This is a genomic window from Paenibacillus psychroresistens, assembly GCF_009728935.1.
In the GTDB taxonomy this organism is placed as follows: domain Bacteria; phylum Bacillota; class Bacilli; order Paenibacillales; family NBRC-103111; genus Paenibacillus_AC; species Paenibacillus_AC psychroresistens.
This window is the reverse complement of sequence record NZ_CP034235.1, coordinates 7079972-7137642: the sequence shown is the minus strand read 5'-3', so window position 1 is coordinate 7137642 and position 57671 is coordinate 7079972. Positions and strand designations below refer to the sequence as shown.

General features: G+C 42.9%; 56 protein-coding genes and 2 pseudogenes (2 of these 58 running past the window's edge). 54 read left to right on the top strand and 4 right to left on the bottom strand.

What is annotated here, in order from left to right; genetic code table 11:
- The 19 genes from EHS13_RS32135 to EHS13_RS32050 form a co-directional block, all read left to right on the top strand.
- Nucleotides 1–826, top strand: the 3' end of a protein-coding gene (locus EHS13_RS32135) for an extracellular solute-binding protein (protein ID WP_155704279.1). Its footprint begins 971 nt before the window's first position; the window shows 826 of its 1797 coding nt (coding positions 972–1797); its start codon lies off the left edge, out of view; the stop codon is at nt 824–826.
- A gap of 93 nt (nt 827–919) precedes the next feature.
- Nucleotides 920–3349: a glycosyl hydrolase family 95 catalytic domain-containing protein gene (locus tag EHS13_RS32130; protein ID WP_155704278.1), complete on the top strand. Its 2430-nt coding sequence runs from the start codon at nt 920–922 to the stop codon at nt 3347–3349.
- 45 nt (nt 3350–3394) lie between these two features.
- Complete coding sequence (locus EHS13_RS32125) at nt 3395–5215, top strand: discoidin domain-containing protein (RefSeq protein WP_155704277.1); 1821 nt, start codon at nt 3395–3397, stop codon at nt 5213–5215.
- A gap of 46 nt (nt 5216–5261) precedes the next feature.
- Complete coding sequence (locus EHS13_RS32120; protein ID WP_155704276.1) at nt 5262–5519, top strand: hypothetical protein; 258 nt, start codon at nt 5262–5264, stop codon at nt 5517–5519.
- A gap of 140 nt (nt 5520–5659) precedes the next feature.
- On the top strand, nt 5660–6991 hold the full coding sequence (locus tag EHS13_RS32115; RefSeq protein ID WP_155704275.1) for an ABC transporter substrate-binding protein: 1332 nt from the start codon (nt 5660–5662) through the stop codon (nt 6989–6991).
- An 83-nt stretch (nt 6992–7074) separates the two neighbouring features.
- Nucleotides 7075–7950, top strand: a complete 876-nt coding sequence (locus EHS13_RS32110; RefSeq protein ID WP_155704274.1) for a carbohydrate ABC transporter permease — start codon at nt 7075–7077, stop codon at nt 7948–7950.
- Nucleotides 7950–8798 (top strand): carbohydrate ABC transporter permease, encoded by an 849-nt coding sequence (locus tag EHS13_RS32105; RefSeq protein WP_155704273.1) that lies wholly within the window; start codon nt 7950–7952, stop codon nt 8796–8798. Before EHS13_RS32110 ends, EHS13_RS32105 begins: the two co-directional genes overlap by 1 nt.
- Before the next feature lie 101 nt (nt 8799–8899).
- A complete protein-coding gene (locus EHS13_RS32100) occupies nt 8900–9829 on the top strand; it encodes a helix-turn-helix transcriptional regulator (RefSeq protein WP_155704272.1) in 930 nt (309 codons plus the stop codon).
- A gap of 93 nt (nt 9830–9922) precedes the next feature.
- Nucleotides 9923–11053, top strand: coding sequence for a glycoside hydrolase family 99-like domain-containing protein (locus EHS13_RS32095; protein ID WP_155704271.1), 1131 nt, complete (start codon nt 9923–9925; stop codon nt 11051–11053).
- 17 nt (nt 11054–11070) lie between these two features.
- Entirely contained in the window at nt 11071–12006 is a 936-nt protein-coding gene (locus tag EHS13_RS32090) for an AraC family transcriptional regulator (RefSeq protein WP_162463353.1), read from the top strand.
- 109 nt (nt 12007–12115) lie between these two features.
- Nucleotides 12116–14107, top strand: coding sequence for a galactose-binding domain-containing protein (locus EHS13_RS32085; protein WP_155704269.1), 1992 nt, complete (start codon nt 12116–12118; stop codon nt 14105–14107).
- 386 nt (nt 14108–14493) lie between these two features.
- Nucleotides 14494–16908 (top strand): RNA polymerase recycling motor HelD, encoded by a 2415-nt coding sequence (gene helD / locus EHS13_RS32080; protein ID WP_155705601.1) that lies wholly within the window; start codon nt 14494–14496, stop codon nt 16906–16908.
- A 130-nt stretch (nt 16909–17038) separates the two neighbouring features.
- Nucleotides 17039–17362, top strand: a complete 324-nt coding sequence (locus tag EHS13_RS32075; RefSeq protein WP_155704268.1) for an antibiotic biosynthesis monooxygenase family protein — start codon at nt 17039–17041, stop codon at nt 17360–17362.
- A gap of 194 nt (nt 17363–17556) precedes the next feature.
- Nucleotides 17557–17790, top strand: coding sequence for a hypothetical protein (locus EHS13_RS32070; RefSeq protein ID WP_155704267.1), 234 nt, complete (start codon nt 17557–17559; stop codon nt 17788–17790).
- 44 nt (nt 17791–17834) lie between these two features.
- Nucleotides 17835–17966, top strand: a complete 132-nt coding sequence (locus EHS13_RS37305; protein WP_264373561.1) for a hypothetical protein — start codon at nt 17835–17837, stop codon at nt 17964–17966.
- 35 nt (nt 17967–18001) lie between these two features.
- Nucleotides 18002–18505, top strand: coding sequence for a MarR family transcriptional regulator (locus tag EHS13_RS32065; RefSeq protein ID WP_155704266.1), 504 nt, complete (start codon nt 18002–18004; stop codon nt 18503–18505).
- Nucleotides 18506–18716: 211 nt separating this feature from the next.
- Nucleotides 18717–19217 carry an MBL fold metallo-hydrolase gene (locus tag EHS13_RS32060; protein ID WP_155704265.1) on the top strand — a complete coding sequence of 167 codons (501 nt, stop codon included), beginning with the start codon at nt 18717–18719 and terminating at the stop codon, nt 19215–19217.
- 226 nt (nt 19218–19443) lie between these two features.
- Entirely contained in the window at nt 19444–20919 is a 1476-nt protein-coding gene (locus EHS13_RS32055) for an ABC transporter substrate-binding protein (protein ID WP_155704264.1), read from the top strand.
- Between the two features lie 84 nt (nt 20920–21003).
- Nucleotides 21004–21375 carry an iron chaperone gene (locus EHS13_RS32050; RefSeq protein ID WP_155704263.1) on the top strand — a complete coding sequence of 124 codons (372 nt, stop codon included), beginning with the start codon at nt 21004–21006 and terminating at the stop codon, nt 21373–21375.
- 71 nt (nt 21376–21446) lie between these two features.
- Here EHS13_RS32050 and EHS13_RS32045 read toward each other — a convergent pair whose 3' ends face one another.
- Complete coding sequence (locus EHS13_RS32045) at nt 21447–21800, bottom strand: DoxX family protein (protein ID WP_155704262.1); 354 nt, start codon at nt 21798–21800, stop codon at nt 21447–21449.
- 203 nt (nt 21801–22003) lie between these two features.
- Here EHS13_RS32045 and EHS13_RS32040 point away from each other — a divergent pair, with 203 nt between their 5' ends.
- The 6 genes from EHS13_RS32040 to EHS13_RS32015 all read left to right on the top strand — a co-directional run bounded on the left by EHS13_RS32040 (nt 22004) and on the right by EHS13_RS32015 (nt 26899).
- Nucleotides 22004–22510, top strand: coding sequence for an RDD family protein (locus EHS13_RS32040; protein ID WP_162463352.1), 507 nt, complete (start codon nt 22004–22006; stop codon nt 22508–22510).
- Between the two features lie 37 nt (nt 22511–22547).
- Nucleotides 22548–23066, top strand: a complete 519-nt coding sequence (locus EHS13_RS32035) for a hypothetical protein (protein WP_155704260.1) — start codon at nt 22548–22550, stop codon at nt 23064–23066.
- A 153-nt stretch (nt 23067–23219) separates the two neighbouring features.
- On the top strand, nt 23220–24326 hold the full coding sequence (locus EHS13_RS36325) for a TolB family protein (RefSeq protein ID WP_162463351.1): 1107 nt from the start codon (nt 23220–23222) through the stop codon (nt 24324–24326).
- A 240-nt stretch (nt 24327–24566) separates the two neighbouring features.
- The gene (locus tag EHS13_RS32025) at nt 24567–25496 is read left to right on the top strand and encodes an ABC transporter ATP-binding protein (RefSeq protein ID WP_155704259.1); all 930 of its coding nucleotides are present in this window, start codon (nt 24567–24569) and stop codon (nt 25494–25496) included.
- A complete protein-coding gene (locus EHS13_RS32020) occupies nt 25489–26433 on the top strand; it encodes an ABC transporter permease (RefSeq protein ID WP_155704258.1) in 945 nt (314 codons plus the stop codon). Before EHS13_RS32025 ends, EHS13_RS32020 begins: the two co-directional genes overlap by 8 nt.
- Before the next feature lie 142 nt (nt 26434–26575).
- On the top strand, nt 26576–26899 hold the full coding sequence (locus EHS13_RS32015) for a ribosomal maturation YjgA family protein (protein ID WP_227013641.1): 324 nt from the start codon (nt 26576–26578) through the stop codon (nt 26897–26899).
- Nucleotides 26900–27027: 128 nt separating this feature from the next.
- On the opposite strand, the gene EHS13_RS32010 is transcribed toward EHS13_RS32015, so the two are convergent.
- Nucleotides 27028–27846, bottom strand: a complete 819-nt coding sequence (locus tag EHS13_RS32010) for a hypothetical protein (protein ID WP_155704256.1) — start codon at nt 27844–27846, stop codon at nt 27028–27030.
- Nucleotides 27847–28402: 556 nt separating this feature from the next.
- On the opposite strand from EHS13_RS32010, the pseudogene EHS13_RS32005 reads away from it, so the two are divergent.
- The 9 genes and pseudogenes from EHS13_RS32005 to EHS13_RS31965 form a co-directional block, all read left to right on the top strand.
- Nucleotides 28403–29159, top strand: a pseudogene (locus EHS13_RS32005) (MFS transporter); the annotation flags it as partial.
- 145 nt (nt 29160–29304) lie between these two features.
- Nucleotides 29305–32031, top strand: a complete 2727-nt coding sequence (locus EHS13_RS32000; protein ID WP_155704255.1) for a winged helix-turn-helix domain-containing protein — start codon at nt 29305–29307, stop codon at nt 32029–32031.
- 245 nt (nt 32032–32276) lie between these two features.
- Nucleotides 32277–32534, top strand: a complete 258-nt coding sequence (locus EHS13_RS31995) for a DUF8691 family protein (RefSeq protein ID WP_155704254.1) — start codon at nt 32277–32279, stop codon at nt 32532–32534.
- 12 nt (nt 32535–32546) lie between these two features.
- On the top strand, nt 32547–33182 hold the full coding sequence (locus tag EHS13_RS31990; RefSeq protein WP_155704253.1) for a hypothetical protein: 636 nt from the start codon (nt 32547–32549) through the stop codon (nt 33180–33182).
- A 28-nt stretch (nt 33183–33210) separates the two neighbouring features.
- Nucleotides 33211–33954: a DUF2306 domain-containing protein gene (locus tag EHS13_RS31985; protein WP_227013639.1), complete on the top strand. Its 744-nt coding sequence runs from the start codon at nt 33211–33213 to the stop codon at nt 33952–33954.
- Nucleotides 33955–34067: 113 nt separating this feature from the next.
- Complete coding sequence (locus tag EHS13_RS31980; RefSeq protein WP_155704252.1) at nt 34068–34808, top strand: hypothetical protein; 741 nt, start codon at nt 34068–34070, stop codon at nt 34806–34808.
- 2 nt (nt 34809–34810) lie between these two features.
- Nucleotides 34811–35188 carry a GntR family transcriptional regulator gene (locus EHS13_RS31975; RefSeq protein ID WP_155704251.1) on the top strand — a complete coding sequence of 126 codons (378 nt, stop codon included), beginning with the start codon at nt 34811–34813 and terminating at the stop codon, nt 35186–35188.
- A gap of 10 nt (nt 35189–35198) precedes the next feature.
- The gene (locus tag EHS13_RS31970; protein ID WP_319633438.1) at nt 35199–35879 is read left to right on the top strand and encodes an ABC transporter ATP-binding protein; all 681 of its coding nucleotides are present in this window, start codon (nt 35199–35201) and stop codon (nt 35877–35879) included.
- A gap of 36 nt (nt 35880–35915) precedes the next feature.
- On the top strand, nt 35916–36317 hold the full coding sequence (locus EHS13_RS31965; protein ID WP_155704249.1) for a hypothetical protein: 402 nt from the start codon (nt 35916–35918) through the stop codon (nt 36315–36317).
- 56 nt (nt 36318–36373) lie between these two features.
- Here the strand turns inward: EHS13_RS31965 and EHS13_RS37030 are convergent.
- A pseudogene (locus EHS13_RS37030) lies at nt 36374–36550 on the bottom strand (IS3-like element ISBth8 family transposase); the annotation flags it as partial.
- Nucleotides 36551–36707: 157 nt separating this feature from the next.
- Here EHS13_RS37030 and EHS13_RS31955 point away from each other — a divergent pair.
- The 4 genes from EHS13_RS31955 to EHS13_RS31940 all read left to right on the top strand — a co-directional run bounded on the left by EHS13_RS31955 (nt 36708) and on the right by EHS13_RS31940 (nt 42362).
- Nucleotides 36708–37364, top strand: coding sequence for a YjgB family protein (locus tag EHS13_RS31955; protein ID WP_155704247.1), 657 nt, complete (start codon nt 36708–36710; stop codon nt 37362–37364).
- A 194-nt stretch (nt 37365–37558) separates the two neighbouring features.
- Nucleotides 37559–38275, top strand: coding sequence for a FadR/GntR family transcriptional regulator (locus EHS13_RS31950; RefSeq protein ID WP_155704246.1), 717 nt, complete (start codon nt 37559–37561; stop codon nt 38273–38275).
- A gap of 78 nt (nt 38276–38353) precedes the next feature.
- The gene (locus EHS13_RS31945; protein ID WP_162463350.1) at nt 38354–39535 is read left to right on the top strand and encodes a trans-sulfuration enzyme family protein; all 1182 of its coding nucleotides are present in this window, start codon (nt 38354–38356) and stop codon (nt 39533–39535) included.
- A gap of 46 nt (nt 39536–39581) precedes the next feature.
- Nucleotides 39582–42362, top strand: a complete 2781-nt coding sequence (locus EHS13_RS31940) for a glycosyl hydrolase (protein WP_227013635.1) — start codon at nt 39582–39584, stop codon at nt 42360–42362.
- A 78-nt stretch (nt 42363–42440) separates the two neighbouring features.
- Here the strand turns inward: EHS13_RS31940 and EHS13_RS31935 are convergent, their stop codons facing one another.
- Nucleotides 42441–43001, bottom strand: a complete 561-nt coding sequence (locus tag EHS13_RS31935; protein WP_155704243.1) for a TetR/AcrR family transcriptional regulator — start codon at nt 42999–43001, stop codon at nt 42441–42443.
- Between the two features lie 287 nt (nt 43002–43288).
- On the opposite strand from EHS13_RS31935, the gene EHS13_RS31930 reads away from it, so the two are divergent.
- The 16 genes from EHS13_RS31930 to EHS13_RS31855 all read left to right on the top strand — a co-directional run.
- The gene (locus EHS13_RS31930) at nt 43289–43612 is read left to right on the top strand and encodes an NIPSNAP family protein (RefSeq protein ID WP_155704242.1); all 324 of its coding nucleotides are present in this window, start codon (nt 43289–43291) and stop codon (nt 43610–43612) included.
- 20 nt (nt 43613–43632) lie between these two features.
- Nucleotides 43633–44172 (top strand): NAD(P)H-dependent oxidoreductase, encoded by a 540-nt coding sequence (locus EHS13_RS31925; RefSeq protein WP_155704241.1) that lies wholly within the window; start codon nt 43633–43635, stop codon nt 44170–44172.
- Nucleotides 44172–44813 (top strand): DsbA family oxidoreductase, encoded by a 642-nt coding sequence (locus tag EHS13_RS31920; RefSeq protein WP_155704240.1) that lies wholly within the window; start codon nt 44172–44174, stop codon nt 44811–44813. The genes EHS13_RS31925 and EHS13_RS31920 overlap by 1 nt, the downstream gene beginning before the upstream one ends.
- 43 nt (nt 44814–44856) lie before the next feature.
- Entirely contained in the window at nt 44857–45570 is a 714-nt protein-coding gene (locus tag EHS13_RS31915; RefSeq protein ID WP_264373560.1) for an SDR family NAD(P)-dependent oxidoreductase, read from the top strand.
- A 54-nt stretch (nt 45571–45624) separates the two neighbouring features.
- A complete protein-coding gene (locus tag EHS13_RS31910) occupies nt 45625–45861 on the top strand; it encodes a tautomerase family protein (protein WP_155704238.1) in 237 nt (78 codons plus the stop codon).
- A 94-nt stretch (nt 45862–45955) separates the two neighbouring features.
- Complete coding sequence (locus EHS13_RS31905) at nt 45956–47110, top strand: YbfB/YjiJ family MFS transporter (RefSeq protein WP_155704237.1); 1155 nt, start codon at nt 45956–45958, stop codon at nt 47108–47110.
- Between the two features lie 823 nt (nt 47111–47933).
- Entirely contained in the window at nt 47934–48803 is an 870-nt protein-coding gene (locus EHS13_RS31900) for a M15 family metallopeptidase (protein WP_155704236.1), read from the top strand.
- Nucleotides 48803–49357 (top strand): VanZ family protein, encoded by a 555-nt coding sequence (locus EHS13_RS31895; RefSeq protein ID WP_227013633.1) that lies wholly within the window; start codon nt 48803–48805, stop codon nt 49355–49357. The genes EHS13_RS31900 and EHS13_RS31895 overlap by 1 nt, the downstream gene beginning before the upstream one ends.
- A gap of 92 nt (nt 49358–49449) precedes the next feature.
- Nucleotides 49450–50145, top strand: coding sequence for a response regulator transcription factor (locus tag EHS13_RS31890; RefSeq protein WP_155704235.1), 696 nt, complete (start codon nt 49450–49452; stop codon nt 50143–50145).
- Nucleotides 50138–51247, top strand: coding sequence for a sensor histidine kinase (locus tag EHS13_RS31885; protein WP_155704234.1), 1110 nt, complete (start codon nt 50138–50140; stop codon nt 51245–51247). The genes EHS13_RS31890 and EHS13_RS31885 overlap by 8 nt, the downstream gene beginning before the upstream one ends.
- 100 nt (nt 51248–51347) lie before the next feature.
- Nucleotides 51348–52259 (top strand): carbohydrate ABC transporter permease, encoded by a 912-nt coding sequence (locus EHS13_RS31880; RefSeq protein ID WP_193571461.1) that lies wholly within the window; start codon nt 51348–51350, stop codon nt 52257–52259.
- A 59-nt stretch (nt 52260–52318) separates the two neighbouring features.
- Nucleotides 52319–53146: a carbohydrate ABC transporter permease gene (locus EHS13_RS31875; protein ID WP_193571566.1), complete on the top strand. Its 828-nt coding sequence runs from the start codon at nt 52319–52321 to the stop codon at nt 53144–53146.
- A gap of 27 nt (nt 53147–53173) precedes the next feature.
- A complete protein-coding gene (locus tag EHS13_RS31870; RefSeq protein ID WP_155704232.1) occupies nt 53174–54331 on the top strand; it encodes an efflux RND transporter periplasmic adaptor subunit in 1158 nt (385 codons plus the stop codon).
- Between the two features lie 43 nt (nt 54332–54374).
- Nucleotides 54375–55685: an ABC transporter substrate-binding protein gene (locus EHS13_RS31865; RefSeq protein ID WP_155704231.1), complete on the top strand. Its 1311-nt coding sequence runs from the start codon at nt 54375–54377 to the stop codon at nt 55683–55685.
- A 355-nt stretch (nt 55686–56040) separates the two neighbouring features.
- Nucleotides 56041–56601, top strand: a complete 561-nt coding sequence (locus EHS13_RS31860; RefSeq protein WP_155704230.1) for a methylated-DNA--[protein]-cysteine S-methyltransferase — start codon at nt 56041–56043, stop codon at nt 56599–56601.
- 37 nt (nt 56602–56638) lie between these two features.
- On the top strand, nt 56639–57671 hold the 5' portion of the coding sequence (locus tag EHS13_RS31855; protein ID WP_155704229.1) for a glycoside hydrolase family 88 protein. It continues 86 nt past the right edge of the window; only the first 1033 of its 1119 coding nucleotides appear in the window; the start codon lies at nt 56639–56641; the stop codon falls past the right edge of the window.

Below are 57671 nucleotides of genomic sequence, written 5' to 3'. Positions count from 1 at the left end.
AAAAGGCAAGAGCAATCGTGTGCTTTCATCATGGGTTGCTTGGTCACTTGGTGGCGCTAACGAGAATTTCGTGAAAGCGGGTCACCCTGAAAAAGGCTTTGAATCCTTGCCGCCAATGAAAGGAACTAGTCAATACTTAGGTCATTATAATGCGCTAGGCCAAGAAACACGCTTGTATGCCATCTCCAAGAATAGCAAAAATCCAGAAAAAGCGATGGAAGTTATTAATTTTCTACAATCATCAGCGGGTTCAGAGTTACTATGGAATGGTGTGAAGGATGTTCATTGGAAATTGGATAATGGGAAACCAGTCGTTCTTGAAAGTGTTCTCCAAGCTTCTAAGAGTGATCCAGATTTCGAAGCGAAAACAGGAATTCTTAAGTATACCAATTTCGCTGGGCATGGAAATGGTTATGTCGATAAGACTCTTAATACAACCGTTAGCTTCCCGTCTTGGTCGGAATATACACGTAATACCATGTCTGTACTTGATAAAGACTTCTCTGAACACTATGGGGTTTCTTATCCAGGCGAAGTCGTAGAGAAAATGGTGGAAAAAGGTGACGCTAAGCTGTCGGCGTTTAATACAATTATTGATTCTCTATTGCCAACCGCACCGGATGACATCAAACGTATTGACGATAAAATCATGGAATATCTCGTTAACAACTACCCTAAGGCAATCTTGGAAAAGAGTGACGAAAAGTTTGAAGCCAAAAAGCAGGAAATGATTGATGATATTATGAAAATGGATTATCAGAAATCCTTCGACTTTTGGAGCAAAGCAATTGTAGAGGCACAGACAGAAGCGCAAAAATATAATTAATCACATTGAAGAACCAGGGGCGAAGCTCCTGGTTCAATTACAAATACAATCATCTAGGAAATAAGGCTAGCGTGAGAAGCGGGGATTATAAGGATGACACGACCAAAGAGTAATAGAAAAAATAAGCTTATATTAAAATATCCATCTTCGGTTTGGGGGGCGCGCTGGAAAGAGGCTTTACCATCAGGGAATGGCAGTATCGGGGCTGCTGTTTATGGGGGGACCTATGAGGAAACAGTCATGATTTCGCATGAGGATTTATGGTGGCAGACAACAACTCCGGAAATGCCCGATGTTAGCGATAAACTAGCTGAGGTACGTCAATTGCTTATGGCAGATAAAGCCGTTGAAGCGGACCAAGTATACACAAAAGCCTTTCAGGAACGGGGTTATTCACCAAGTATGGGTTGTCCTCTACCATTGGGGGATTTAAAAATCTATATGCCGGGTAAACAAGCTTTCAAAGCGTACAGCCGTAGTCTGGATATGGAAACGGGCGAGGTTGTTGTAAGCTGGAAGGACGGAGAAACCCAATTTGAACGTGCCTTATTCGTTTCTCGCAAACAGGATATCGTGGTTTGTGAAATAAGATCTAGTGGATCAGGTACAATTGAAAGCTTAATTAGCTTGGATATACATGACCGCAATGATGCACGTACAGCGGACAATCGCGTTCTATCACCCTTACCGCAGAACATGGAAATGAAGGTTGAACTGCCTTTTATTCAATATGCAGCTAGTAACGACGATGGTACTGATTTTGGTGCAGTTGCCAGAGTTATTCCTTTTAATGGACAAGCCCTAGCGGATTTGGATGGATTAAGGGTCAGCAATGCAGATTGTGTATTGATTATTATCAAGCCCTTTATCAAAAGAAATCGAGTAGAAGCTTGGTTGGAGCTTAGTAACGAGCTGTTACAAATGGAAGATAACTATGAACAATTATTTATACCGCACGCAGCAGAACATGGGGCTATTTTTGGAGCAATGACCTTCGATATTGAAGCTGAAGATCAAGGAAGTTCGAATGAAGAGCTTTTACTTGAAGCCTATCAAGGAGAAGCACCTGCTGCACTCATGGAGAAAATGTGGGCATATGGTCGTTATTTGCTGATTTCAAGCTCGCGGGAAGGCGGTCATCCATGTTCTTTGATGGGTTTATGGTGTGGCGAGTACTCCGGATATTGGGCTTTCAATATGGTAAATGAAAATTTGCAGATGAATTACTGGCAAGCGCTTTCTGGGAATATGCCAGAATTGCTGTTAGCTGTTTTTGATTATTTTGACAGGTTAATAGATGACTTTAAAGAAAATGCGCGCAAATTATTCAACTGCAGGGGGATTTATATCCCAGCACCAACAGCTCCAGATTCTGGGTTGCTCAAAACCTTATATCCTCACATTATCTATTGGACAGGTGGAGCAGGTTGGGTCGCCCAGCATTATTATGATTATTATCTCCATACAGGGGATCTTGTCTTCTTAAAGCAACGCGCTTTGCCATTCCTAAGAGAAACGGCTTTGTTCTATCTAGATTTTTTCACAATCGGAGCAGATGGATTTTTTATCAGCTCGCCATCTAATTCCCCAGAGAACACACCAGGAAATTATTGGAAGGAAGAGCTTAAGGATGGCGAGTATGAAGGTGTGGTTATGGAGACTACGATAAATGCCACAATGGATTTTGCCATTGCCAAGGAGGTTTTCACTCATCTCATAGAAGGAAGTAAGATTACAGGTTTTCATTTAGAGGAGATAACAGATTGGGAAGCAAATCTTAAGCGCATTCCAGACTATCAAATCAATGAAGATGGCGCAGTAAAGGAATGGATGCATCCTTATTTTACAGATAACTACCATCATCGTCATCAATCTCATCTATATCCTGTGTTTCCAGGGACTGAAGTTACACGTGAGAATAATCCGGAGCTATACGAGGCATTTATTGTTGCGCTCAATAAACGCTTAATTATTGGGTTAAAACAACAGTCTGGCTGGTCTCTGGCACATATGGCGAATATATTTGCTCGGATGGGCGATGGGGAGCGAGCGATAGAGTGCCTGGATATCCTCAGTCGTTCCTGTCTGTTGAATAATTTCTACACCTTATCCAATGATTGGCGTGGAATGGGAATAGGGATGGACATGGGTTGGGCACCTTTTCAAATTGATGCTAATATGGGGTGGAGTGCTGCCATACAGGAAATGCTGGTTTTCTCTGTACCAGGGACAATTTCAATCTTGCCTGCCATACCGAAACGTTGGAGGAAAGGTAGTGCGGGTCCTTTATTAGCAAGAGGTGGGATTGAAATCCTATTGAGTTGGGATCAAAGAGCAGGTACTATTGATGTGGAATTGCTATCCAAGGGAAGTGACCAGGAAATTCAAATGGTGTTAAATGAGGCAATGCTGCTTGATCAAGGGGCGAATAGCAGCGGCTTGAGTAAATCGTTTCATTTGTTCTTGGTTCAAGGGATTAAGCAGACTTTTAATTTTCGCAACTCGGAATCATTTAAATTGTAACCGCATTCAAGTGTTTTTCTAAAACGATTAAACGGAGGAATTAGCATGGTTAAAATGTATAAAAAAATGTTATTAGTAATGTTAATTGTAACGGCAACTTTTGTAAGCTTTTTAATAATTCCCAAGCACAGTTTTGCAGCTGATACGGACTGGATGTATGATGCCAAGTGGGGTGTCTGGGTTGATTATATGGCGGATGATCGAACAGACGAAACACAATCAACTTGGACACAATTATCGATGAACAGTACGGTTTGGAACAATTTAATCAATAATTTTGATGTAACTGGATTAGCTAACCAGCTGGCTGCGGCTAAAACAGGTTATGTGACCCTAACACTTGGACAGAATTCAGGATTCGTGCTTTCTCCGAATAGTACTTATGATTTGCTTATGGGGTATAGCCCTGCACGAACCTCTACCCGTGATTTAGTTAATGATCTTTATAATGCATTGAACCCTAAGGGAATTAAGCTTATGCTGTATATCCCAAGTGCCAAGCCTGGAGATGATTATTCAAATCCAACTGGCTGGGCTAATGTAATTAGAGAATGGTCAGTCCGCTATGGCACCAAAATATCCGGTTGGTGGTTTGACGGCTATTACGGACATACAGAAGTTACACAGCCTTTATCGGATGCAGTTCATGCTGGAAATCCAACAGCCGCTATAACCTTTAACCCTGGAGTAGGCATTTCAGCAGTAGGTAGAGGAGAAAACTATACAGCAGGTGAAATTAATGATTTAAATGGAAGCTGCGGTTCACAGTATATAAGCAATGGAAGCTACAATGAACAATGTAATATAACAACCTTTTTAAGTAATTGGTGGGGAAAAGATGGATTTAACAATTCAACTTGTTGCGGAATTCCATCAGAGCTTGTGGGAGTAAAGGGACCCAAATATAGCAACGCTTACGCTACCAGCCGTATCAAAACCATTATAGATAGTGGTGGTGTTATCCAGTTGGATGTTCCGATTATGAATTCAGGCTTAATCTGGAGCTCCTATTTATCCCAGCTAAATGCAATCGGTGCTCAAAGCTATAGAGACAGTGCAACTGCAACTAATCTTGCCTTAAATAAGACAGCAACAGTTAGTGAATATTACAACAATATGGCGGAATATAACGGTGCAAAAGCTGTTGACGGAGATGGAGCCTCGAGATGGGCCACCAATGATACAACAACTACTGGATGGCTGGTAGTCGACTTTGGGACTAATATTACATTTAATAAAACGATAACTAAACAGTTTGATCCAGGTGGACAAAGAATTAAAGATTATAAGATTCAATATTGGAATGGAAGCAGCTGGCTAGATGCTTATAGCGGTACAACACCAGCTTTGAATCAAGCAGATACTTTTACAGCTGTGACAGGCAGTAAAATTAGACTTAATATTCTGAATATTAATGGTACGATGGGTCCATCCATATGGGAATTCGAGGTCTATAATACAAATCCGGCAAACCTCGCATTAAATAAAAATGTTACAGTTAGTGAATATTACAACAATATGACGCAATATAATGGTGCAAAAGCTGTGGACGGAGATGGAGCAACCAGATGGGCAACCAATGACATAACTACCAGCGGTTGGCTGGAAGTCGATTTTGGGACGAACACCACCTTTAATAAAACAGTCATTAAGCAGTTTGAGCCAGGCGGGCAGAGAATCAAAGATTATAAAATCCAATATTGGAATGGAAGCAGCTGGTTGGATGCGTATTCCGGAACAACTCCGGGACTTAATCAAGCAAATACGTTTTCAGCAGTAACAGGCAGTAAAATAAGGCTCAATATTGTAAATATAAATGGAACCATGGGTCCTTCGATATGGGAGTTTGAAGTTAAAAATCAGTAAGTTCATCATTTTTAAAGTGAAGGAGAAACTGAAAGTAGTCTATTAAATGACATTAAAGCAGACGTTCGAAAAGCAGCAGCATTTACGAAGTCTATTTTCGATGAAACGTATGGTGGAGACGGTTTTATCCATTCACCCGACGGTAAGTCCATCGTATATTACAAATATCGCGAAGCCCGATATAACGATGGAGCGATATGGCTGGTTACTACCGAGGGGAAAAACCGTTAATTATACAAGGATAACAATAAAGGTATACCTCAAAAAAGATCTAGCTGAGACCTCACTACCAATTGCTGATTGATTAAGCAGTTGGTTTTTTTTGTGATGCCTCCTTTCAGTAGATTAGACAACTAATTTGTTGTTTAGACCAAATACATGATCAGATAAAGCGGTTACAATATGAAAGGTAGGAAGCCAAATTTATGTGGGGGGAAAGTATAAATGAAGAAACGCTCCAGCTTTGCCATCAGTATTCTGATTATTATTTCATTAATTCTAACAGCTTGTGGAGGAAATAAAACAGCAACAACCAGCTCCGCTCCGAACAAAACGGAGGCTCCGGCAGCCGCTGGAGCAACGAACGACGAAGCTTTCACGTTGAAGGTAGGTGCGTGGTTTCTCGATGATTTGCCACAAAGCACGGATTTTAAAGCAGCGTCAGAGGCTAAATTTAAAGAGATGTATCCCAATGCCAAAGTCGAATGGGATATCCTCGTCAGTGAGAAATATTTTGAGAAAATGAAGGCGGAATTGGCTTCTGGAGTAGGCGATGATGTCATCTTCAATCAGAATATTCCTGAGTTGGCCAAAGCCGGATACTTGGCTGACTTATCCGATCAGCCTTGGGTTGGTACTGTATTGGATGCTACTAAGCCTTCCATTACCTTTGAAGGCAAGACTTATGGAGCCGCACAAACGGTTGCAACCTTCGGGATGTTCTATAATAAGAAGATCTTTGCGGATTTAGGGATTGCCGCTCCGAAGAACTGGACAGAATTGATGGACGCTTCCGAGAAGATCAAAACAGCGAAAATTGTTCCGATGGTAGGCGGATTTAAGGATCAATGGACCTTGTCTTACCTGTTAAGCGGACTTGCGGAAATTACTGCACAGAACCCCAATCTAGAAGCGGACTATTACAACGGCAAGGCTAAGATTAACGGACCTGAGCTGCAAGGTGCATTTGCTAAATTAAGCGAATTTGCCCAAAAAGGCTATTTAAACAAAAGCGCATTAAGCATCGATTGGCCGCAAACCCAGATTGAATTCGGCTCAGGCAAGGCAGCGATGCTTTATCAAGGAAACTGGCTGCCGGGTGTAATGGCGCAGATTTTCAAGGATAAAGGATTTACACCATTCGAGGTTGGTTTCTTCCCAATTGCCGATGAAAACGGGAAAATATTGATGGGAGTCGGCCCGGATCATAGCGTTTCGGTCAATGCCAAATCGAAGCATTTGCAAGCTGCCAAAGACTTCCTTGCCTTAACGCTTTCGCAGGATGTGCTTTCAGTGAACTTGAAGAATGTTGGGCTTCCCGGATTAAAAGGAATTACAGCAAGCTATGATCAACCGGCAATGAAGGAAATCAATGATGCGTTGCAGAATAATCCGACTACCTTGCACCAATTTATTTATGGCTCGTTTGCGAAATCTGCTGCAGATGGCATGGTCCGCATGGGAGAAAAGATCATTGCCGGCGAAAAAGCCGAAGGTGATCTCGATGAAATTCAGAAGAACTATGATAAAGATAAGGCATCAATTATCCTGCCTTAGTTCTGTAAAAGCATAATAACATTCAGGCCAATTGCGGAGAGGTTCACGTGCTGCAGTTGGCCTGTAACTTAGGTGGTCCTACGATGAGAAAACGTAAATCTCTGCTCCATGCAATCTATTTTATTCTGCCTGCTGTTATCCTGTTCTTGACCTTTGTTTATTACCCTTTCATAAGCAGCTTATACTACTCGTTTACCTTATGGGACGGAGTCAGCAAGCCTGTTTATATTGGGTTGGAAAATTACAAGAATCTGTTTGACGATAAGCTCGTGATGCATGCGGCTTTAAACACTTTTTATATTGTACTGTTTGGCGTGATCATCAACAATCCGCTCTCGCTGTTTATGGCGCTGCTGCTGCATAAACCGTTAAAAACGAGAAGCCTGCTCCGTACTGTTTTTTATATCCCTGTTGTCATAAGTATGGTCGTTATTTCGGTAGTTTGGGGAAATTTGTTGCAATATGAAGGTGTGGTAAATGAGGTTTTACTCCGCTTGGGCCTTGCTGATTATATCAAAGATTGGTTAGGCAATACGGGAACATCTTTGATTGCGGTTATAATGATTAATGTTTGGTATGCCACCGGATATGGGGCTGTGATTTATCTGGCGGGCCTCGAATCGGTACCTTCCGAGATTTTTGAAGCTGCGCAAATCGATGGCGCCAAAGGCTGGAAAAAGTTCATTTATGTGACGCTGCCCTTGGTTATGCCTTCTGTTACGATCTGCACCTTCCTCGGTATGGTGGGCAGTCTGAAGTTCTTCGATCTTCCTTATGTGCTTACCAATGGCGGCCCCGGCGATTCTACATCAACATTGGCTTTGGTCATTTATAAATTTGCTTTTAAGAATTCAAACTTTGGTTATGCCACGGCAGCGGGTATTCTATTCATGATTCTTATCCTGATCATTACTATGCTGCAGCTGAGCTTTACGCGAAAAAGGGAGGTTGAATACTAGTGAGTGCAAATCCTGCAGTCTCCTCGAAAAAAAGCAAGCTGGGTTTGTATGTGCTTGAAGTCATCCTGCTAATAGTTGCGATATTTTACTTGTATCCTTTCTATTACATGCTGGAATCAAGCATTAAGCCTGCCAAGGATTTCTACATTCCCTTAAAGCTGCCAAGCCAGATTTTCTGGGGAAACTACCATTTGGTTTTCGCAAAAGCCAATGTGCTTGAGGCCTTCACCAATACGATATTAATCTGTTTGGGCACTATGCTTTTGCTCGTCGCTGTCTCATCTATGGCGGGCTATAAGATAACGCGAAGAAGTGAGAAGCTGTTTCAAATTATGTTTTTTATATTTTTATCGGGACTGATTATTCCGCTGCAAACGAACATGGTTCCTATTTTCAAGCTAGGCATTGTGCTTCATTTAATTAATACCCGGACCTTTCTGATTCTATTGTATACGGGGACTACGGTTCCCTTTGCAACTATGCTGTATGCCGGGTTTACGAAGAATATCCCTCTGGAGCTTGAGGATGCGGCAAGTATAGACGGCTGCGGACCGACCCGGATGTATTGGGCGATTATTTTTCCGCTGCTTTTACCTGCTACAGGAACCTTGGTGGTGACGACTGTCTTCTGGTTCTGGAATGATTTTGTCGGCCCTTTGCTATACCTCCAGGATCCGCATAAGATGACCTTAATTACGCAAATTTTCCGCTTCAAAAGTGAAAGATCCAGCGATTGGGGACCGATATTCGCACTTTGTTCTCTATGCACCTTGCCACTGATTGTGCTGTTCTTGTTCACACAGAAGTACTTGCTCCAAGGCTTAACGGCGGGTGCCATTAAAGGCTGAGCCATAATGCCAGAAGGCCTGAGACAGTTAATGTTAAAGGCTTTTTGGTGTGAAATGTGCTAAAGTAGGCTTTACAATAAGCGGATTAATAGAGGAGAACCATGGCTAAGGTACCTGTAAAAAAACTTGATTTTCTTAATTTGGCGCCTTACGTAAGGTATGTTCAGGTATATAACTCCAATGAAGAATATAAAGTACCGCCGCGGGTGATTTACGATCATGAAATCGTGTTTATGCTGAGCGGGAAATTCGTTCATTATCTGGATGGAATTCGATATGAGCAGCAAGCGGGAGATGTGTTCTTTCTGCGTCCGCACGTAAAGCATTCGACGAATATTATTAAGGGCGAGAACATCAGTTATTATGCCGTCCACTTCGATCTCGAGTATATGGGGGAGCAGCTGGATTTCTCCGCCATTGATGTTTATGCCAACGTCGATTACCAGCATATTGATTATGTGCCTATAGAGGAAGAACTGTCGGAGAGGCCTGTTATCGAGCTGAGCGAAGTGATGTTTCCGAGTCTGATCCAGGCAAGGGAGCCTCTGCTCTATATTCAAGCTTTTCGCGAAATGCACGATATTTTCAACGAGAAGCTGTTTGGGTATCATTTATTCCTGCGTGCGCATTTGCTGCGGATTCTGGGCTATATGGTAAGAGATGTAACAACTCCGTATGGGGTTAGAAAAGAATTTTCCCATCGCACAGAAATTACGGAAGCCATTCAATATATGTATGAGCATTACAAGGAAGAGCTGGATTTCAACAATATTCCACAGGCTAAATATTTATCTCCGAACTATTTTCGCTCCTTGTTTAAGGAAGCTACAGGGAAAACTCCGTTGGAATTGCTGACGTTTCTGCGAATTGAGCAGGCCAAAAGCTTGATGCAGGAAGGCAAGCATTCGGTCGGCGACATCTGTTATTCAGTAGGCTACCAAGATATTCATTACTTTAGCAAGCTGTTCAAGAAAATGGAGGGAATGTCTCCCAAGCATTACATAGATTCATTGAATGTGCTTAAAAGCTGAAAAGTGTGTTGAAAAGAACAAGAAGATAGTTGGCTAGACCAAATACGAATCGTCCCTTACATCTTACAATGGTTAAGAAAGGAGACGATAGGAATGTCTTTAAAAGCACAAATTGGGGTTTATTATTTTCCGAATTACCATGCAGATCCAGTAAATGAGCAGCGTCACGGGAAAGGCTGGAACGAGTGGGATTTGGTGAGAGCGGCTACACCGAGGTTTGAAGGGCATCAGCAGCCAAAGGTTCCGTTATGGGGTTACGAGAATGAGGCTGACCCTCTTGTCATGGCTAAGAAAATTGATGCTGCCGCTGATTTCGGGATTGATAGCTTTATATTTGATTGGTATTGGTACGATAATGCGCCGTTTCTTAATAGAGCTTTGGATCAAGGCTTTCTGCAGGCCGGCAACAATGAACGGCTGAAGTTTTCAGTGATGTGGGCCAATCATGATTGGATCGAGATTATGCCGGCAACCCGACATAAACCGTATTCGGTTTTAGCCCAAGGGGCTGTTTCCGAGCAAGAATTCATTCAGGCTACTAATTATATGATCGAGCATTATTTTGCTCATCCTTCTTATTGGCGAATCAATGACGGACTGTACTTCTCTGTCTATGAGCTGATGAAACTTGTTGAGGGCTTTGGCAGCTATGCGGAAACGACGCGAATATTGAGCGGCTTTCGTGATAGAGTACGTGCTGCAGGATTAGGAGAGCTCCACTTGAACGCAGTGGTTTGGGGCATTGCGAACCTGCCTGGGGAACAGAAAATTGAAGACGTAAACGGTCTGTTGAATGAGCTGGGCTTTGACAGTATCACATCATATGTGTGGATTCACCATGATGAGCCGGTGGATTTCCCGGCCACAGATTATGCCAAATATCGCGACGTAGCCTTATTAAATTTCGAGAAATTCACCACTGAATATACACTGCCTTACTTCCCGAATGTTTCTATGGGTTGGGATGCCAGTCCGCGCACCATTCAAAGCGATGTTTATGATAATTTGGGTTATCCGCACACACCTATCCTAACAGGAAATACTCCTGCAGAATTTAAAAAGGCGCTGCAAGCGGCCAAGGATTTTTTCAGCAAGGGGCTTTCCAATCCACCCGTACTGACGATCAATTCGTGGAATGAGTGGACAGAGGGAAGCTATATTGAGCCGGACACGGAGCATGGGATGGAATATCTCGAAGCGATTCGCGATGTTTTCGGAAGCTGATGGAGGGAGCGAGGGCAATGGACTATTCCAGCGAACAGATGGATGTGGACTTTAGCAACCTGGCTCCTTATGTCCGTTTTGTGCAGAAATACGAAGGTGACGATACGTATAAGCTGCCTAGAAGAATTATTTATGATTATGAAATTGTTTTGGTGCTGCAGGGAAAGTGGATTTATACAATCGATAATCAAGGATATGAGGTCAATGCGGGGGACATGCTTATTGTTCCCCCTTATATTCAGCATTCCTGTTATGTGCCCAAAGGCGAGTCGATCCAGTATTATGCGATTCATTTCGACCTGGTTTATCTTGGGAAAAAATTCGATTTCTCCGCAGATGAGATTTATAATTCTGTGGACTATCAGCATATTGATTTTGTGCCGGTGGATGATGAACTGACGGAGCGCCCTTTGGTCGAATTTAGCGAGGTGAAGCTGCCTTACTGGGTACAGCTTAAGGAACCGTTTTTGGTTGTATCGCATTTTCAGGAAGCATTGACCACATTTACGGAAAAGCCTTATGGCTATATGATTAGTTTGCGCTGCACCATGCTGAAGATTATCGGGTTTATCTTGAAGGAGCTTACAACATCCAACGGAGTAGATAAACAGCATTCGCACCAAGAGGAAGTTACCGCAACGATTCAATATATGTATGAGCATTTAACCGAAGAAATTGATTTTAATGATATCGCCCACTCGCTTTTTCTCTCTCCTAATTATTTTCGGACTTTATTCAAACAAGCTACCGGCAAATCAACCGTTGAATATTTAACCTCCATTCGTCTGGAGAAGGCAAAAGCATTGATGCAGGCTGGAAATCTAACGATAAAAGCCATATCGGAAGCGGTTGGGTACAATGATTTGCAGTATTTCAGTAAAACATTTAAGAAGTTCGAAGGTCTCTCGCCAAAGGGCTATGTCCATTCTCTTTCCATTCATCCGCTGAGGTAAATATTAAGTGAATAATACAAGTGATTTCGTAAAATAGACCCATTACATTTCTTTTGGCAGCGCTTACAATTAAACGGTAGATCCAAATAACTTATACAGGAGGTTTATAATGGTAAAAGGAATTAATGTGTGGAAAAAGAATCTGGCTTCGCCTGGACGTCTAGCATTGGCTTGTTTTCTTGCTTTGTTGATCTGGTTGGTTTGCATGATTCCGATGATGGCGCATGCCGCAAATTCAAATGGAACTGCTGTAGGTGTTATCCGCTGGGATGCCCAAATCGGAAGCAGTGCTACAGGGACTTTGGCAGGAGTAGGTCCGGATGAGGAAAGAGCGATGGCGCCTAGTGTCTGGCATTTCAGGCTTCCCTTCTACGCAACGGAGCCAACAGCAAATTCAGATACAATGAATGGGACTACGCAGGCAATAATGGATCAGGAGATCGCCTATGCCAAGGATGCCGGAATTAATTATTGGGCATTTGACTGGTATGGAAGCGAAACGGGCATGCAAACGCAAAGAAATTTATATTTATCCAGCACACATAAGAATGATGTGAATTGGGCGATCATCATGTTCACGCATCCTTTATCTTCAACGGATCAAACCTGGTTGATTACGCAATTCCAAACCTCGAATTATCAAAAGGTAGCAGGCGGCAGACCGCTGGTGTATGCCTATAATTACTCCGCTCTGGTGGATACCGCTCAAATTACCGCTATAAGATCACAAACGTTTGCAGCCATGGGCGTCCAGCCTTATATCGTTGCGTTGGATTATGGCAGCTCCAATGCCGCAGCTTTTGCTGCGCAAATTGGCGCAGATGCTGTCAGCAGCTATGTGACTACAGGCAGCAACGGAAATGCTTATTCTATCGGAGCATCTGCTGAGCAGTCGAATTGGAATAACTATAAAGCGACTGGCTATCCGGTTATTCCTTGGGTTACACAAGGATGGGATCCAAGGCCGCGGATTAATTTAAGCAGTCCGCCTTACGGCTACGCTTCTTATCCTGCCAATAGCTATGAAACGGCTTCGACGCCGACTGAGCTTGCGAACCAGCTGCAAAGTGCGATTAATTGGAATGCCAATAATGCGGCTTCAGCACCGGCAAATGCGGTGTTGATGTATGCCTGGAACGAGTTCAGCGAGGGCGGATATATATGTCCTACGCTCATTCCTGGCGGGGGAGGAGTTAACCGCAACTATCTCGATGCGATCAAAGGCGTAAATACAACACCGGTTGGGGGAGGCAGCTCCTTTGTAACAGGCAAAACACTTTCCGGTACTATCAGAAACAACTATGGCGATTATGTAGGTACAAAGATTACAGTAGGAAGCACGCCGATAACGGTCACCCAGCTAGGCCGATATTATGTGGCAGGCAACAGCGGCACGCATACCCTAAAAATAGTCAATGCCAGCACCGGTGCGGATTTGGCGAGCTCCGTAATCAATATGAGCACAGGAACGGCGGATGGTTTGGGCTTCAAGTATGTCGCACTCAACACTCCGCAAACCCTCGCTGCAAACACGGCTTACTATATTGTTTCTTTGGAGACGAATGGCGGAGATCAATGGTATGACGGGAATACAGCTTTAACGGCAACAAGCGCAGCTGTCATTAACAGCAATGTTTATAAAAACGGCAGCTATGTAACCTCCGGTTCAACCGGGAACAGCTTTGGGCCAGTAAATTTCAAATATACGAGTGGAACCAATCTGGCATTAGGCAAAACGTACAGTGCATCCTCGCAATGGGATGCCAGTCAAGCGGGTGCAAAGGCCTTTGACGGATCCAATAGTACAAATTGGCAGGCGGGTTCGGGAACTACCTTCAATGGCCAATGGGTTCAGGTGGATTTCGGGTCAAGCACAACCTTTGGCAGGGCGGTCATTAATGAATATCTGGATAATCGGACTTCAGGCTACCGCATTGAATACTGGAATGGGTCAAGCTGGGCTACAGCATACACAGGAACCACAATCGGGCCTAATAAAACGGTAACCTTTACCCCGGTTACAGGAACCAAAGCAAGGATTTACTTCACATCCGGATTATATACGCCGATTATTTTTGAGTTTGAAGTTTATAGCAGCTAGCTGGGATTGAAATAAAAAAAACGATTGGTAGATTTGCAGGTGTAAATGACAAAGAGGTTGATCTTCAAGTAGTTTAAACTACTTGAAGATCAACCTCTTTTATATTATTTGACAATTAGTAAACTCCTCCAGCCTATGGGGGAGTTTGTTCCTTAAACAGCGCAGAGCTGAATAAAAAGAACCCAGCAGGTTTGCAGGGTTCGGATATATAAATAAATTGTGCTCAAAGCAATACTATGATATATTTAAAATCGTATCTGTATTTTTAAAAAAATAAAAAAACGTAGTAATTATTCTCTACAAATTAATCTTACCACAAGATTTCACGCTTGTCAAACGTTCTTTTTTTCTACAAAATTTACGGAGAGTGAGTGTGTTCAGGGATGATGAACTCAAATGATTGGCAGCAAGAGCAGGAGCGACTTGATCTGATTACAGAAAAGCTGAAATCAAGAATTGTTGAGCTGGAGCCTAAGGTAGATCAACTGAGTAATCAGGCGGCAGACATTCGAAAACGGTTTTGGGAAGAAGTTACGGTCAATACGAGCACGCATGAAGATTTTGAAGAGTCTTATTTTACAATCAAACAGCAGTCCGCGGTGTTGTCCGAGCGGGAACGCAGTCACCAATTGAAGCTGCAGCAATGGAAAAATATGAACCGTCTGCTGCCATCTCCCTATTTTGGGCGGATCGATTTTGAAGAGGGTGGCCTAGGCGTAAGCGAGCAAGTTTATATCGGTGTGTCCTCCTTTGTTGATGTAGATGGTATGAGCTTCCTGATCTATGACTGGCGTACACCTATTGCGAGTTTGTATTATGATTATTCTCCAGGGGCGGTAGCCTATGAAACGCCGGGAGGGCTTATCACTGGAAGGATGGAGCTGAAGCGGCAGTATCAGATTCGCGACGGTCAGCTCCAGAATTTGTTCGACTCGAGCTTGACGATCGGCGACGAATTACTGCAGCAAGTGCTTGGCAAAGGTGCGGATGCACAGATGAAGAGTATCGTGTCGACTATCCAAAAGGAGCAGAATGCCATCATCCGCAACGACAAAAGCTCGATGCTCATTGTGCAGGGAGCGGCTGGAAGCGGGAAGACCTCTGCGGCCCTTCAACGAGTGGCTTACTTGCTGTACAAAAACCGTGAGAGACTCAAGGCCGATCAAATCGTCCTATTTTCGCCTAATCCGCTGTTTAACAGCTATGTATCTACAGTCCTTCCCGAGCTTGGTGAGGAGAATATGCAGCAGACGACCTTCCAGGAATATCTTGAATATTGGCTGGGATCTACGGTAAGTCTTGAGGATCCGTTCGATCAGCTCGAATATGTGCTGACAGAAGAAGCAACGCCAAGGTATGACTCTAGACTGAATGGGATTCAATATAAGTCATCAGAAGCTTATCTTCAAGCTCTCCAAAGCTATGCAATGTGGCTAGGGCGGGAAGGCATTCAATTCAAAACTATCCGGTTCCGGGACAGAGATTTGATCACCATCGAGAAAATGAAATCGCAGTTCTATAGTTATGACCCCTCAATCCGTCTGGTCAATCGAGTCGGTCTGCTGCAGGAGTGGCTGTTGCGAGAACTGACCTTGCTGGAGCGCAAGGAGCAGAGTGCGTTTTGGGTACAGGAGGAGCTCAACTATCTCGACAATGAGGATTATGCCGCAGCATATAGCATGTTGCATAAAGAGAAAGGTGTCTTTGACTTTGCTGAAGAGTATGCCAAGGTTCAGGAGATACTGAACAAAAAGCGACGGGGAGACGAGGGTGACTTTGACTTTGTCCAGCAGGAAGAAGACCTGTTGACCCGCTTGATCGTGAAGGAGCATTTTAAACCGCTGAGACAAAGTGTAAAACGCTTGCTGTTTATAGATATGAATGAGCTATACCTTCAATTGTTCAGAGACGATGCTGCTTATCGGGAAATGACGGGTGTGACCGAAGTGCCTAAGCTTTGGCCGCAAATCTGCGAGCAAACCACGGAAAAGCTGAGCAATCTTGAGCTTTTTTATGAGGATGCGACACCATACCTGTTCTTAAAAGAACTTATTGAAGGCGTTCGGACAAACACGATGGTTCGGCATATTTTCGTCGATGAGGGTCAGGATTACTCGATGTTTCAATATGAATTTCTCAAGAAGCTATTTCCCCGCGCTCGCATGACGGTGCTTGGAGATTTCAATCAGGCCATCTTCACTCAGGCAACGAATTTGCACGTGGTGGATTCACCACTGATTCGGCTTTATGGCGAGGCGGATACAAGTCAGTTCTTTCTTGTCCGCAGTTATCGTTCAACCCGCGAGATTGTGGAGTTCACGAAATCGATATTGCCAAGTGGGGAGACGATTGTACCCTTTGAAAGAAGGGGGAGTAAGCCGCTTCTAGTAAGAGTGGACAGCAGCGAAAAGCGGGCAGAACGAATGGCAGCGGATCTAGCGGCTCTTCAGGCTGAAGCCTTCGCTTCAATTGCTGTTATTACGAAGACGGCGACCGAGAGCAGAGATGTCTATGAGACATTGGCGGCTCAGGGCTGCCAGGAGCTGAAGCACATCACGAAGAAGACTCCCAATTTCGCTAAAGGAATTCTGGTAATTCCCGCGTATCTCGCTAAAGGAGTTGAATTCGACGCCGTACTGATCTACGATGCTTCTTCACAGGCCTATCAACGGGAAAGTGAGCGAAAGCTCTTCTATACAGCATGCACGCGAGCGATGCATCGGCTTCTTCTTTACACGACGGGGGTATGGACACCCTTTATTCAGGGGTTGGATATCTCTTTGTATAAGGAACAGCATTGAGGACTTTGTTTGTGTGCTTAATTGGATTTGCATCTGGATTGTATAAAATGATGACATGAAACTAAAGATAAGCGAGTCAAAAGCATCCCTTTGCATAAGATTAGAAAAATATGAATAAGGAGTTAACTTTATGACTTATATCTCATTGAATAATGACGTTCTTACATTTATCAATGTATTCACAGTTGAACCCGAAAATCAGGAACGTCTAATCGAGTTGCTTACCAGTGTAACAGAGGTCTCCGTTCGACACGCTCCTGGATTTGTTTCTTGTAGTCTCCATCGTGGTAAAGAGGGGACTAAAGTTACCATGTATGCTCAATGGAGAAGTGAAGAAGATTACCAAGCTATGCGAAATGACCCCAAACCGCTTCCCTATCTTCAGGAAGCATTGACAATAGCTACGTTTGAACCAGGTATGTATGAAGTCGTCCAAACATTTGAACCATCCTAGGATAGCCCTTACAAGCTCATATCGGTCTACCGCAATGCTCGCCATTGTGGTATTTTTGCATTTTAGAGAAGGTGGGTTTTGATGGATAGCATTTAAAAAAATATGAGTGGCTAATAGATTGCTTTTGAAAGACTGCAATGATATGTTGTTTCCAAGGAAACATAATTTTAAAATAGTAGAGGAGATGAATATATATGGGCATTATAGAAAGCTTGGCAAAGCGCTTCTCACGAAAAGCAATTGTAGTAAATAAACAGCAGATTACCGCTCAAACGTACCATATCTCGATTAAATTGCAAGACTCGAAAGCCCTTTCATACAAACCAGGGGAATTTCTGCGTCTGATGGTTGGTCTGGATCAACCGGCTAAGCTATCTGAGATGCTTCGGACCTATTCTGTTTGGAATTATGATGCAGGCAGCCACTGAAAGAACAAATTGAATTATTTTTAGAAAAGTCTGTTGGAACTGGTATGCTGTATGTTGGCGGTGATGGGCGGGTTTGTGTTGAATTGCACAAGCATTTCAAGCAAACCTTGAATTGGAGCAATCAGCAAATCAAGTCAAAGCCATTCTGGATCCCAGGTAAAAAGGGGCTCGAATAAAGTGTTTGTATGCAGAATCGGAGGTAAGAAGAATCATGGATGATCAGGAAAAGAAGCTTTTTTACATTAAGCTGCAGAAGCTGATTAACCAGTTTGAAGCTTATGAAGAGGTTGAAAAAAAACGGATGTTGCCGCTCGCCGCCCTATGGGGCATATCTAATGTTAATCGCAGTCTAACCATATCTGAAATCCATTTAGTGGAGCAAATCGGATTATTGGAAAGGGCGAATGTCACACGGCTTGCCGAAAAGCTGAAATTGACCAAAGGCGCAATTACCAAAATCAGCACTAAATTGCTTGCAAGAGGCTGGATTGAAAAATTAACAATTGAGGGCAATCTGAAAGAAGTCTTCTACCAGTTAACCGACCAAGGCAATTTGGTTCATCATGCTTATATTCAATATCATGAAAGAGCAGAAAATCAATTTCAGCAATTCATTCAAAAATATACCGATAATGAGCTGCAGTTTATTGAAAGGTTAATAGGTGATTTAACAGAAGTCATCGATTATTCTATGAACCTTGATGGGATGAAGTAATAAAAGGGGGCATTAATTTGGATAGCATAAAACTCCTATCTACTTAAATAATATTGGTCTCAAAGCTCTGTCCAGCTGTTCTACTAACAGGTCAGGAAGCTTAATATGAGTATTTAATTACTGACATGCTGTTGTCAGTAAGATACCTATATAATTAAGTCAACTGTGAGGAGGGGGGGGGCTCATAGATTCGCCACGATTTGTTCCCGCATTGGCAAAAAAGATTGCTGAACTTGGAGGTGTGCATACAATATTCCTCACACATTACGATAATGATGAGCATACCGATGCAGAATTATTCGCCAAAAGATTTGGAGCAAAGCGTATAGTACACATAAATGAACAATCACGAACCATAAAAGCAGAAAAAGCTGAACATTCTATTGAAGGTACCGAACCAGTTGAATGGATTCCAGATTTTCGTTTTCTAATCGTTCCAAGGCATACCACGGGCCATATGGTTCTTCTATATAAAGAGAAGTTTTTGTTTACAGGTGATCATCTGTACTGGGATAGAAGTACACAATCGCTTGGAGCTAATCGTGAATATTGTTTTTATTCTTGGTCTGAATTAATAAAATCCATGGAACTACTTACTAAAGTGAAATTTGAATGGGTGCTGCCACGTCATGGTGATCGAATTCATCGCGAGGAGACTGTGATGAAACAAGCGATGGTGCGATTACTCAAACAAATGCAATTGACCCTATAGCATTCCGTATACGATAATTCAACAGAATAATGGCATTGCAGTTTAAAACTTTATTATTTAAGTTTTAGGCTTTTTTTTGTTCGACATGCCATCACTGTAAAAACGGTCCGCATTTATTAAAACTTAATAATTCTTTATCTTTTCTTAGCGGAAAATTAAATTTTTTATTCTATGATGATAAGACGAAAAAAACAAATAGAATAAAAATTATTTGGAGGTATATGGCATGAAAAAAATGGTGATCACCTTACTAAGTCTTACAATTGCAGGGAGTATGCTTGCAGCGTGTACGAATAAAGCCGAAAGTGATACTACAGAGCAGGTTTTAAGAATTGCTTCAGCTTTTGGCAATGATGAAGATTTTATCCGCGAGCAATATACACAGCTTTTTGAGCTAGCTAACGAGAATATTAAAGTAGAAGTTATTACTACGGAGAATATCGGTGGTAAGAGCATCGAAGATCCAAGTGATCCGGATGGCTCGAAGGTTAAATCATCGCTTGATATCATGATGGATCTGATGGAAGGACCTAATCCGCCAGATGTAGTTCTTCTGGGAGCAGAGCAAATTAAAGCCATCTTGAGTAAAAACTTACTGGCTCCACTAGATGCACAGATCAATAAGACCAAGTTTGACACAACCGATATTGTACCACTCGTACTGGAAAGCTTAAAAAGCTTTAGTGAGGATGGTCAGCTATATGCCCTTTCACCTACTTTCAACTCGTCAGCCTTGATTTACAATAAGCAAATGTTTATTGATGCCGGCGTTACAGATTTACCTCGTGATAATATGACATGGGATGAGGTTTTTGCTTTGGCTAAACGACTTACTCATGGTGATGGAGCAGATCATAAGTATGGAATATCGTTATCCTCTCAATCCAATGATGGCATGTTATATGAATTGCAGCCTTACATTCAACCCCTTCAATTGCATATGTATGACGAACTAGGTGAGAAAATGACCGTAGATACACCGCAATGGCAAGACGCGATTACAACACTGAGCCAATTGCAAAAAGATAAAATCATCCCGTCAGGAGATAACCCCCCTAAGGGACCCTTAGATTATGATGACTTTTTGTCGGGACGAGTAGCGATGGCAATCGTCAACTACGGGCAGTTGGAGCAGCTGAACAATGCTAATAAGAATGCGGATGCTATCAAAGGCTATACAAAAATTGACTGGGATACAGTAACTGTTCCTAGTTTTCCAGAAGCACCAGGAGTAGTAGCCAATATTGGCTTTAACAGTTTGATGGCGATTAATGCGAAATCAACAAATTTAGAGACCGCCTGGAAATTCCTTGAGTTCTCTAATGGTGAGAAATGGGCACAGTTGAAATCCCATAGTACATACCAAATGGTTGCTCGCAAGAAATACATTCAACCACAGTTAGGTATAGATTTTAATATTGCTGCTTTCTATAACAATATTAAACAAGCACCAATGTTTGATAACAATAAGCTGTATCGGGAGAAAACGAATATTTGGGTAATCGATCAAATTGGGCAAAATATTCTTCAGGATATAATTACCAATAAGAAATCGGTTAAAGAGGCATTAGTGGAATGGGAGACTAAAGGGAATTTAGTGCTGCAGAAAATCAAAGAGAATCCAAACGCAGAAATAGATCCTTCCTTGTATCAGTCTGATGATCCCAATAATCAAGCACCAGGAGTTCATTGGGGGGGATAAATCCGCTTTTTTGGAACTCTAGTAAGACGATGATTTCATTGATATACTTACACTAAAATAATTTATATTTTAGGAGTGATCAATATGGAAGTTTTTGCAGAATTTTTAGCGGGTATTGATAACCCGGATCATCGGGAACGAACCGAAGAAGTTTTTACTTGGATAACAAAGAAATTTCCGACTTTAGTGCCGAAAATCGGGTGGAATCAGCCTATGTTTACCGATCACGATACATATATTATTGGTTTCAGTGTAGCCAAAAATCATATGGCTGTTGCTCCTGAAGCTGCAGGGATTAGTCATTTTTCTGATGAAATTGAGAAGGCTGGTTATGATCACACTAAGCTGTTGATGCGTATCCAGTGGAATAGTCCGGTTGATTTCTTATTACTTGAGAAAATGATTGAGTTTAATATGTTGGATAAGGCAGACTGCTCAACTTTTTGGCGGAAATAAAAGAAGGCAATAAACAGCGGCAGTCATGAACTTTATTGTTCATGGCTGCCGCTGCTGTTTTAATTGATGGATCAGACTCCGTATGCATACACGAGTACCATAGCGGTAGCAATCGAAGTTATCACAAAGCCTGGTAAAGCTTCTCCAAAAGGCTGCTTGACTCTTATATGTGTAAGGGCTGCCACCAGCATCGTGATGCCAATCCCAACACCTGCCCATGCGGCTACTATCGGATGCCAGTATCCGATGATAAGCCCGGCTGCCCAGACTAGTTGAACAAGTCCTGTAACAACTCGAAACCATTGCGGCAGTTTAATCGCCTCGAACATATCAACAAAGCCTTTCGCACCGACCAGCTTGCTTCCTCCGCCAAAGGTCATAACGGTAATCAGAAAACTTTCTAAAACAACAAAAATAATATACATAAGTGCAATTCCTCCTTTAAAAGTTGATCCAGACGGATCATTTGGTGACTTGATTATAGGACACTTTATGGTGTCATGTCAACGTGGAAGATCAACTTTTTATAATCCTCCCAAATTTTTTATAAGCTAGTAGAAAATCATAGAAAATATATATACGAAATGTCGTTACTCATGATACTGTTGAAGTAACATTTTCCTTAAAGTTGAAAATATATAAATTAAAGATGGTAGTTCGATTTGCTGGATTTGGACAAAGATTAGTATCATTAGTAATTGACGGTTTTCTGTTGTCTCTTTGTTATTTTATCATCAATTTCCTTATTACAAGGAGGTTCAACTACTATACAGCTGAAAATTCCGATTCACTTGTCTTAATTCAACTAGTTGCAGCGTATTTATACTTTACTATTTTTGAAAGCTCAGAATACCAGGCGACTCCTGGGAAATTAGCTCTTGGAATAAAAGTAGTGAATCATAATATAAAAAGAATTAGCTTTGCACGTTCAAATGCAAGGTTCATTTCAAAGTTTCTGAGTTATATAACATTGTTTATTGGTTTTCTAATCGCTGCTTTCAATAAGATACATAAGGCAATCCATGATATAATTTCTAAAACATATGTCATAAATACGAATCCTGTGAAAAATAAAATCAGAATTATAAAAGAAAGTGGAAATCTTAGAGGGCAGTCAATTAAACTCAAAAAGTAGGGTTAGAGGATAGCCAGATATGGAAAGGGGGTAGTAGATGAATCCAATCATAGTTATTATTATTTGTTTAATTTTTGTTGGATTACTTTTAGTACTGCAACATTTATTATTTGCTTTCTGGGATAGAAAAATCGATAACGTAAAAATAGGGCAGTATGAGAAACTTGAATTTCCTTGCTCCAAAATTGGCTTTTATATCTTATCAAGTTTTCTGGTTATCTTTGGTTTAATTTTTCTTTATAATTTAATTTTATTAGAATGGTCATTTATAGTTTTAGGATTTACAATATTATTCCTTGGTTCAAGTGCATTTGTATTATACTATCCATTTTCAAGAAAGATAGTTTTAACAGATACGGAAGTCTTTTATCAAGTAAGAGGAAGAATAATCTGGAAAGTACAATTTTCTAATATTAAAAGATTAGTTGTTATTCATTATAATAATTTATCTGTTATTCATGATAAAGATAATAAAGAGTATAAAATTGGTCATTTATATAAAAAACAATGGTTACTCTTGGGAATAATAAATTCGAAGGTCAAAATGAATGTTTAAAGCTGATGGATTCTTAAATGAATTAGACATCAGCTTTTTTATGTCTCAAGGTTCGACTGACAGGATAGCACAACAATTTGCTTCAGGTTAAAGTCATTATTGATTTAATTGGGTATAAGTATCAATAGGACACTTTTCGAGGAGGCGATCGTATTGAAGAAAACCAAAATAATCAAGATAGCAATTGTTCCGGTGTTGCTTATGATTCTTACTGCCTGCAGTACAGATCAGGCTGCAAACACGGTTGTCACGCAAGAGCCTGAGAACACCACCACGGTCATTGAAGTTACCGACAAAGAAGTAGGCAAGCCCGATGTTTCTGTGGGAAAAATTGATCATTATGAGAACATAGCAATCTCAGACTGGATGGATGAAGAAACGGTTGTTATTTCAAAAGAAAACAAAGATTTGGGCAAAATGAGTCTGGGAGAGCTGGCGGAATTCTCTCCCAAAAGCCTCTATCTCTACCATCTGGATACCAAACAATACGACCTGTTAAAAGAACAGAAAAATGCGTTTTTGGGCGGTGCTTTATTATCGTCCGACAAGACGCATCTGCTATATAGCGAATTCTCTTTAGGCGATCCCGTCTATCACGTGATGGACCTGGATACTTTGGATTCATTCGGAATCATGGGAGATCCGATCGCAGGGGCTATGAGCGCCAATTGGGCCGATGATGATACGGTAATTGGCCCTGCCTACAGCGGTGGTGCTTTTACGGCAAGTACTTCTGGGGAGATCGCAGCTGTGGATGGGTTAAGTGGAGAGGCCTTGGTTATTGTCCAAAAAATGAAAAATAAGATTTATTACAATACCAATTCTGATGAATCTTTACAAGTGCTGGATCTGAATACGAAGGAAAAGACTAGCTTGAATCTGGATCATGTTTACAGAGTATTCCCGTCGGCAGACGGAAATCAAATGCTCATTTTGCAATATAACGACCCCAAACTAACGCTGATCCTTTGTGATGCAGACGGGGGAAATCGAAAAGTCATTGCGGAAGGTACGGAGCTTAGTGGTGTTTCATGGTCACCGGATCAGCGAATGATTGCCTACAGTCTTGTGAACGATACAACTGTTAACGGCCTTTATCTCTACGATCTGTTAACCGACAAGTCTACCCAGATCGCAATCGATATCGAAAATCCGACAACCTCTTGGAGTCCTTCGGGCAGAGAATTGGCATATACCGAAATGAGTGGGAACCAATCTAGCAGCAGTATTGTCCATTTAACATATTCGTTAAATAATTAAAGAGGATATCCTAATAATAGCTCAATATAATAATGGCAGAATTGAACTGAAATATAAGTTCAATTCTGCTTTTTATGTGAGGTGAATAACATGTCCATTATAATCAATATTGATGTAATGCTGGCCAAGAGGTAAATTACATAACAATAATAATATATTTTTGTATAACATTAATATATTGTAAAACAATAAATTTTATGCTAGAATTGAAAGAAATAAATAAGGTTAAGGAGGTCTATCATGAGCAATGAACCTATTATTAGCTTGCGTCATGTAACGAAACGAATCGGCCGTTCCACGGTCATTGATAATCTTACTTTCGATGTTCCGCAGGGTGAAATTTTTGGGTTTTTGGGACCTAATGGGGCAGGTAAGACCACTACTATTCGCATGATGGTGGGCTTAATGTCCATTACCCAAGGTGAAATTTTTATAAAGGGAAAGAATATTAAAAGTGAGTTCGAGCAAGCGATTCGCCATGTTGGAGCCATTGTAGAAAACCCGGAAATGTATAAGTATCTGAGCGGGTATCACAATCTCATTCATTATGCACAGATGGTACCTGGCGTGACTAAGGAACGAATCGATGAGGTAGTCGGTATCGTAAAGCTGGAGAATCGGATCCATGACAAGGTGAAGAAGTACTCGCTAGGGATGCGGCAGCGATTAGGCGTAGCACAGGCGCTATTGCATCGTCCATCGCTGCTCATTCTGGACGAACCGACCAATGGATTAGATCCGGCGGGCATTCGGGAGCTTCGCGATTATTTGCGCCTATTGACCCGCACGGAAGGAATTACCGTTATTGTCTCCAGCCATTTATTATCTGAGATGGAGCTGATGTGTGATCGAGTCGCTATCCTTCAACAGGGCAAGCTGGTCGATGTGAAACCGATTCATGAGTTTATGCAATCGGCGGAGCAGGTGCAGACCTACGTCATTGAGGCTAAGCCAGTCGAAAAAGCATTAAATGCGTTGAAAGAAATGGAGAATGTGAAGGAAGTAAAAGCTCTTCCTGAAGGACTGGAGATTGAGGCTGAGAAGGAACAAATTCCGGATATCCTAATGGATCTGATTAGATTAGACATTCGAGTCTACAGTGTCCAAGCCCAGCGTCAATCCTTGGAGGATCGATTCTTGGAAATGACAGGAGGCGGACAGATTGGTTAATCTTATACGGAATGAAAATATGAAGATTTACCGCCGGGTTCGAACGTGGATTATGATCGGATTCATGATCTTTTTGCTCATCTTAGTAAACTCAATGGAACGATACAATGACGGCAAGGATGCACAGAAGGGCTCCTGGCAAGAGAGTGTTGCTCAGGACAAACAATCCAGATTGGAAATCCTGAAGCAAAAAGACTTGGATGAGGAAAACCGCAAATTCAATGAAGAGCAGGTTGCCATCTTCGATTATCATCTAGAGCACAATATCCAGACGGAAAATAACACGATGTGGGATGGAATCAATGGATCGGCGGGCTTGATTATCTTGATCACGTTATTTACTGCCATAGTGGCAGGGGACAGCTTGGCTGGTGAATTCGCTAGCGGTACGATTAAGCTGCTGCTTATCCGGCCAGCCAGCCGACTAAAGATTCTTGTGTCTAAATATATCTCCGTGATTCTTTTCGGGATCCTGCTCTTGATTATTCTGTTTATCGTTTCCGTTGTAATAAATGGAATTCTCTATGGATTTAAGGACATCAACTTGCCCCTAATAGGTATCAATACCGATGGAGAGGTTGTAGAACGGAGCATGGTTGCGAATCTCTGGAAAACGTATTTGTTTAGTAGTGTATCAACGGTTATGATCGTGTCGATTGCTTTCATGATTTCGTCGGCGTTCCGCAGCAGTGCGATGGCGATCGGGTTTTCCCTCTTTTCTTTGTTCGCGGGTACCATTGCTTCGAATATCATACAGCGCTTCGCTTGGAGCAAGTATTTTTTGTTTGCGAATATCGATCTGACCCAGCATCTAAATGGCCACCCTTATCAGGAAGGGATGACCCTTGCATTTTCGATTGTTGTACTGAGTGTTTACTTTATAGTGTTTAATCTAGTGTCTTGGCTCGTATTTACAAAGAGGGATGTTGCTGCGTGACCCCTGGGAAATGTAGCATTAGCATAAAAGAGGTAACCCAAATGAAGTCAACCGTATTCGTTATTGGAGAGAAGGGGAACTGTTGAGAATCAGAGTGTTGTAAGCCCAGGCAGTTATAGTAATCATCTTGCTAGGGATTGGGTTGAGAGCATATGCTTCTGTGCTGCCCCATTTTGTAGCGGAGCATTTTGGCGATGCCCTATGGGCGGCGATGATCTATTTTGGCGTGCGTGCCTTGTTAGTTCGAATGTCAGTTCTGCAAGCCTTCCTCATTAGCCTTGGATTCTGTTATGCCATCGAGTGCAGCCAGCTTTACCAAGCGGATTGGGTAAACAGAATCCGGAGTACGCTGCTCGGTGGACTTATTCTCGGGCGCGGATTCCTCTATGTGGATTTGGTCCGGTATTGCGAAGGAGCCATAGGCGCTTATTTGATAGATCGGAGTCTAGTTCAACGAATCGCTTAGCTTAGTAAATTTAGCGGCATCGTATATGGATTTGAACATTTCATTGACTGATTCTCTATTTACAGGTGGATGAACAGGCGAAGAGACCTGCACACAGGTGTGCGCAGGTCTCTTCGTGCATAATTGTATTAATTAGAATAAAACGATAACCCACCGATGACGGCGTAAGTTGACGACACTTCTAACCGGTATGTGCCTAGCGGTTGTCCCGTTGCCAGTGTGGTGTTCAGCGAACTGCTTTGCCCTGCTGAGAGGAAGACTGAAGTGCCTCCTACGTAGGTGCTGCCCCGGTAAAGGGAGAAGTAGATGTATGTGCTGCTCGTAGAGCTCGTGTTTGTAAAGCCAGCGCTGACAACGATATTATTCGACATACCGGATTGCGTATATGTTTGGAAGAAAGCAGGCGTCGCGACTCCCTTGATCGTTTGGGCAGTTTGGCCAGTGGCATTGCGGGCCACAACCCTGATCGAGTACGATCTGCTAGGCGTCGCGGACAAAGAATAGCTCGTCGCGGTCGTCGTCGTATAGAAAGCGCCATCGACGTACAGATCATATTCGACTGCATTCGTGGAACTCCAGTTCAGACTGATGGAGTTATACGTAGTGCTGGAGGTGATCACCGGCGCTGACGGACAACCAAGCGTCGTCACGGTAGACGTGGTCGTACTTGAGTAACCGGCGCTGCCTCTGACTTCGAAATAATAAGAGGTACACGGGCTGAGTCCCGTGATAGGATAGGTACTCGTATAAGCGGTAGACGCATAAAAGCTGCCGTTTTTAAAAATTTGCACGGCAGTTTCCCCAGATTGCAGCGTCCAGTTCAGTTGGAGCGAATTGCTCGTGACGCTGGCAGTGGAAGCGCCAGTGGCCGCGTTTGCGGTAAAAACGGGAACGAGTGACAGAATCAAAACCAAACCCATTAATAACTTAAGCATTCTTCTTTTCACGTAAATACACCTTCTTCTATTAGATTTGTTGATGCCATGAATCCAAACAGTTTATAATTAACCCCCTTTTCCTTTTATTTGGTCATTCTCCTTGAGGTTACCACCAGATAAGTGAAAGCGCAATCATTTTTTTTGGAAATTCCTAAAATAAATGGACATGTGGTATGGCCTACTCATTTTGAGATCAGCAGGAGCCTAACTCTGAAAAACAGATACGGACACCATAGCCTCTATATGGCCGATATCACTTAAGATAGAAGGTTAACGGACCTCACAGCACCTATTTTCTAAAGAGAAGATAGTTTTCAGCGAAAGTGTTACATTAACGGCTCCTATGTCCGCAAGCAAGTCAAAAAACGTTATTTTCTTTAAATAGCGGCTCCTATGTCCTTAAGAAAGGATCGACTTTTTGCGTAAGGGGTAAGTAGCTGCTCAAGCTATTTAGAGAACTTAGAAACTTAGTTTGTTGCCGATAACGCCTCAAAATATTCTATAACATAAGTGACGATTGAGTAAAGTACAGACTTCGTGCTGCTTCGGTCACATGCTCCAGCCCTGGATTATTTTTTTCTTCTACATTGCGAGTGCTATCGCTCAACCTGTCATGGGAAAGGCCAGTGATTTATTCGGCCGTAGGAAGATATTTCTTATCGGGCTCGTCGTATCTTTCGTTGCATCCCTATTAGCTCCACTATCACCAAGCTTTACGTGGCTCATAGTGTTTCGCATTGTGCAAGCTATCGGAACAAGCATGATCGTTTCAGTTGGAATGGCCATTGTACGCATTCATATTACGGAGAAACAAGCGACAGCACGTCATATTCCTCTCAGGAGCGGCAGCAATTGGACCTTTTATTGGCGGGATCTTGATTCATTGGTGGGATTGGGCTGCTATTTTTCTCGTCAATATTCCGTTTGTAGTGGCGAGCTTTCTATTAGCTTGGAGGACTATTCCTAAGGACGAGCCTTCAGAACCTGTTGCACAAGGCATGTCCTTTCGAAAATGGATTAATTTGATTGATGCGTCAGGGATTCTGCTCTTCACAGTGGGTCTGGTCGCCCTACTTATTGGAACACTGTCAGCAAAATCATCTGGGCATGTCTCATTGGTGCATGTCATTATCGGGGTAGCTTCCGGTTTATTCATGACGTCGAGATACTTGGGGACTATTCTTTCTTCACTATTGGTAGGCAGTGTAATGGGGGATAAGTTCAGTGCCACGGGATTTCGAACGCTTGGTGTTATCCTTACGGTCATTGCATTGTCCTTGGTATTCATGAGTTGGCGGCGCAGGGAGTCGGGGCAATTTTAGACTGCAGGTGTTCATTTGGTCAGTGACATAATAGTGGTGGAAAGCTCAAATTTAAGCTATCATAACGGATATAAACTCATAGGATGGGGCAATCAAATATGTTGAGATATCTGGGCGGAAGTCGTGTTTGTATTAGTATAAGTCTATGAATATGCCCATTTTAGCCACTAAGCTGTATATCCCGCTTCCGCGGGTTAATGCTGTCCCTCGACCACGCCTGATAGAACGTCTGAACGAGGGTATAGACCGCAAGCTGACCCTAATCTCTGCTTCCGCTGGTTTTGGCAAGACTTCACTGGTTAGTGAATGGGTTGCCGCTTGTGATCGACCTATTGCATGGCTGTCACTGGACGAAGGGGATAACAACGCTATACGCTTCCTGACTCACCTTGTCGCTGCACTGCAGACGATTGCCGAGAATTTTGGAGGAAGCGTGGTTAGTGCGCTCAATTCCCCACAACCTCCACCAATCGACACGATTCTAACGATCCTGCTCAATGAAATTTCATCCCTTCCTTATAAATTCGTCCTTGTTCTTGATGATTACCATGTTATTGGAGCTAAACCGATCGACGATGCCCTTATCTTCCTAATCGAGCATCTCCCGCCACAGAAGCACCTAGTCATCGCCACCCGCGAGAATCCACAGCTTCCTCTGGGTCGATTACGTGCACGCGGCGACTTGACTGAGTTGCGCGCTATTGATCTGCGCTTTACTCCAGGTGAAGCGTCCACGTTTCTCAATCAAGTAATGGCCCTAAGTATCTCGGCCGAGGAAATTACTGCGTTAGAGAGCCGGACCGAAGGTTGGATTGCGGGGCTCCAGCTGGCAGCACTTTCGATGCAGGGACGCGAGGACATTCCTGCGTTCATTCGGGCATTCGCTGGAGATAATCGCTACATTGTGGACTATCTGGTCGAGGAGGTCCTGCATAGTCAGCCTGCCCCTGTCCGGAACTTCTTACTTCAGACCTCTATTCTCGGTCAATTGCATGGTCCGTTGTGTGATGCCGTCACCGGCCAGGAGGATGGCAATGCGCGTTTGGAGGTCCTCGAGAGAGGTAACTTTTTTGTCGTCCCACTGGATGACAGGCGTAATTGGTATCGCTACCACCACCTCTTTGCCGAGGTTCTCTCTGCGCATTTGAGGGAGGAACAGCCTGATCAGGTAGCTACGCTCCATCGGCGTGCAAGCATGTGGTACGAACAGCATGGCTCGGCATCCGATGCGATCCGCCACGCACTGGCTACCGAGGATTTTACTCGAGCGGCAGACCTTGTTGAGCTGGCATGTCCAGCCATGTCCAAGACTAGACAAGAAGCTACAATGTTAGGTTGGATGAGGGCTCTCCCTATCGAACTGTTCCACTGTAGGCCCGTGCTCAGCGTTCAGTATGCCGGGACATTATTGTCTAACGGTGAGCTAGAGGGTATTGAGGATCTACTGCGAGTCGCAGAGCGGTGGACGGAGACGATGGAAGACATGCATGAACGACCAGAAGCCCCAGCTGCTGAGATGGTCGTCGTGGACGAAGAGCAATTTCGCCTTCTCCCAGGTTCGATCGCCATGTACCGGGCTGGACAAAGCTTGGTGTTTGGTGATGTGAACAGTAGTATGAATTACGCTAGGCGGGTGCTTGACCTTGTACCTCTGGACGACTATATCCGGCGCGGCGCGGCAAATGGGATTCTGGGACTTGCATACTGGAGAGTTGGAGATCTTGAGACAGCGCATCGGACTTTCGCTGAGGGGATGGCTAGTTTGCAGCTGGCGGGGTACATCTCCGACGCAATCGGAGGTTCAATCGCTTTGACTGATATAAGGATTGGGCAAGGGCAACTCCGTCAGGCGATGCGTATTAATGAGCGGGGATTACAGCTTGCGATGGAGCACGGGGAGCCAGCAATGCGGGGAACGGCAGACATGTACGTGGGAATGAGTGAGCTTTACCGTGAGCATGATGATCTGCATGCCGCCACACAGAACCTGCTGAGGAGCAAGGAGCAGGGTGAGCACACCGGTTTCCCGCAATATCAGTATCGCTGGCGAGTTGCAATGGCTCGAATATTGGAGATTAAAGGAGATCTGGATGGTGCACTCGACCTTCTCATAGAGGCAGAATACCTGTATGTGAGTGACTTTTTCCCAAATGTACGTCCTGTAGCGGCATTAAAGGCACGAGTGTGGATCGCTCAAGGTAGGCTGGGTGAAGCCTTTGACTGGGTACGGGAGCAGGGCCTGTCCTCCTTAGACGAGCTTTCCTACCTTCGCGAGTTCGAGCACATCACCATGGCTAGGGTGCTCTTGGCCAAGTATAAGAGCGACCACTCAGACCATTCCATGCATGAGGCAATGGAACTCCTGAAGCGCCTCCTCCAAGCAGCGGAAGAAGGCGAGAGGACGGGAAGCGTGATCGAAATCCTGGTACTGCAAGCAATTGCTCACCATATGAAAGGTGACATCCCATCTGCTTTTGTGCCGCTGGAACGAGTTCTAAAATTGGCTGAGCCAGAGGGCTATGTTCGGATTTTTATGGACGAAGGTGGACCTATGGCGATCCTGCTAAAAGAGGCCGTGAAACAGGGGATCGCTGTGAACTATGTCCGTCACCTACTGGCAGCATTTAATAAGACTGAGGACAGAACGCCTGCCAAACAGGTTGTGAGCGAGCCAATGAAAGAGCCTCTAAGCGAACGTGAACGTGACGTGCTTCGGCTGCTCAGAACTGACTTGAGTGGCCCAGATATGGCTCGCGAGCTTTTTGTGTCCTTGAACACCCTGCGGACCCACACCAAGAACATATACGATAAACTTGAGGTGAACAGTCGTCGGGCAGCAGTTCGCCGGGCTGAGGAACTCGATTTGTTCTAACTATAAGAAAGTTAAAAGGTGGCGACGTTTGTCCTTGCAGCGTGCGAGCAAGCATACAACATCCACCATCCCCAGCCCTGGCACATTTGCCGGGGCTTTCTTTTTATTCCGTGCAACCTGCCGAATGACAAATCACCACATGTGGTGATGCGGACTCACCATATGAACCTGTATTCTAATGAAGAAAGAAACACATGCGACGACGTGGAGATACTTCCACAGGCATAACTTGAAGGAGGCACAGAATGAGTGAAATAAACGTATCAGCGGAGGACGGTTACGAGCCTGGATTGTACGAGATTCGCCTCAAGGGACACCTGGATACCCGATGGGCTGACCAGTTTGAGGGCATGAGCTTCACCCATGAAAGCGACGGAACCACTCTCCTCTCTGGCCTGGTGGCGGATCAGGCCGCATTACATGGCATGCTGAGGAAAGTGCGTGATCTTGTCCTGCCATTGGTTTCAGTTATTCAAGTTGATCGCAAACAAGTGGAAGATTAGGGAGAGAAAAAAATGAAAATTACAGCGTCGAATCTCAATCGTTTTACAGGATTATCACTAATTGTGGCAGGGATACTTTACGCTATCATTCAGCCGCTCCATCCAGAGGAAATTATTTCGTCAGTCACCACTAGCCTCTGGGCAATTGTCCACATAATGTCCGTGGCCATGGCCTGTTTGGGCCTGATCGGCTTTACAGGGATTTACATCAGGCAAATGGAAAAGCTCGGGTTGCTTGGTCTAGTCGGTTTTCTCATGCTTAGCATTTGGATGTTTCTCGTAATGGTCTTTACCTTTGCTGAAGCCTTTATCATGCCGATTCTGGCACCAGATGTACCGAAGTTTGTGGTGGGCTTCATAAATATGTTTGGTGAGGGAGGCAGCGAAGTTAGCCTCGGTGCCCTAGCAATTTTTGTACCGGTGGGGGGCGTAACGTATTTATTAGGTGCCTTGCTGTTTAGTATTGCAATATTCCGCGCCGGCACCCTGCCACGCTTGGCGGTCATCTTGTTTGCCCTCGGGGCCGTGTCAGCCATCCCGGCTGGGCTGATCTCGCACGAGCTCGCTCGTTATACGGCGGTGTTGGTGGGTTTAGCTATGGCTTGGTTCGGATATGCACATTGGTCTGAACTGCGAGAGAAAGACTAGGTACCATTAGCTGGAAGGGGAGCTGAAAATGAAAGCGAATGATTACGTTGAAGATCGAAACCTCGATGTGCCCCAGCTCAATGAGTTAGGGAAACCTATATCTAGAAAAACCAAAACGCGGGCAGAGTGGCCTATGATCGTCGGATTGCTAGTGCTGAGCCTGATTCCACTCGCCAGTGGTGCCTTACGCCTAACCCAGCTGGCCGGTGGCCCGGAAATCATGCCGGCCGCCGCACGGTTCGATGCGTCGCCCTTGCCGCTGGTGGTGCATATCTTGAGTGCCATTGTGTATGGCATTCTCGGCCCGTTCCAGTTCGCAACCGGTTTCCGGCGGCGCAAGCCTAGCTGGCACCGCGCGGTCGGACGGCTCCTGGTTTTATGCGGACTACTGGTTGGGCTATCAGGGCTGTGGATGACCCTGTTCTATCCTCACGCACCTGGCGACGGTGAATTGCTTTATGCATTTCGGCTCCTGTTTGGGTCGGCCATGGTCGTGTCCATCGCTCTTGGTTTTGCTGTAATCCTGCGAGGGGACGTGATCCGGCACCGCGCATGGATGATGCGTGGTTTCGCGATCGGGCTTGGTGCAGGCACGCAGGTGGTGACCCTCTTGGGTGGGGAATTGATCCTCGGCCCGCCGAGTGAACTCAGCAGAGCACTACTGATGGGAGCGGCTTGGGTGATCAACCTCGCTGTGGCAGAATGGGCCATTCGCAAGCGGACAGTCCCTCCAGCGCGCATGGCATCAACTGTTGTTTCTCATCAGCAGTAAGGTTTAACAAACAATAACCCAGTCAAACACTTTTGTGTCTTGACTGGGTTATTGTTTGTTAGAGTCAGTACACTAATACAATAATTTTTTTACATTAAGAAGGAGAGATTTGAATGAGGGCATGGGCGGCTGTATTTAAAAAAGATTTTAAATTAACAAGGACCGTATTTTTCGCGGGTCTAGTAATTAATTTATTGATGGTCATGCTATCGATATTCGTGGGGATGAAAACAGATTCTTTATTTATGTTCATACCTGTAGCAGCGGCTATTATTTTTCATGTTTTATATATTCCGATTATGTTGTTAATCAGTTTAAAGACAGAGGCAAACCAGCTGCATTTATGGCTGCATAATCCCCAACCGGCTTCAACATTGCTAAGTAGTAAATTAGTGAATGGGCTGACTATGATGGTTGTATCACTTTTGACATTATATGCGATGACGGGATTGCTGATTAAGCAGAAGTTCAGCTTAATTGAACTGTATTGGACGGACACATGGACAGCTGGATTATTATTTTCCCTTTATATTATTATAATTTCGATAACTATTGGCATTGGGGTGTTATTTCTTTGGACGTTATTCCAATTCCTTAAATTTAAGATTGGGCGTCGGAGCTGGTTAGTCGTTATCGGGACTGCCGTCATCCTATTTTGGTTAAAAGTCCTATTGGAATCCACTGAATTATATAATTTAATTGTGAATTGGGGTGTAGTCACCTATACCTTCCCTAGCTTTACAATAGATAAGCCTATACAAACATATACAGGAGAATATCTCTACGACATCATTATTATCATTGGATCATTCGTTCTGACTGCTTGGTTCTTTGACAAAAAAGCTGAGGTGTAGCAATGGAAGAATTTAATGCTTCAAAGCCAATTTATCTGCAGTTAGCGGATCGAATCAATCGACAGATTGTAAGTAAAGAATTGAAAGCAGGTGAAAAGCTTCCATCTGTCCGTGATATGGGGATAAAATACAGCGTTAATCCAAACACAATTCAACGTACTTACAGTGAGCTGGAGCGTGAGGGTATCCTGGAAGCAAAAAGAGGTCAGGGTACATTTGTTACGGAACAAGAAGCTCGTTTGGTTGAACTACGTGATAATTTGAAGCAGGAGCAGATTTTATTGTTCGTCCAGGTCATGCAGGAAATGGGGTACAGCTCACTTGAGATGATTTCTGGGCTTAAAGACCACTTAAACAAATTGGATATAGGAGATGAGTAACGTGATTCAAATGACTAATGTTTCTAAAAAATACATGAAACAGTCTGCCCTCAATGACATTCCATTAACTTTGCCCATAGGTAAAATCATTGGCATTGTGGGTGAGAACGGCAGTGGAAAATCAACATTATTGAGACTTATCGCCGGACTTTCGCTTCCCACAAGTGGAAGGGTAACTGTAAATGGAGAGATTGCCAACCGAAGAATCAGCAAGGTGGTTTCTTATTTATCGGAGCTTGATTCTTTTTATCCTATGTTCACTGTTAGTCATGCGATGGATTTTCAAGCTTCCCAATTTACTGACTTTAATAGGGCTAAAGCGGAAGAAATCATGAAATTTATGCAGCTGGAGCCACATGTGAAAATCAAAGATCTTTCGAAAGGGAACCGGGGTCGAGTAAAAGTGATGCTTACTTTGGCCAGAGAAGTACCCTATATTCTAATGGATGAGCCTTTGTCCGGATTTGACCCTATGGCCCGAGAATCTATTGTTAAAGGAATGATTTCTTATATTGACTTGGAATCTCAGACACTAATCATGACAAGCCATGAGATTGCGGAAGTTGAATCATTATTGGACTACTTCATTGCGATCAAGGGCGGATCATTACTAAGAATAGCTGGTGTGGATGAATTGCATGAATCAGAGGGTCTGGGTATTACGGCTTGGATGAAGAAGAATTATGTATAAATTGGGATTATATATTGAAAAAAAGGAGCTAATAGAATGAACGAGGTCTCTTTGTTTCGTCTTTATTTATTGAGAGGGGTATATCTTTTTATCGTCGTGGGGCTTTTTGTAAAAGTATGGCCTGAAATCATTCATCACGATACGCCGTGGGAACTGAAGGAAGGTGTAGTCAATTGCATGCTGGCCGCCTTTTCGCTACTATGCGCTCTAGGGCTGCGGTATCCGCTGCAGATGTTGCCAATACTTATTTGGGAAATGTTGTGGAAGGCGATCTGGTTGTCTATAGTTGCGCTCCCACTGTGGTCTTCCGGTCAAATGGACGATGCAACGATGAATGTTGCCATAAGCTGCTTGGTAGTCGTGATAGTTCCTATCGGCATTCCATGGCGCTTTGTGTTTGCACGCTATGTTAAGAAGCGCGGAGATCGGTGGCGCTGAGGGAAGCTGGCATGGGATGGAGTTCGAACTCTACGGCGGCAGAGATGGGCTTAGTTAACATCGTTACGTCTGGATATTTGCCATGCCACGATCTCGTTGTTGAATAGATCTTGAATCAAGGATAGGTAATGAAAGTCTGTTCCATCACTGATGTAGGTGATATCGGTAACCAATTTCTGCTGAGGCCCTATGGCATGGAATTGACGGTTCAAACGGTTAGGATACACGTGAGATGGTGTATAACTAGCCGATGAGCTGAAACCCTGCTTCTCGGTTTTGGATGTGAGAGTATTTGCCCAATAATTAAAAAGGTTATTGCAACATTTTTCAAAGGTATGCCGTCTGAGGGAGCAGAAAGAGAAAAATTCGATCAACTATGGAGATGACAGCATGAAGCCACAATTCAAAATAATAGCAAGCTCTGTATTAATTGCCAGTACTATGATGCTTACGGCATGTAGTTCAAGCTCACCTGCAGCAACAACTGTACCTACTGCGACAGCGACACCTATTGCAAGTGTATCGCCAAGTCCTACAAGCATACCGACCTCAAGTCCAACTATTGCACCAAAACCAATAGCAGTGACTCCTGCACCAGCAACAGCGACAGATGCTGCAAACAAACAAATTAAGGCTTTATTCGAACTAGCTAAAAAGGGTTTAATTCCGGATGTTAAATTTGCTGCGCATATTGGATTATTTGATGAAGTTGAGGAAGCTTGGGGGAAGGCAGACAAGACAGAGGGAGCAGGCAAAGGAATTTATGCAACCTACAGTAAGAGAAATGTTGTGATCGGCTTTAACAAAGGGATGAAAATATTCGATGTTCGTTCAAATGCCGCTAATTTGCAGAAGCTAACGCTTAAACAAATTGAAAATGCGTTAGGAAAGCCGAACAATACGACTGTTAACGGTGATGATACCATTTATATTTACAAGGTCAACGATCAATACCAGCTCAAATTTATTATTCCTAAATCAACAGGTAAGGTTGATCATATCTCTGTTTATTCACCTCAAGACACGATTAATAACATGGCTGGATAAACAGTAAATAAAAGGCACAGTTCCTCTAATTTGAGAGGACTGTGTTTTTTCTGTTTGGGGTGGTTCCTGTCACCAGCTACACGCCTAGTGAATACAAAAGTTTGTAATTGACACCACTTTCAAAAGTATATATTATATTAATAAATTGGTCAGACAACTTACTAGTTTTGTGAGATAGGGAGATATAAATTCAAATGCTAAAACCGTTAAAAAGACAAAAATTACATGAATCCATTTCCGAAGAAGTGCTTAAATATATTGTTGCGAATAACCTTAGTCAAGGGGATCGGCTGCCGCCGGAACGTTTCTTCTGTGAGCAGTTTCAAATCAGCAGAGCTTCATTCAGGGAAGCAATGAAGAAGCTGGAAGGTTATGGAATGATTGAAATCAGACCTGGAAGCGGGATGTTCCTTCGAGCTGAGAAAACCATACTTGGGGAAATAGCAGATATGAAGCTACGTGTATCGTTAGAGAAAAGATCGCTGCTTGAAATGTTGGATCTTCGAGAAATGATGGAGCAGTATGCTATAGAACAGATTGTAAATCAAAATAACGGTGCTTGTCTGGCCCAATTAGAAGAAATTATAGTCGAATATGAAAGGAAAATAAATAAAGGAGAAATTCCTCGACAGGAGGACTTTCTGTTTCACAAAACCTTATATGAGGGCTCCAACAATTTACTGCTATTGAATTTATTCCAATCGATTAAGGACTTGGAAAGTCTTTGGGCTGTTCATGTTATTGATTCAGTTAGAGTCCCTATATTCGGCAGAGAGACTGAGCCGCTGCATCGGCAAATTCTAGAAGCGATGAAAATAGCCGATGTTAAGAATGCAAAGCGAATCATGCGTAAGCATTTTGAAATCCTAAGAAAAGACTTATACACCATGGATGAAAAGCTGTTCCATTAATTTTTTTTATTATAATTGGTCAGACATCTTTCCAATTATTCAAAAACTCAAACCAATTTACGAATGGAGTTGTGGAAAATGATTGATAAAGATGAAAAGCGAGCACTTACGAAGATGGGAATGCAGACTATGCTAGCTCACTTTGGTGACGAGAATATACATGGAGCGGTTGTTCCACCGATTTTTCTAAATTCTACGTTTATTCATGAGTCTTACGAAGCATTTCAAGAGGGCAAAGGATACTACTACTCCCGTCAGAGCAATCCGACATTGGAAGTACTTGAGAAAAAGCTGGCAGCCCTGGAAAGCGGTGAATCCGCTAAAATATTCGCCTCGGGAATGGCAGCTATATCTGCAACCTTATTTCATTTTCTGCAGCAGGGTGATCATGTGATCTGCAGTGTTCCAACCTATGGCGGCACTTATGGGATGTTAGGACATTACATGAAAAAATTCGGCATAACAGTTGATTTTATTGATTTTCGCGAAATGGAACACGTACGTGCTGCGATTAAACCGAACACAAAATTAATTGTTTGTGAGGCTTATTCGACCTTTTTCATGGAGATCTTCGATCTTTCAGCTGTCGTAGCAATTGCGAGAGAGCATGGACTGCGTACCATTATTGATAACACCTGTGCGTCACCTGCTTTCTTGCGCCCGCTGGAGTGGGGATTCGATGTAGTGATCCACTCCGCATCCAAGTATCTGGGAGGACACAGTGATGTTATTGCTGGAGTTGTGATAGCATCCGAGGAGATTATGGAGAGCATCAATCAAATGGAATATCCTTTATTTGGCGGAGCATTGGGTCCATTAGAGTCTTGGCTGGTTGCAAGAGGCTTAAAAACCTTTGGATTGAGGATGAAGCAGCATGCCAGCTCAGCTTTGGAGGTCGCACAGATGTTAGCGGAAAACGCCAAAGTGGCGAGAGTTAACTTTCCATTCCTGCCTAGCCATGAGCAGCATGAGTTAGCGAAGAAGCAATTTGACGGGCCATCGGGATTATTAAGCTTTGAGCTCCATGGCGGTGCCGATGCCGCAGCACGGGTGATCAATCGACTGAAATATTTTAAAATCGGTGTCAGCTGGGGTGGATTTGAAAGCTTAGTTTATTCTCCAGGTATGAGTGGGCCAAATGAACAATTTATCGATACAATCTACGAACCCCGAATGGGTCATCTGATCCGTATCTCTGTAGGGCTTGAAGATACGATTGATTTGATTGAGGATTTGAAGGCGGCTTTGGAATGGGCTTAATAACGAATGTAGAAGAAGGGCAGGGATTGTCATGAGCATATCAAACATGGACTTTTATCAAAAATTATTGCAAAATCCGCCAACAGCAGCAAAAGGATTTACACGATGGTGGTGGTATGGCGCAGCAGTGACCAAAGCTGAAATTCACCGCGAGCTTACCTTCATGAAAGAAGCTGGGTTAGGCGGGGTTGAAATTCAAATTACTTATCCCCTCCAAGAGGACTCTGAAGAGCTAGGAATTAAGAATCGGCCTTTTTTCTCGCCTGAATTTTTTGAAATGCTGGATTATACGCTAACGGCTGCTGAGGAAATGGGACTTTTTGTAGATATGACGCTCTGCTCTGGCTGGCCTTTTGGAGGTCCTTTCGTTCCCACTGACATGGCACCGGAGATTCTGATTCCCTACCAAATCGATGTTATGGGACCTTGTGAATATGAGCAGGATTTTACGACGATTTTGGCTGGAACACCTTCCAAAGCTGTAATGGGTAAAGTCGAGAATGGTGTAATTGTTGCGAATACGTTACAGGATATTACAGATCATTTGGATGAAACCTGGCTGCATGGCTGGGCCTGGGGCCATTGCCTCAATAAAGTTAGCATCCCGGAAGGACATTGGAAAATATATATCTTTGTTACGAGTAAATATAAGCAGCAGGTTGGCGTTCCAGCACCGGGTATGGAAGGGAATGCGATGGACCATTGCCGCAAGGATGTGTCTGACTTTTACTTCGCAAATTTTGGTGACCCTTTGGTGGACAAGCTCGGAGAGGGGCGGATTCGTGCTTTCTTCTGCGATTCAATTGAATTGGCTGGCAATAACTGGACCAATATCCTCCCAGAGCAATTCATGCTGCGCAGAGGTTACGATTTGACGCCTTATATGCCGGCACTTTGGGGAAGCATAGGCGAACTGACGGCAGATATTCGTTATGACTATTATAAAACATTTTCGGAATTAACCATTGAGAACTTCTTCCGTAACTTTACAGCTTGGAGCCACTCCAGAGGGGCTAAATCGAGAATACAGGCACATGGGACCTGGGGCGATATCCTGCAGGCCTATGCGGCTGCCGATTTTCCGGAAGGTGAAACCTTCGGCGAGAATGACAAGTATGAGGTGAATACGGTTCATCGCAGATTGGCTTCCTCCGCGGGACATGTATACGGACGCAACATCATAACGAACGAAACGTTCACGTGGCTGAGGATGCCGCGTTTTATGGAAACACTGGAAATGATGAAAGCGGCCGTTGATGCGGTATTTTTGGATGGCATTAATCAAATTGTGAACCATGGCTACTCCTATTCGCCTGAGTCGGTAGGCAAACCTGGATGGGCTTTCTATGCCTCATCTTTTATCTCTCATAACAATACGTGGTGGGAATACTATCCGCTGCTTTCCTCTTATATACATACCGTTTCTGCCTTTCTGCAAACAGGGGACAGCTATTCGGAGGTTGCCATCTATTTGCCTCAAGCCGATATATGGTCTTCCATGCCAATGGCCGAGCTGCATTTGGCGATGAAGCTGGAGGAGCATATAGGTAAAAGCCTGGTGAATCAGGTGCAAAAGTCAGGCTATTATTTTGATTATCTCAATGATGAAGCGATTACCGCCTTATCTCATATTTCAGACACAGGACTGGAAATTGGCGCGAACTGTTATAAAGTGATGATTTTGCCGAAAGTCAGCCGTCTGCCGCTCGATACAGCTTACAAATTACTCGAATACGTGCTTGAAGGAGGCATTCTCATTGCGGTAGGTGGACGTCCTCGTACTGTACCAGGTTATCTCGGTAGACAAGAGAACAATGAGAGCCTCGAGAGAATTATGGATGGCTTGTTTGAGGAAGAAACCGGAGTTTGGCGAAAAGTAGGGAAAGGGAAAACAATCATAATCGAGAATGAGAGTGAATTGGTCCTTCGTTTAAATGAATCAGCGGCTCCTGATGTTGTGATTGAACCGTTTGGAGAAGCTATGCATGATAGTCAGCCTGCACAGACAATCGGTTATGTGCATCGAATTCATGAAGGTGGACATGTGTACTTTCTAGCAAATGTTAGCAGTCAAGAGCAGAAGGCACGTATTCAGTTTAAATACGGAACGAAAGCTGCTGTTGTTCTGGATCCAATGACACAGAAGACAATTCGCCGCATCCAGCTTTCACTGGAAGTGGATGCAGCCAGCATTGAATTTGTGTTCGAGCCTTTTCAGTCATTCATGGTCGTATTTGACGAAGAACTTCCAGAAACAGTGGGAGTGGAGGATAACGGAATATTAACGGTAATTGAACAGGCTGCCCAGCATATAGACATTTCGGATAGCTGGACACTGCGGATTCCGAAAGCTCATTTTGAACAGGAGCTAGCGACGTTGCAAACATGGGAACAATTCGAAGAAGTGAGATATTACTGCGGCAGTGCCTTTTATGATAAGAAAGTGTCAGTACCTGCGATGCAGCCAACAAGTAGAATCTGGCTGAATTTGGAAGGCGTCCATGATGTAGCGGAGGTTTTTGTGAACGGCCAAAGTGCCGGTGTTCTCTGGAAAGCGCCGAGGCGTCTGGATCTGACCGAATGGTTGAATGAAGGTGAGAATGACCTGCGTATTAAAGTAGTCAATGTGTGGATTAATCATATGCTTTCTCCAGATCTTCAGGAGCCGAAGCCCGAAGGGCCATTATCAGAGAATTGGCCGTATTTTACGGTAAAGATGAATCAAATTCATGACAAAAGACTCTATACCACGAAGGAAAGAAAACATGTCCTAGCACCGTTACCTTCAGGACTTTCGGGAAAAGCATCGCTTAGTATCATCGGATAATTCAAAAATCCCACTGACATTATTACTGTCGTCAGTGGGATTTTTGGTTTTATTAGTTAGGAGTGATTGCTAATGAAATCAAACAAGCCGTTCAATCAGCAATTCCGCCGTTTTACGCCCTTGTAAGGCCACCGATAAATCTGTTTGCAGCATCGCAATAGTAATTGCTCCTTCAACCAATAGATAAATGCCGTTAGTTAAATCTTCCTCGCTCTTCACATTAGATTGATGAACCAAATCCGAAATGAAATCCTTTAAATAAGATTTATATTTCTGTGCTGCCTCATTGTAGGGATGAGAATGATCCGAAAACTCCGAAGCTGTTTTAATAAATGCACACCCATTAAAATCAGGTTCTTTGAACCATAAGCCAAGGACATCGAATATGGCTAATAATTTCCCCTTAGGCGTTATGCTTAATTCGTTCACGGATAAACTAAACCATTTTCTCCATTGTTCATCTTGTCTTAATAAATAAGCCAAGACTAACTCATCCTTAGATTCATAATGATTGTACAGTGTCATTTTGGCTATATGTGACTCAGAAACAACTTGGTCAACACCTGTTGCCCGAATTCCCTGCTTATTAAATAAGCCTGAGGCAATATTCAGTATGTGTTCCTTTTTGCTCTTATTCATACCCTCACTCCGTTCTGTACAGACTTGTATAAATATTGTAACCCTTTTATTAATGGATATCAAGAATATTTAAGTTGTTTTGAGGAAATATTAAATAAAAAGGAATGGATAATAGCAATAATCATAAGGTGTTATCGCGGATTTAAACGCAGTTTAATTAATCTTGCCGATTTTCACTGTTTATTATTTTATTGAATAGTAAAAAATATACACTTGATTTTATACAGACCTGTATGTATAATTCAATCCGTGGACACCACAAAAGAAAAGAAGGAGGTGGGAAATAGATGATGTATGAACTGCGCGTTTATGATATCCATCCAGGAAAGATGAAGGCTATCCAAGCAAGGTTTAGAGATCATGTCATTCAATTATTTATGAAGCATGATATGAAAGTGACGCAATTCTGGGAAGATTTAGATGAGGCAAATAACCGCCTTTATTATATTGTTGAGCATGCTAACTTGGAGATGCGAAACCTTAATTATGAACGTTTCCGCAACGATCCTGAATGGATTGAATTAAGACGAATTACAGAACTCGAAGGGCCATTAGTTAACAAACAAGAAAGCATATTTATGAAGGATGTAGCATTTTTCAAAAACAAATAAAAAATAAGGAGCAATTAAAAATGAAAACTTTAGTAATCGTTACTCACCCGAACATGGAAGCATCCAACTGGAATAAATCTTGGCTGGAGGAATTGAAAAAGCACAGTGATATCACTATTCATGAATTATATAAGGAGTACCCGGATGAAAATATTGATGTTTCTAAGGAGCAGAAGCTGATTGAAGCGCATGACAGGATTATTTTTCAATATCCGCTTTATTGGTACAGTACGCCACCATTACTTAAAAAGTGGTTTGATACCGTATTGCTATACAATTGGGCTTATGGACCAGATGGCAGTAAAACTGCAGGTAAAGAAATAGGTGTAGCAATCTCGACATACGGCTCAGAAGAATCGTATCAACCTACTGGGGCAAATCGCTTTACTCTACAAGAAATATTACGACCAATAGAAGCGCTTGTTCATTTTATCAATGCCTCTTATCTGCCTCACTTTTCACTAAGCGATACATCTACTGTTACTGCAGAACGCTTAGCACAGAGCAGTATCGATTACATTCAGCATCTTAAAACGGTAAAGCCAGTTGTGGTTGGATAATGAAGGACTTAATAATTGACGTTTATATGGATACGATGTGCCCCTGGTGTCGTATGGGAACAACTAGTCTGTTAACCGCTTTGAAACAATTGCCAGAAGACACAAAGGCAACCGTCCGTTGGCATGCATTTCAGATCAACCCTAATATTCGTCCTGAAGGGGAAGATTATCGGCAGCTTATGATTGGCAGATTAGGCGGGGCTGCTCAATTCGCAGCAAGAATGAAGCAATATGATGAAAATGGTGCTAATTATGGCCTTAAATATAATATGGATATTGTAAAATATACACCTAATACTACTTTATCCCATCAGTTAATTGCTATTACTCCAGCTGACCAGCAAGTGCAATTGATTGAAAAAATATATACGGCTTATTTTGAAGATGGTATTGATATCGGTAATATAGATGAACTTGTAAAAATAGCAAGTGCAAACGGAAGCTCTAACGATGCTGAGCTAAAATTGCGGCTTACTAAGGGTGATGGGATTGAAAAAGTTGAATTAGGACAACGCAACGCAGAAAAGTTGGGGGTCAGAGGCGTTCCTTATTTTGTAATTAATGAGGAGATCAGCTTATCTGGACTAAAATCACCTGATGAATTTATACAAGTGTTTAAAAAGGCAACTCAAACTTCATGAATAGGATGTGAACTAACAGATGGATATTAAGGGAAAAGTAATAGTGATAACTGGCGGTAGCAGCGGTCTTGGGAAAGCTATGGCGATTGAGATGGTAAAACAAGGAGCGAATGTAGTTATTAATGGACGCAGCGAACAAGCGTTGGCGGATGCTGCAAAGGAAATCGATCCCACAGGTAAACAAGTCCGGTTTGTTGCTGGTAACATTGCAGATTCTAAGACCGCGCAGCGCTTAATCGATGAAGCTTTAGCTCACTATGGACGTATAGATACTCTAGTTAATAATGCCGGAATCTTCATGGCTAAGCCATTTACGGAGTATTCAGAAGAGGACCTGGCCGTATATTTATCCACTAATGTCGTCGGCTTCTTCCACGTTACCCAACGCGCGGTGGCTCAGATGCTGAAACAAGGAACAGGACACATCGTTAACATTACAACGAGTCTGGTTGACCACGCGATAGCTGGCGTACCGTCCGTACTTGCTTCATTGACGAAGGGCGGTATACAATCTGCGACGAAATCATTAGCGATCGAGTATGCTACCAAGGGAATTCGCGTTAACGCGGTATCACCAGGGATCATCAAAACGCCGATGCATCCCGTCGAAACCCATGAAGGCTTGTCTTCGCTTCATCCAATGGGACGCATGGGTGAGTCACATGAAATCGTCGATGCGGTCTTATATCTGGAGTCAGCCAAATTTGTAACGGGTGAAATCCTTCATGTTGATGGTGGGCAGAATGCTGGTCACTAAGTAAATGCAGCTGCAGATTCTAATCATATCAAATCCATAAAGGGGAGATTATCGATGCCAATCGTTACAATTCAAGTGACTCGTGAGGGCACTGCACCAGATCGTCAATCTGTTACGGCGGAAGAAAAGGCTGCGCTCATTAAAGGGGTTAGCGAGCTTTTGCTCAATGTACTGAACAAGCCGTTAGAATCTACGTTCGTAGTTATCGAAGAGGTTGACACCGATAATTGGGGTTGGGGTGGACTGCCTGCATTGGAGTATCGCCGGCAGCTTGCCGCTAAGATAAAGTAGTAGTCACTTTATATTACTATAATGAACCCAGTGCCGTTTTGGCACTGGGTTTGGTGTTATAGAAACTTTGAATAATGTAATTTAAGGAGGAGAAATGGTGAAGAAACATGCGGTCATCCTGCTTTTTGGAGGTATTGCTGCACTCATGGTCGCTATGGGCGTAGGAAGATTCGCTTTCACGCCTATTTTGCCTATGATGCTAGAGGAGCATTTGATCTCACCTGCACATGCAGGATATCTAGCTTCTAGTAACTATTTGGGTTATCTAGTAGGAGCTATTGCCCTAACCATCTACCAACCTAAGCGGCTTGCCAGTTTTCTTCTAGTTGGGTTATTGATAAGTGTATTAACCACATGGGGGATGGCTGAATTCAATGGGTTAGAAGTGTGGATGTTGTTGAGATTTTTGTCTGGTGCAGCGAGTGCAGCGGTATTTATTCTTACCTCAAATATTGTTCTAGAGTATTTGTCGCCTTTTCAAACTGGTTTTTTATATGGTGCTGTTGGGCTTGGCATTCTGTTGACGGGTATATTTGTACCTGTGTTTGCTCAACATGGTGATTCATTTTTCGTTTGGAAAGGTTTGGGCTTACTAAGTCTTATCCTTGGTGTAATAGCTTGGTTTCTATTAAAGCAACAATCATCTTCAAACCAAATACCTAAAGCATCTTCCATTGCCCAGCGGCAAGAATCAGTTAAACAAATTTTAGTATTCATCATTATTGCTTACAGCTTGGAAGGTCTGGGTTATATCGTTACAGGTACTTATTTAGTGGCTTATGTGAAGAGCTTTTCTAGCATCACGAATATTTCTTCGTTAAGCTGGGTTTTGGTAGGCATTGCTGCGGCTCCTTCCTGTTTAATTTGGTCAATCCTTGCTTCTAAAATCGGTCATAAAAAAAGTCTGATCCTGGCTATGATCCTTCAAGCAATAGGAATCGCCATCCCGGTAATAGTACCATCCTTAGCCAGTGTTTATGTGGGGGCTTTGTTATTCGGTGCCACGTTTATGGGGATTACAACACTATCGATAGCTTTTGTGAAACATGTGGATTCCAAAAATAGTCGGAAGCTGGTAGGTTTGCTTACTGCATTCTTTGGATTAGGCCAAATAATTGGACCTTTGATTGCAGGGTTTCTTATCTCCGGCGCAGGAAATTATAATACAGCTTTAGTTGGGGCAGCACTTGTAGTTCTTTTGGGAGCAATGATTTTGCAATTTGGCATCAGACGACCACGCTACGTTTAGCATAGTCATGTGCGAACCAGGGAAGATTTGCTTCGCTGTTCTTCACAATTATTTGTATGGGCTTAAAATGGGAATATTAAAGTTAATATCGGTCATCGTTATGCCTTGCAGATGTATGAAGGGATATGAGATAAGTGAGTTCAACTGTACTTAAAAATCAGTTCTAGCGGCAGAGAAATAACACTTTACAGGATCAATAGCGGGGAATGTTGTCCACTTATGATCAATAGTATTCTAGGTGAAAGTGAATATGAAGCTTCTGCCTGTGTCGAAACACCCTGCCTCGCCATGCTGATTCCAGTAATCACCTTCCGAGAATGGATTGACCGGTAACAGCACCCAAGTTACTTATAACTCTCATAAAAATCCATTCTCAAGAGATATTTTGCGAATTATCGCAGATTTTTGTTGTTCTAGCTGGAAAACCTCCCGTTAATATTGCGTTTTTTGAGTAAATTCAGCAAATAACTGGAAAAGCTCCATGTAAAAAAGGGACTTTAGCTGTTCTGTGCTATTTGAGCTGAATTATCAGGAGGAATTCCATTTAAACCATAAAAACAAGTCTGAATCTACTTATTAACATGAGAAATTCCATGTAAATCATCTGAGTAGGTAGGAGTCATGATTTACGGACGTTTACATTCTTGATGGAGGAACGAAGGCTTGGAAAGATGCAGGACTTCCTATTAAGGAATTTGACGAGAATTAATAAAGCGTAGTACAGGAATAACAGAAATTTAAGAAAAACTTTATGTTTATACTCATTTCTTTTTTATTAGTTTTCCTTATCCTAGAGTTACTGAAGGATTAGGAGGATAATAAAATGAAGAAATGGGTTTTTTGGCTTATTATATTATTACTGCTGGGATATGGATATGTACAACATAAACAGAAAATCGTTATTGAGAAACCACCGGAAGAAGAGAATCAATCCCAAGATCAAGAGGTGACTACTCAACAGAACGAGCAAACCATTAAGGTAACAAAAGCTCAGATTTACAAGGGCAATTTGTTGTTGGTTAATAAGGACCATCCTGTACCAGATGGGGGTGAAGCGACGGAAGAGGTCAAGTTGTCTGAGCATAGAGAGCTGGTGAATGGATTCATAGTACTGGATAAAACGATTCAGCTGTCGCCAAGCTTAGTGCAAAGATTTTCGACGATGATTGGAGCCGCAGCTATTGATGGGGTTAGCCGTTTTTTAATCAGCAGCGGCTATCGGGACAATACAGAACAAAATCAGCTCTATCAGCAAATGGGATCTGACTATGCGTTGCCTGCAGGCTATAGTGAACATAATTTAGGGTTATCGCTAGACATTGGATCTACGGAAGGTGAAATGAATTATGCATCCGAAGGAAAGTGGCTGAAAAAAAATGCATCGAGTTATGGCTTTATCTTGCGTTATCCGAGTGATAAAACGGCAATTACGGGCATTCAATCAGAGCCCTGGCATTTTCGTTATGTTGGTCTGCCGCACAGCGCAATTATGCAGGAAAAGAACTTGGTCTTGGAGGAATATTTGGATCTCTTGAAAGCACAAAAAACGATTACGACTACTATTGATCAGAAAAGCTATGAAATTACTTACTATCCGATCTCCGAAAACACAAGTATTCATGTACCAAAGAATGGCAGCTATGAGATTTCAGGCAACAATATGGACGGTATTATTGTGACGGTGAGCTCCTGATGGGGCTTCAAGAAGGTGAGGCGACAAAAATGAAGCAAAAAAACATATTTTATGATATTAAAATTCAATTGATGTTTGCTATATATGTATATGTACTTTGCAAAGTTGTGCTTTTTAAGTTTGGTTCGATTGACATGACATTTCTCTGGCAGCAGCTAAAGATTAGCTTAGTTAATCCTGATTATATATCAAGGCGAATACACCATGGCAATTTGACTCCATTTAAAGAGATATCAAGAACGATGAATGAGTTATCGAGTCATGATTTATTCTACCTTGTAGGGAATATCGCCATATTTATGCCATACGGTATTCTTCTTGGCTTATTATCAAAAAACAAAAAAATATCCTTTATTGGTGCTTTTATACGTTCTTTCGGTTTAAGTCTTTGTTTGGAAAGCGCGCAGGCTGTATTTTCCATAGGAAGCTTTGACGTCGATGACCTCATTTTAAATTCTAGCGGAGGCTTGATTGGTTTCTTTGCTTTCAAAATAGGTATATTGCTTATGGGAACCACCCTAAATGTTACCCGAGCAAAAAATAGGCCCGTTTAGCTTGTTATGAGCTAATACGGGCTAAAGTCATATAGAATAGGAATAAATCTGCTACAATAATAGGAATACTATCGTGATATAGGGGTGGAATAATGAAGGCGATCACAATTCTGATAGCGGATGATGAGGTAGAGATTGCCGATTTGATCGAGCTGCATTTAGAAAAAGAGGGCTACAGCTGCATTAAAGTATACGATGGGCAAGAAGCTGTATCTGCTTTTCAGACGAACTCGATTGACTTGGCGATTCTAGATATTATGATGCCGAAGCTGGATGGATACGAAGTTACAAGGCAAATAAGAGCACAGCATCATCTGCCTATTATATTCCTCAGCGCCAAAACGACTGATCTTGATAAGATTACAGGACTGGTAAGCGGAGCCGATGATTATATGACTAAACCGTTCAATCCGATGGAGCTGGTTGCTCGTGTGAATGCTCAACTGAGACGTTCCTCGTTGTTTAATCAAACTGCACAAACGAACAAGCTTGCTTTAGAGGCAGGCGGATTGATCATCTATCCCGAAGAACACACTGTGTTTCTATATGGCAAGCCTATTGAACTAACTCCAAAAGAGTTTGATATTTTGTATCTGCTAGCCAGTTATCCCAAGAAAGTGTATAGTGCGGAAAACATCTTTCAGCAGGTGTGGGGTGATGCATACTATGAAGGCAGCAATACGGTCATGGTTCATATACGCACCTTGCGCAAAAAACTTGGAGAAGATATTCATCAAAACAAACTGATCAAAACTGTTTGGGGAGTGGGATATACATTCAATGGCTAAAATCAGTCGAAGCTTTCGCTTTAAAATGGTTGAGCTCTTTGGAATAAGCATGCTTTTTTCTGCTGCCATTACCTATTTGCTCTATAAAGCTCTCCAACTCTATTATTCTACAACCAAGTGGGGAAATCCACTGACTAAAATTCGTTTTTTCATAAGAGATATAGGGGATGTTAACTTCTTTTTGCTTATTTTCATTCCTCTATCGTTGTTATTATTCTATCTCATCACCAAACGTTATGCAGCTTATTTTAAAGAAATATCCAGCGGGATTAATTTACTGGCAAATGGAGATTTCAACAACCGTATCCGTATACAATCAGAAGATGAAATCGGAGATATTGCGAGAGACATTAATTTGGCAAGTGAAAAATTGCAGCAGGCTTTAGATAGAGGCGATTTTGCAGAAAACAGCAAGGAGCAATTGGTCTTAAATTTGGCGCATGATTTGCGTACACCACTGACTTCTGTTTTAGGTTATTTGGATTTTATTCTTCGGGACAATCAATTGACTAGTGAGCAAATCCAGCACTATACGAGCATTGCCTATACCAAATCACAGCGTTTAGAAAAGCTTATTGACGAGCTATTCGAAATTACGCGTATGAACTACGGCAAGCTTACCTTTGAAAAAAAGCCAATTGATTTGAGTGAGCTCCTCATCCAATTGAACGAAGAATTGTATCCTGTTTTTGAGAAAAACAACCTAGGTACTCGATTATATATGACTCCACATCTAACTATTTGGGGGGACGGAGAATTGTTGGCACGTGTTTTTGAAAATCTGCTGACGAACGCCATTCGCTATGGAAAAGATGGCCAGTTTATCGATATTCATTGCAGTCTTGATGCAAATGATGTGGTGATTCAAGTGGTGAATTATGGAGATTGCATCCCGCAAGAAGAACTGCCGCATATTTTTGAAATGTTTTATACGGGTGATCAAGCGCGAACTCATCGCGAAGGCAGCACTGGACTTGGTTTGTCCATTGCCAAGAATATTGTTGCGCAGCATCAAGGCACGATTTCCGCCCAAAGCAGCTTAATTCGTACGCTTTTTGAAGTGCGTTTCCCGCAAAAATTTGTACCCGAAGAAAACGTTTAGCTACTGTTCCATTCATTTTATGAAAACTTTATATTTACCCTACTTTTTCTTTTATCAGACTCCCCTATTCTAAATATAGGAATGGGAGGAGGAGCTGGAAATGAAGAAGTGGGGTTTTTGGCATAACTTCATCACGAAGAAGACAATAAAAAAATGGCTTCGTACGGATTCAGCAGCAGCATGGCTATTTCTCGCACCAAGCGTTATCGGTTTCGCGCTGTTTTATCTTATCCCGTTTGCCATTGGAGTGTTCTATTCTTTTATAGATAGTACGGTAGACAGTCATTTTGTGGGATTGGATAACTACCGCGAGCTGCTTGCGAGTGGTTCCTTTCGAAAGGCGGCATCCAATACGTTTTATTTTAGTGCGATTAGTGTTCCGCTAATCCTTGTGCTTTCACTAGCTTTGGCGATGCTGCTGAACAAAAATATTTACCTGCGCAAATGGCTGCGGACTGCCTATGTGCTGCCGCTTGTTGTTCCAGTCGCCTCGATTATTCTGATCTGGCAGATGCTTTTTGATTGGAACGGTTCGCTAAACTTCTGGCTGAGCGGCTTCGGATTAGCGCGAGTAGATTGGATGAAGACCGATGCGGCGCGAAATGTAATCATTGTCGTTTATTTATGGAAGAACATTGGCTATAACGTAATTTTATTCTTGGCAGGACTGCAGCAAATCCCTAAGGATTATTACGAAACCGCGCAAATTGAAGGGGCGGGGCGTTTACGGCAGTTTAGCAGTATTACGCTAGTTTATCTAACCTCGACGATGTTTTTTGTAGTCATAATGTCGATCCTTAATTCGTTTAAAGTATTTCGCGAAACGTATTTGATCGCAGGCGATTATCCGCACGACAGTATATACATGATGCAGCACTATATGAACAATATGTTCGTGGCGTTGGATATTCAGAAGCTGACTGCGGCGGCGAACTTGATGGTCGGCTGCATACTGTTGATCGTCCTTGGATTGTTTGCAATTGAGCGGCGGTATCGGCAGTTCATGGAATAGGGGGAAGGAAAATTGTGCTAGTTGCCAAAATATTGCAGAAGGGTGCGTTAACGCTCGTTATGGGAGTCATAGCCGTGATGTTAGTATTCCCGATTGTTATTACTTTCACAAATTCGCTTATGACAGATCAGGAAATCGACCTTAACTACGGACCTATAGGACAGATGGACAAAGCGGTTGCCGGGAGAGCAAGCCCTTTCGTGAATCTTAAGCTGCTGCCAGATCAAGTGACCTTGGAGCAGTATGGCAATGTGTTGCTGGACAGTCCTAGATTTCTTATCATGTTCTGGAATTCGGTAAAACTGGTGGTGCCGATTATTGCAGGACAAACCTTAGTAGCAGCACTAGCCGCCTACGCATTCTCCAAGCTGCAGTTTCGCGGACGCGAGCAATTGTTTCTCGTCTATGTTTTGACAATGCTCATGCCATTTCAAGTGACTCTAGTTCCGAATTATATTATGGCGGCTAAGCTTGGTTTGTTGAATAGTAATGGTGCGATTATATTACCCGGTATTTTCGCAGCCTTCGGTGTATTTATGCTCAGACAATTCATGCAAGATATTCCTTATGCTTACATAGAAGCGGCCAAGATGGATGGAGCTAGTCATTTGCGAATTTTCTATAAAATCATTATTCCAATGATCAAGCCAGGGCTGGCTGCACTTGTTATCCTGCTGTTCGTCGATTATTGGAACATGGTAGAGCAGCCGCTTATATTCTTGGACGATCCGTTCAAGCAGCCGTTGTCGATTTATTTATCCAGGATTAATGGAGGAGGAATTGCTTCCGCCGCATCGATGCTTTATATGGCTCCAATGGTGCTGCTGTTTCTATATGCGGAAACGTATTTCATTGAAGGCATTCAATTGTCTGGCATCAAAGGGTAATTTTGGGGGAAAGGAGAACGACGGAATATGGAGCTGGAAAAAGAGCGGAGTGATCGCAAACGCAAAAGAATCATTCTAGTGGTGTTCATTGTTTTTATTGGATTGCTATTATTTTTTACGTTGTTCAGCAACACACTGCAATCATTGAAATTGCCGAAAGTGATAACCGAAAAGCCGGTAAAAGGGAGTCTTTTATTTACGATTGAAGACAGTGGTATATTACAGCCGCTAGCCGAAGCGAAATTATCAAATCCTGCTGGCTGGAAGGTAAAGCAGCTGCTCGTGAAAGACGGAGATCATGTGAAGATGGGGCAAAAGCTAGTCACTTATGACAGCAAGACTGCCGAACGAGAAGTGGCGGATGAGGTGACCAGCTTGGACAAGCAGAAAATGGAGCTGCAGAATATTCAAGATCAGTTTATTCAGTCAACTAAGGAAGGCGACGAGCTCCAAATTCGGACTGTAAGACGCGATATTGAGATACGTAAACTTGATCTGGGTACGCAAGAGCGGAAAATTAATGAGTTAAAGGATCGTCTGGCCAGCCAACAGGAGATAATGGCTCCTTTTGACGGTGTGATTACTCAATTGAATGGCGTAGAAGGGTTACCATCTACGGGTGAACCGGATGTTATTATCTCGAACAGCAGATTGGGTTATCGGTTGGATATTTCTGCGGATTCAACGTTCTTATCTAGCTTAGCGATTTCAATGGGAGAAAAAATAGACGTTGAAGTAAAGGCAGTCCAAGATCAACAATCCCGTATGATCGAAGGCACGATAGAAGAAATTGGAAATGCAGAATCACGATCCGAGAGCTCAACTGAAGATGAAGCGAGCACGCCTCAAACGATCCCGCAGAAGACTCTTCGCATAAAGGTCGTTGATTCTGAGCTGAAGGGAGGTGAGCAGGCAGAGATCAAACTCGAGAAACACTCGCACCAAGAGGGATTGGTTATCTCCAATGAGGCTATTCATCAAGACCATGACGGGATGTTTGTTTATAAAATTGAAGTGCAGAGGGGTGCACTAGGCAATGTCTCTGTTGTCCGTAAAGTCCAAATCCAATCCAGTGAAACTAATGGCAAAGAAACCATGATTCAAGCGGATAGCCTCTATGAGGACGACCTTATTATTCTCGAAAGCAGTGAGCCTATACAAGATGGAGATCGTGTTCGTCTGTAATAATTAAGCATTTATTTAATAAAAACTTGGAGGAATTCATACTATGAAAAAGTGGTTAGGTATGATATTGATTGGTACTTTATTGACGGCGATGACTGCATGCGGCGGTTCTGGAGGCAGCGCGGAACCGGCTAGTACGGAGAAAGTAGTAATTAAAGAAGGTAAAAAGGTCGTTACTTTGGCTATTCAAAAGCTGCATGCTTTGGATAAATCGAGCGCATTTTACCAGACGGCAGAGAAAAAGTTTGAAGAAAAGTATCCCGACATTGATTTGCAGATTCAGATTACAGAGGATTATGAAAAATACCAAAAAACGACGAATGCAGCACTGCTATCAGGGAAAGGTCCGGATATCTTCGAAATAAGCAGCTTGCCTATCGATGATTATGTGAGCAAAAAGCTTATCCTGAACATGAATGAGTCCATCGAGCAAGACAAAACGCTGAATAAAAGCGATTTGCAAATGAATATTTTGGATGTAATGAAGCAGAATGGCGGTCTGTATGTCATGCCTTTAGGGTTCTCCCTTCGGGGGTTCGTTGGCGATGGCGACATTCTTAAGAACGCGAATGTCGACGATAAGAATTGGAACTGGAAAGAGTTTGCAGAGATTTCGAAGAAACTGGGGGATAGCGGCACGGAACGCCGCTACGCTTTAGCGAATGACCCGCCGGAGCTTCTCCTCCAAGAAATGATTGTGGATAATTATGCAGAATTCGTTGATCATACAACGAAAAAGGCAAAGTTCGATTCTCCCTTATTCCTGGAAGCGATGCAGCAAATTAAAAAAATGTATGATGATCATGTCATGACTTCTGAACCAGCGGATGTAGGTAAGCAAATGTTCTATTCTATCCGTTTGCAATCGCCTGCAGATTTTATAAATGCTTCACATATGTATTTCTCAAATCCAAAGCTGCTGCAAAAACCAGAACAAAAAGGTGGGGCGAGGATTATACCTGTCTCCCAGCTCGCTATTAATACCAACTCTCCAGTTAAAGTGGCGGCTTGGGAATTTATTGCTTACTTGTTATCGGCTGATGGCCAATCCTTGCAAGATAGAGAAGGATTTTCATTGCTTAAATCTGTGAACGAGAAGCAGCTAAACGACATTCAGGAAAAAGTTAAAAGTGGTACGTTCAAGCTTTCAAATGGGAAAGTACCCAAGGTATCGGATGAAGAATTTATGCAGTTTAAACAGCTCATTAGCACTGCGGATAACTATTCAGATGTGAACGGTAGTCTAATTTCTATTATTGGTGATGAACCCAGAGCATTCTTTAGCGAACAAAAGTCTGCAGAGGAAGTAGCCAAGCTGATCCAGAACAAGGTGACAACCATTTTAAACGAGTAGCCAACATTGAAGCTGAAGCAGCGCACCTCTTGCGCTGTTTTTTTGCGAATCTAACTGGAATCCCTCCCGTTAATATCCATTATTCGGGCAAATTCAGTGAATAACTGGAAAAGCTCCATGTAAAAAAGTACCTTTAGCTGTTTCAAGGCTATTTTCGCTGAATTATCAGGAGGAAATCCATCTAAATCGTAAAAACCTATCTGAATCCATTTATTAACGGGAGAAAATCCATATAACTCATCTGAGTGGTAGGAGTCGCTTATAGCATGTATCTCAATATTCTACTATTATAGAGTGAATAGCTGTAAACATATTTACTCAAAAAGGAAGTTATTTCAGAAGGGATTACGGGCTAATGGGCAGAACTAAAATAGAAGTGTATTGGGGGACCTGGGTACATCTGATTTTCCAGAACAGGCCGCTCTATCTAGCCGCTACAAAGCAAGGCTTATGCTTAATCACCCTGCCGAACGAATCATTCGAAACGCTGAGAACATGGGTCGATAAAAAAATACCCAACGCAAACCTGATCCAAAACCCTAATCTGCTATCGGAATATATTTACCAGCTGCAGGAGTATTTTGAGGGAACACGCAAAGAGTTCACTTTCCCGATTGATTTTCGAGGAACAGCATTTCAAATTTCTGTCTGGGAAGCACTAACCCGTGTCCCCTACGGCCAAACTCGGAGTTATTCGGAGCTTGCGGAAGCTTTGGGCAGTCCTAAGGCGATCCGAGCTGTAGGAGCAGCGAATGGCGCTAATCCCATACCCATCGTAGTTCCATGCCATCGTGTCATCGGCAAGAATGCAGCACTTACCGGATTCCGAGGCCGTCTGCAGATGAAAGAAGAGTTGCTTCAAATGGAAGGGTTTAATGACTTTACTAAAAAAGGGCATACACGCTTTCTGTTTTAATTAATAATCGGGTATGAATTGTACGGGGGGATAAGAAATGGAAGTTGGCTTGAGGGAACAGTGGATTGAAGAAGCTTGGGGTAAAGTTGTTGCCAAAGTAGAGAAATCAAGCAAGCGAATTGGAGCCACTTTCCCCTATGCTTCTCTGAACGGAAAGTATATTGCGGAATCGGCAGATTGGTGGACATCAGGATTCTGGCCCGGACTGCTCTGGCTTATTTATAGAGAGAATGGCAATGAAGATTTGCTTAAGATCGCTGTATCCTGTGAAGATCAGATGGACGAGCCTTTATTAGAATATGAAAAGCTGCATCATGATGTCGGCTTCATGTGGAGCTTATCTTCGGTAGCCCAATATAAGCTTGTTGGCACAGAGATGTCGAAACGACGTGGGCTGATGGCAGCTAGTCATCTTGCTGGACGATATAATGCCAAGGGACAGTTTATTCGAGCATGGAATGGTGAGAACCAGCAAGGCTGGGCGATTATCGATTGCCTGCTCAATTTGCCATTGCTTTATTGGGCAAGTGAAACGACCAACGACCCGCGCTTCCGCCATATCGCTGTTGCTCATGCGGACACCGTTCTGCGTGAATTTATTCGCCTAGACGGTTCTTCCCATCATATTGTATGTTTTGATCCTGAAACTGGAGAAAGAATCGAAGACAGAGGAGGGCAAGGTTTTTCCCCAGATTCGGCATGGTCACGCGGTACGGCTTGGGCGTTGTATGGGATGGCGTTAAGCTACCGATATACCGGTCATGTTAGATTCTTGAATGCGGCAAAACATGTTGCCGATTTCTTCATAGCGAATATGCCCGCGGATCGTGCGCCATACTGGGACTTTCGTGCCCCAGAGGAGGAAGAGTTGGCATACGATACGTCAGCAGCTGCTTGTGCAGCAAGCGGATTGTTGGAAATCAGCCGATTTGTCCCTAAGGATGAAGTTCAACAATACGAAGAAGCAGCGAAGCGAATTTTACGCATTTTAATTGAACATTATGCCTCATGGGATGATGATGAGGAAGGGATTATTACAAAAGCAACAGCCAATTTTCCGAAGAGAACCT

Coding starts and splice junctions, on each gene's coding strand:
- EHS13_RS32130 (WP_155704278.1), top strand. CDS start 920: ATGACACGACCAAAGAGTAATAGAAAAAATAAGCTTATATTAAAATAT.
- EHS13_RS32125 (WP_155704277.1), top strand. CDS start 3,395: ATGGTTAAAATGTATAAAAAAATGTTATTAGTAATGTTAATTGTAACG.
- EHS13_RS32120 (WP_155704276.1), top strand. CDS start 5,262: ATGACATTAAAGCAGACGTTCGAAAAGCAGCAGCATTTACGAAGTCTA.
- EHS13_RS32115 (WP_155704275.1), top strand. CDS start 5,660: ATGAAGAAACGCTCCAGCTTTGCCATCAGTATTCTGATTATTATTTCA.
- EHS13_RS32110 (WP_155704274.1), top strand. CDS start 7,075: ATGAGAAAACGTAAATCTCTGCTCCATGCAATCTATTTTATTCTGCCT.
- EHS13_RS32100 (WP_155704272.1), top strand. CDS start 8,900: ATGGCTAAGGTACCTGTAAAAAAACTTGATTTTCTTAATTTGGCGCCT.
- EHS13_RS32095 (WP_155704271.1), top strand. CDS start 9,923: ATGTCTTTAAAAGCACAAATTGGGGTTTATTATTTTCCGAATTACCAT.
- EHS13_RS32090 (WP_162463353.1), top strand. CDS start 11,071: ATGGACTATTCCAGCGAACAGATGGATGTGGACTTTAGCAACCTGGCT.
- EHS13_RS32085 (WP_155704269.1), top strand. CDS start 12,116: ATGGTAAAAGGAATTAATGTGTGGAAAAAGAATCTGGCTTCGCCTGGA.
- helD (WP_155705601.1), top strand. CDS start 14,494: ATGAACTCAAATGATTGGCAGCAAGAGCAGGAGCGACTTGATCTGATT.
- EHS13_RS32075 (WP_155704268.1), top strand. CDS start 17,039: ATGACTTATATCTCATTGAATAATGACGTTCTTACATTTATCAATGTA.
- EHS13_RS32070 (WP_155704267.1), top strand. CDS start 17,557: ATGGGCATTATAGAAAGCTTGGCAAAGCGCTTCTCACGAAAAGCAATT.
- EHS13_RS37305 (WP_264373561.1), top strand. CDS start 17,835: ATGCTGTATGTTGGCGGTGATGGGCGGGTTTGTGTTGAATTGCACAAG.
- EHS13_RS32065 (WP_155704266.1), top strand. CDS start 18,002: ATGGATGATCAGGAAAAGAAGCTTTTTTACATTAAGCTGCAGAAGCTG.
- EHS13_RS32055 (WP_155704264.1), top strand. CDS start 19,444: ATGAAAAAAATGGTGATCACCTTACTAAGTCTTACAATTGCAGGGAGT.
- EHS13_RS32050 (WP_155704263.1), top strand. CDS start 21,004: ATGGAAGTTTTTGCAGAATTTTTAGCGGGTATTGATAACCCGGATCAT.
- EHS13_RS32045 (WP_155704262.1), bottom strand. CDS start 21,800: ATGTATATTATTTTTGTTGTTTTAGAAAGTTTTCTGATTACCGTTATG.
- EHS13_RS32035 (WP_155704260.1), top strand. CDS start 22,548: ATGAATCCAATCATAGTTATTATTATTTGTTTAATTTTTGTTGGATTA.
- EHS13_RS32025 (WP_155704259.1), top strand. CDS start 24,567: ATGAGCAATGAACCTATTATTAGCTTGCGTCATGTAACGAAACGAATC.
- EHS13_RS32000 (WP_155704255.1), top strand. CDS start 29,305: ATGAATATGCCCATTTTAGCCACTAAGCTGTATATCCCGCTTCCGCGG.
- EHS13_RS31995 (WP_155704254.1), top strand. CDS start 32,277: ATGAGTGAAATAAACGTATCAGCGGAGGACGGTTACGAGCCTGGATTG.
- EHS13_RS31990 (WP_155704253.1), top strand. CDS start 32,547: ATGAAAATTACAGCGTCGAATCTCAATCGTTTTACAGGATTATCACTA.
- EHS13_RS31985 (WP_227013639.1), top strand. CDS start 33,211: ATGAAAGCGAATGATTACGTTGAAGATCGAAACCTCGATGTGCCCCAG.
- EHS13_RS31980 (WP_155704252.1), top strand. CDS start 34,068: ATGAGGGCATGGGCGGCTGTATTTAAAAAAGATTTTAAATTAACAAGG.
- EHS13_RS31975 (WP_155704251.1), top strand. CDS start 34,811: ATGGAAGAATTTAATGCTTCAAAGCCAATTTATCTGCAGTTAGCGGAT.
- EHS13_RS31970 (WP_319633438.1), top strand. CDS start 35,199: ATGACTAATGTTTCTAAAAAATACATGAAACAGTCTGCCCTCAATGAC.
- EHS13_RS31965 (WP_155704249.1), top strand. CDS start 35,916: ATGAACGAGGTCTCTTTGTTTCGTCTTTATTTATTGAGAGGGGTATAT.
- EHS13_RS31955 (WP_155704247.1), top strand. CDS start 36,708: ATGAAGCCACAATTCAAAATAATAGCAAGCTCTGTATTAATTGCCAGT.
- EHS13_RS31950 (WP_155704246.1), top strand. CDS start 37,559: ATGCTAAAACCGTTAAAAAGACAAAAATTACATGAATCCATTTCCGAA.
- EHS13_RS31945 (WP_162463350.1), top strand. CDS start 38,354: ATGATTGATAAAGATGAAAAGCGAGCACTTACGAAGATGGGAATGCAG.
- EHS13_RS31940 (WP_227013635.1), top strand. CDS start 39,582: ATGGACTTTTATCAAAAATTATTGCAAAATCCGCCAACAGCAGCAAAA.
- EHS13_RS31935 (WP_155704243.1), bottom strand. CDS start 43,001: ATGAATAAGAGCAAAAAGGAACACATACTGAATATTGCCTCAGGCTTA.
- EHS13_RS31930 (WP_155704242.1), top strand. CDS start 43,289: ATGATGTATGAACTGCGCGTTTATGATATCCATCCAGGAAAGATGAAG.
- EHS13_RS31925 (WP_155704241.1), top strand. CDS start 43,633: ATGAAAACTTTAGTAATCGTTACTCACCCGAACATGGAAGCATCCAAC.
- EHS13_RS31920 (WP_155704240.1), top strand. CDS start 44,172: ATGAAGGACTTAATAATTGACGTTTATATGGATACGATGTGCCCCTGG.
- EHS13_RS31910 (WP_155704238.1), top strand. CDS start 45,625: ATGCCAATCGTTACAATTCAAGTGACTCGTGAGGGCACTGCACCAGAT.
- EHS13_RS31905 (WP_155704237.1), top strand. CDS start 45,956: ATGGTGAAGAAACATGCGGTCATCCTGCTTTTTGGAGGTATTGCTGCA.
- EHS13_RS31900 (WP_155704236.1), top strand. CDS start 47,934: ATGAAGAAATGGGTTTTTTGGCTTATTATATTATTACTGCTGGGATAT.
- EHS13_RS31895 (WP_227013633.1), top strand. CDS start 48,803: ATGGGGCTTCAAGAAGGTGAGGCGACAAAAATGAAGCAAAAAAACATA.
- EHS13_RS31890 (WP_155704235.1), top strand. CDS start 49,450: ATGAAGGCGATCACAATTCTGATAGCGGATGATGAGGTAGAGATTGCC.
- EHS13_RS31885 (WP_155704234.1), top strand. CDS start 50,138: ATGGCTAAAATCAGTCGAAGCTTTCGCTTTAAAATGGTTGAGCTCTTT.
- EHS13_RS31880 (WP_193571461.1), top strand. CDS start 51,348: ATGAAGAAGTGGGGTTTTTGGCATAACTTCATCACGAAGAAGACAATA.
- EHS13_RS31875 (WP_193571566.1), top strand. CDS start 52,319: ATGGGAGTCATAGCCGTGATGTTAGTATTCCCGATTGTTATTACTTTC.
- EHS13_RS31870 (WP_155704232.1), top strand. CDS start 53,174: ATGGAGCTGGAAAAAGAGCGGAGTGATCGCAAACGCAAAAGAATCATT.
- EHS13_RS31865 (WP_155704231.1), top strand. CDS start 54,375: ATGAAAAAGTGGTTAGGTATGATATTGATTGGTACTTTATTGACGGCG.
- EHS13_RS31860 (WP_155704230.1), top strand. CDS start 56,041: ATGGGCAGAACTAAAATAGAAGTGTATTGGGGGACCTGGGTACATCTG.